The organism is Bifidobacterium sp. MSK.17.10 (genome assembly GCF_019129655.1).
GTDB lineage: Bacteria > Actinomycetota > Actinomycetes > Actinomycetales > Bifidobacteriaceae > Bifidobacterium > Bifidobacterium adolescentis.
The window spans coordinates 1-57,671 of sequence record NZ_JAHOJD010000010.1 but is presented as its reverse complement, the minus strand read 5'-3'; the positions used below and the strand labels follow the sequence as shown (position 1 = coordinate 57,671).

Annotated in this window: 48 protein-coding genes, 1 tRNA gene and 3 pseudogenes (1 of these 52 running past the window's edge); 17 read left to right on the top strand and 35 right to left on the bottom strand. The window is 59.3% G+C overall.

Annotated elements, in window-relative coordinates; all coding sequences use genetic code 11:
* From KSX58_RS08965 to KSX58_RS08920, 10 genes are all read right to left on the bottom strand, one after another.
* Positions 1–513, bottom strand: partial view of a hypothetical protein gene (locus KSX58_RS08965; protein WP_039774982.1) — the 5' portion only. Its footprint begins 63 nt before the window's first position; the window shows 513 of its 576 coding nt (coding positions 1–513); its start codon is at positions 511–513; its stop codon lies off the left edge, out of view.
* 212 nt (positions 514–725) lie between these two features.
* Positions 726–805 (bottom strand) — tRNA-Leu (locus KSX58_RS08960).
* A gap of 47 nt (positions 806–852) precedes the next feature.
* Entirely contained in the window at positions 853–1,848 is a 996-nt protein-coding gene (locus tag KSX58_RS08955) for a Ppx/GppA phosphatase family protein (RefSeq protein WP_046999169.1), read from the bottom strand.
* Between the two features lie 12 nt (positions 1,849–1,860).
* Positions 1,861–2,427 carry a DUF501 domain-containing protein gene (locus KSX58_RS08950; RefSeq protein WP_162836573.1) on the bottom strand — a complete coding sequence of 189 codons (567 nt, stop codon included), beginning with the start codon at positions 2,425–2,427 and terminating at the stop codon, positions 1,861–1,863.
* Positions 2,428–2,434: 7 nt separating this feature from the next.
* Positions 2,435–2,983 (bottom strand): septum formation initiator family protein, encoded by a 549-nt coding sequence (locus KSX58_RS08945; protein ID WP_003808949.1) that lies wholly within the window; start codon positions 2,981–2,983, stop codon positions 2,435–2,437.
* 82 nt (positions 2,984–3,065) lie between these two features.
* Entirely contained in the window at positions 3,066–4,364 is a 1,299-nt protein-coding gene (gene eno, locus KSX58_RS08940; protein WP_003808948.1) for a phosphopyruvate hydratase, read from the bottom strand.
* A gap of 123 nt (positions 4,365–4,487) precedes the next feature.
* Positions 4,488–8,054, bottom strand: coding sequence for a transcription-repair coupling factor (gene mfd, locus KSX58_RS08935; RefSeq protein ID WP_217752078.1), 3,567 nt, complete (start codon positions 8,052–8,054; stop codon positions 4,488–4,490).
* Positions 8,044–8,643: an aminoacyl-tRNA hydrolase gene (gene pth, locus KSX58_RS08930; RefSeq protein ID WP_011743073.1), complete on the bottom strand. Its 600-nt coding sequence runs from the start codon at positions 8,641–8,643 to the stop codon at positions 8,044–8,046. The genes mfd and pth overlap by 11 nt, the downstream gene beginning before the upstream one ends.
* 73 nt (positions 8,644–8,716) lie before the next feature.
* A complete protein-coding gene (locus KSX58_RS08925; protein ID WP_033500140.1) occupies positions 8,717–9,241 on the bottom strand; it encodes a GNAT family N-acetyltransferase in 525 nt (174 codons plus the stop codon).
* A gap of 94 nt (positions 9,242–9,335) precedes the next feature.
* A complete protein-coding gene (locus KSX58_RS08920; RefSeq protein ID WP_217752077.1) occupies positions 9,336–12,587 on the bottom strand; it encodes a UPF0182 family protein in 3,252 nt (1,083 codons plus the stop codon).
* Between the two features lie 366 nt (positions 12,588–12,953).
* Between KSX58_RS08920 and KSX58_RS08915 the strand changes: the two genes are divergently transcribed.
* Positions 12,954–13,955 carry a glycoside hydrolase family 3 N-terminal domain-containing protein gene (locus KSX58_RS08915; protein WP_151915626.1) on the top strand — a complete coding sequence of 334 codons (1,002 nt, stop codon included), beginning with the start codon at positions 12,954–12,956 and terminating at the stop codon, positions 13,953–13,955.
* Between the two features lie 30 nt (positions 13,956–13,985).
* Here the strand turns inward: KSX58_RS08915 and KSX58_RS08910 are convergent, their stop codons facing one another.
* On the bottom strand, positions 13,986–14,321 hold the full coding sequence (locus KSX58_RS08910; RefSeq protein ID WP_033500141.1) for a branched-chain amino acid transporter permease: 336 nt from the start codon (positions 14,319–14,321) through the stop codon (positions 13,986–13,988).
* Positions 14,321–15,043, bottom strand: coding sequence for an AzlC family ABC transporter permease (locus KSX58_RS08905; protein ID WP_254882506.1), 723 nt, complete (start codon positions 15,041–15,043; stop codon positions 14,321–14,323). Before KSX58_RS08905 ends, KSX58_RS08910 begins: the two co-directional genes overlap by 1 nt.
* Between KSX58_RS08905 and KSX58_RS10510 the strand changes: the two genes are divergently transcribed.
* The 5 genes from KSX58_RS10510 to KSX58_RS08885 all read left to right on the top strand — a co-directional run bounded on the left by KSX58_RS10510 (position 14,928) and on the right by KSX58_RS08885 (position 18,688).
* Positions 14,928–15,308, top strand: coding sequence for a hypothetical protein (locus KSX58_RS10510; protein ID WP_227561447.1), 381 nt, complete (start codon positions 14,928–14,930; stop codon positions 15,306–15,308). The genes KSX58_RS08905 and KSX58_RS10510 overlap by 116 nt on opposite strands.
* Before the next feature lie 27 nt (positions 15,309–15,335).
* Positions 15,336–15,851, top strand: a complete 516-nt coding sequence (locus tag KSX58_RS08900) for an NAD(P)H-dependent oxidoreductase (protein WP_003808930.1) — start codon at positions 15,336–15,338, stop codon at positions 15,849–15,851.
* Between the two features lie 137 nt (positions 15,852–15,988).
* Positions 15,989–16,879, top strand: a complete 891-nt coding sequence (locus KSX58_RS08895) for a DUF3737 family protein (protein ID WP_230581773.1) — start codon at positions 15,989–15,991, stop codon at positions 16,877–16,879.
* A gap of 20 nt (positions 16,880–16,899) precedes the next feature.
* A complete protein-coding gene (locus KSX58_RS08890) occupies positions 16,900–18,105 on the top strand; it encodes a MalY/PatB family protein (RefSeq protein ID WP_055680429.1) in 1,206 nt (401 codons plus the stop codon).
* 52 nt (positions 18,106–18,157) lie between these two features.
* Complete coding sequence (locus tag KSX58_RS08885) at positions 18,158–18,688, top strand: flavodoxin (RefSeq protein ID WP_223896004.1); 531 nt, start codon at positions 18,158–18,160, stop codon at positions 18,686–18,688.
* Here the strand turns inward: KSX58_RS08885 and KSX58_RS08880 are convergent.
* Positions 18,657–19,214, bottom strand: coding sequence for a methylated-DNA--[protein]-cysteine S-methyltransferase (locus KSX58_RS08880; protein ID WP_217735679.1), 558 nt, complete (start codon positions 19,212–19,214; stop codon positions 18,657–18,659). The genes KSX58_RS08885 and KSX58_RS08880 overlap by 32 nt on opposite strands.
* Before the next feature lie 242 nt (positions 19,215–19,456).
* Here KSX58_RS08880 and KSX58_RS08875 point away from each other — a divergent pair, with 242 nt between their 5' ends.
* On the top strand, positions 19,457–20,251 hold the full coding sequence (locus tag KSX58_RS08875; RefSeq protein WP_055680428.1) for an SDR family oxidoreductase: 795 nt from the start codon (positions 19,457–19,459) through the stop codon (positions 20,249–20,251).
* Here KSX58_RS08875 and KSX58_RS08870 read toward each other — a convergent pair.
* Positions 20,241–21,656, bottom strand: a complete 1,416-nt coding sequence (locus KSX58_RS08870) for an MATE family efflux transporter (protein WP_229052927.1) — start codon at positions 21,654–21,656, stop codon at positions 20,241–20,243. The genes KSX58_RS08875 and KSX58_RS08870 overlap by 11 nt on opposite strands.
* Before the next feature lie 122 nt (positions 21,657–21,778).
* On the opposite strand from KSX58_RS08870, the gene zwf reads away from it, so the two are divergent.
* The 3 genes from zwf to pgl all read left to right on the top strand — a co-directional run bounded on the left by zwf (position 21,779) and on the right by pgl (position 25,151).
* A complete protein-coding gene (gene zwf, locus KSX58_RS08865) occupies positions 21,779–23,341 on the top strand; it encodes a glucose-6-phosphate dehydrogenase (protein ID WP_070098318.1) in 1,563 nt (520 codons plus the stop codon).
* Positions 23,338–24,294 (top strand): glucose-6-phosphate dehydrogenase assembly protein OpcA, encoded by a 957-nt coding sequence (locus KSX58_RS08860; RefSeq protein WP_039774970.1) that lies wholly within the window; start codon positions 23,338–23,340, stop codon positions 24,292–24,294. Before zwf ends, KSX58_RS08860 begins: the two co-directional genes overlap by 4 nt.
* A gap of 65 nt (positions 24,295–24,359) precedes the next feature.
* On the top strand, positions 24,360–25,151 hold the full coding sequence (gene pgl / locus KSX58_RS08855) for a 6-phosphogluconolactonase (protein ID WP_055054516.1): 792 nt from the start codon (positions 24,360–24,362) through the stop codon (positions 25,149–25,151).
* A 122-nt stretch (positions 25,152–25,273) separates the two neighbouring features.
* On the opposite strand, the gene gndA is transcribed toward pgl, so the two are convergent.
* The 3 genes from gndA to KSX58_RS08840 form a co-directional block, all read right to left on the bottom strand.
* Positions 25,274–26,722, bottom strand: a complete 1,449-nt coding sequence (gndA, locus tag KSX58_RS08850; RefSeq protein ID WP_033500126.1) for an NADP-dependent phosphogluconate dehydrogenase — start codon at positions 26,720–26,722, stop codon at positions 25,274–25,276.
* A 120-nt stretch (positions 26,723–26,842) separates the two neighbouring features.
* Positions 26,843–29,431: a bifunctional lysylphosphatidylglycerol flippase/synthetase MprF gene (locus tag KSX58_RS08845; protein ID WP_085407651.1), complete on the bottom strand. Its 2,589-nt coding sequence runs from the start codon at positions 29,429–29,431 to the stop codon at positions 26,843–26,845.
* A 50-nt stretch (positions 29,432–29,481) separates the two neighbouring features.
* The gene (locus KSX58_RS08840; RefSeq protein WP_229043455.1) at positions 29,482–30,864 is read right to left on the bottom strand and encodes an esterase family protein; all 1,383 of its coding nucleotides are present in this window, start codon (positions 30,862–30,864) and stop codon (positions 29,482–29,484) included.
* Between the two features lie 157 nt (positions 30,865–31,021).
* On the opposite strand from KSX58_RS08840, the gene KSX58_RS08835 reads away from it, so the two are divergent.
* Positions 31,022–31,795: an ATP-binding cassette domain-containing protein gene (locus tag KSX58_RS08835; RefSeq protein WP_151911137.1), complete on the top strand. Its 774-nt coding sequence runs from the start codon at positions 31,022–31,024 to the stop codon at positions 31,793–31,795.
* Positions 31,792–32,580, top strand: coding sequence for an iron export ABC transporter permease subunit FetB (gene fetB / locus KSX58_RS08830; protein WP_021913592.1), 789 nt, complete (start codon positions 31,792–31,794; stop codon positions 32,578–32,580). The genes KSX58_RS08835 and fetB overlap by 4 nt, the downstream gene beginning before the upstream one ends.
* Before the next feature lie 84 nt (positions 32,581–32,664).
* On the opposite strand, the gene KSX58_RS08825 is transcribed toward fetB, so the two are convergent.
* The 8 genes from KSX58_RS08825 to KSX58_RS08790 form a co-directional block, all read right to left on the bottom strand.
* A complete protein-coding gene (locus KSX58_RS08825; protein WP_237976410.1) occupies positions 32,665–34,839 on the bottom strand; it encodes a DEAD/DEAH box helicase in 2,175 nt (724 codons plus the stop codon).
* A gap of 112 nt (positions 34,840–34,951) precedes the next feature.
* Positions 34,952–35,662: an SDR family oxidoreductase gene (locus KSX58_RS08820; RefSeq protein WP_217735677.1), complete on the bottom strand. Its 711-nt coding sequence runs from the start codon at positions 35,660–35,662 to the stop codon at positions 34,952–34,954.
* A gap of 157 nt (positions 35,663–35,819) precedes the next feature.
* Positions 35,820–37,109 carry a uracil-xanthine permease family protein gene (locus tag KSX58_RS08815; protein ID WP_033500143.1) on the bottom strand — a complete coding sequence of 430 codons (1,290 nt, stop codon included), beginning with the start codon at positions 37,107–37,109 and terminating at the stop codon, positions 35,820–35,822.
* A 159-nt stretch (positions 37,110–37,268) separates the two neighbouring features.
* Positions 37,269–38,081 carry a histidine phosphatase family protein gene (locus tag KSX58_RS08810; RefSeq protein WP_003808898.1) on the bottom strand — a complete coding sequence of 271 codons (813 nt, stop codon included), beginning with the start codon at positions 38,079–38,081 and terminating at the stop codon, positions 37,269–37,271.
* Between the two features lie 223 nt (positions 38,082–38,304).
* Positions 38,305–39,051, bottom strand: a complete 747-nt coding sequence (locus KSX58_RS08805) for a helix-turn-helix domain-containing protein (RefSeq protein ID WP_003808894.1) — start codon at positions 39,049–39,051, stop codon at positions 38,305–38,307.
* 11 nt (positions 39,052–39,062) lie between these two features.
* Positions 39,063–42,245: an HsdR family type I site-specific deoxyribonuclease gene (locus KSX58_RS08800; protein WP_217735676.1), complete on the bottom strand. Its 3,183-nt coding sequence runs from the start codon at positions 42,243–42,245 to the stop codon at positions 39,063–39,065.
* Entirely contained in the window at positions 42,232–42,909 is a 678-nt protein-coding gene (locus KSX58_RS08795; RefSeq protein ID WP_217752075.1) for a restriction endonuclease subunit S, read from the bottom strand. Before KSX58_RS08795 ends, KSX58_RS08800 begins: the two co-directional genes overlap by 14 nt.
* Positions 42,910–42,911: 2 nt before the next feature.
* Entirely contained in the window at positions 42,912–45,473 is a 2,562-nt protein-coding gene (locus tag KSX58_RS08790) for a type I restriction-modification system subunit M (protein ID WP_217735673.1), read from the bottom strand.
* Between KSX58_RS08790 and KSX58_RS08785 the strand changes: the two genes are divergently transcribed.
* Both KSX58_RS08785 and KSX58_RS08780 read left to right on the top strand, forming a co-directional pair.
* The gene (locus KSX58_RS08785) at positions 45,366–46,109 is read left to right on the top strand and encodes a restriction endonuclease subunit S (RefSeq protein WP_369597719.1); all 744 of its coding nucleotides are present in this window, start codon (positions 45,366–45,368) and stop codon (positions 46,107–46,109) included. The two genes, KSX58_RS08790 and KSX58_RS08785, sit on opposite strands and share 108 nt — an antisense overlap.
* Positions 46,052–46,978 carry a site-specific integrase gene (locus tag KSX58_RS08780; RefSeq protein WP_035009793.1) on the top strand — a complete coding sequence of 309 codons (927 nt, stop codon included), beginning with the start codon at positions 46,052–46,054 and terminating at the stop codon, positions 46,976–46,978. The genes KSX58_RS08785 and KSX58_RS08780 overlap by 58 nt, the downstream gene beginning before the upstream one ends.
* A 372-nt stretch (positions 46,979–47,350) precedes the next feature.
* Here the strand turns inward: KSX58_RS08780 and KSX58_RS08775 are convergent, their stop codons facing one another.
* The 4 genes from KSX58_RS08775 to KSX58_RS08760 form a co-directional block, all read right to left on the bottom strand.
* Positions 47,351–48,190 carry a sulfite exporter TauE/SafE family protein gene (locus tag KSX58_RS08775; RefSeq protein ID WP_026645755.1) on the bottom strand — a complete coding sequence of 280 codons (840 nt, stop codon included), beginning with the start codon at positions 48,188–48,190 and terminating at the stop codon, positions 47,351–47,353.
* A 120-nt stretch (positions 48,191–48,310) separates the two neighbouring features.
* Positions 48,311–48,901, bottom strand: a complete 591-nt coding sequence (locus KSX58_RS08770) for a hypothetical protein (RefSeq protein WP_035009795.1) — start codon at positions 48,899–48,901, stop codon at positions 48,311–48,313.
* 45 nt (positions 48,902–48,946) lie between these two features.
* A complete protein-coding gene (locus KSX58_RS08765) occupies positions 48,947–49,567 on the bottom strand; it encodes a uridine kinase (RefSeq protein ID WP_217735672.1) in 621 nt (206 codons plus the stop codon).
* 11 nt (positions 49,568–49,578) lie between these two features.
* Entirely contained in the window at positions 49,579–50,493 is a 915-nt protein-coding gene (locus KSX58_RS08760) for a DUF362 domain-containing protein (RefSeq protein WP_035009799.1), read from the bottom strand.
* Between the two features lie 177 nt (positions 50,494–50,670).
* Here KSX58_RS08760 and KSX58_RS08755 point away from each other — a divergent pair, with 177 nt between their 5' ends.
* Positions 50,671–51,735, top strand: a complete 1,065-nt coding sequence (locus tag KSX58_RS08755) for a YeiH family protein (RefSeq protein WP_055309368.1) — start codon at positions 50,671–50,673, stop codon at positions 51,733–51,735.
* On the opposite strand, the gene KSX58_RS08750 is transcribed toward KSX58_RS08755, so the two are convergent.
* The 5 genes from KSX58_RS08750 to KSX58_RS08730 all read right to left on the bottom strand — a co-directional run bounded on the left by KSX58_RS08750 (position 51,732) and on the right by KSX58_RS08730 (position 56,445).
* Positions 51,732–52,679: a DMT family transporter gene (locus tag KSX58_RS08750; protein ID WP_003808854.1), complete on the bottom strand. Its 948-nt coding sequence runs from the start codon at positions 52,677–52,679 to the stop codon at positions 51,732–51,734. The two genes, KSX58_RS08755 and KSX58_RS08750, sit on opposite strands and share 4 nt — an antisense overlap.
* Before the next feature lie 103 nt (positions 52,680–52,782).
* Positions 52,783–53,607 (bottom strand): hypothetical protein, encoded by an 825-nt coding sequence (locus KSX58_RS08745; RefSeq protein ID WP_042991141.1) that lies wholly within the window; start codon positions 53,605–53,607, stop codon positions 52,783–52,785.
* 47 nt (positions 53,608–53,654) lie between these two features.
* Complete coding sequence (locus tag KSX58_RS08740; protein WP_034984234.1) at positions 53,655–53,987, bottom strand: hypothetical protein; 333 nt, start codon at positions 53,985–53,987, stop codon at positions 53,655–53,657.
* A gap of 5 nt (positions 53,988–53,992) precedes the next feature.
* On the bottom strand, positions 53,993–55,975 hold the full coding sequence (gene feoB / locus KSX58_RS08735) for a ferrous iron transport protein B (protein ID WP_229081376.1): 1,983 nt from the start codon (positions 55,973–55,975) through the stop codon (positions 53,993–53,995).
* 149 nt (positions 55,976–56,124) lie between these two features.
* Positions 56,125–56,445, bottom strand: coding sequence for a ferrous iron transport protein A (locus KSX58_RS08730; protein WP_117320340.1), 321 nt, complete (start codon positions 56,443–56,445; stop codon positions 56,125–56,127).
* Between the two features lie 102 nt (positions 56,446–56,547).
* Here KSX58_RS08730 and KSX58_RS08725 point away from each other — a divergent pair.
* Both KSX58_RS08725 and KSX58_RS08720 read left to right on the top strand, forming a co-directional pair.
* Positions 56,548–56,733 (top strand): annotated as a pseudogene (locus KSX58_RS08725) (XRE family transcriptional regulator); the annotation flags it as partial.
* Between the two features lie 32 nt (positions 56,734–56,765).
* A pseudogene (locus KSX58_RS08720) lies at positions 56,766–57,352 on the top strand (serine/threonine protein kinase); the annotation flags it as partial.
* A 70-nt stretch (positions 57,353–57,422) separates the two neighbouring features.
* On the opposite strand, the pseudogene KSX58_RS08715 reads toward KSX58_RS08720, so the two are convergent.
* A pseudogene (locus KSX58_RS08715) lies at positions 57,423–57,620 on the bottom strand (MFS transporter); the annotation flags it as partial.
* Between the last annotated feature and the right edge of the window lie 51 nt (positions 57,621–57,671).

Sequence of the window (57,671 nt, the reverse complement as noted above, 5' to 3'; positions counted from 1 at the left end):
GATTTCCGCGATAAGCAGAATTATCGCAACGGTTTTGCGATTGCCGAGTTTGACGTCGAGCAGTTTTGCGAAAAGGAAAGCGACGAAGCCCAAGGCTGCTCCGTTCAGCGCGATCGCGCCGACCTGGCCGTTGGTAAGAACGCTTTCCCCGACTTTGGCGAGTATCGAATTGATGGTGGCGGTGAACACCAGCAGGCTCCATACGCCGTATCCAATCAATCCTACCGCCGCATAGCCGAACGGGCGGAATCGTTCCTTGAGTTTGAAAGTGAACGATTCGGCGCACCACAACAATGCGAAGCCCACAACGAAGGTGAACGCCACGGCAAGGAATGCGGCTTCCAATGCCCACGGAACGAGTGCCAACGAATGGTCCATCAAGGTAAAGTACAGCGGAGAACATGCGATTTCGCCGATAGCGAGCACGCCGGCAACGATAATCACCTGCGCAAGCATCAGGGGGATTTCAGTGGCGGGCTGTTCGATTACAGGCTTGATGTCTTTCGAAGTCATGCGTCATCCGTTTCAGTCGGTGTCATACGGTTTGTAATGTCCGACAGTGTACCTACGGAATGTTTCGGGAACGATATGCCACATTTTGCCTACACATTGCCCACATTTTTCCATAACCCACCGTGGAAAAGGGTTGAATCGCAGTGAATCGCGATGATGCCAAAACCGTTGGAGAATAAAGGAAAACCGCCATCTCTGGCGGTTTCCAAAAGTGCCTCCAGCGGGACTCGAACCCGCAATCCGAAGAGGTCGATTTTAAGTCGACTGCGTATACCGATTTCGCCATGGAGGCTTTGCGCCGGCCAGAAGAAAAAGCCGACGCCAAGCTATTATGCCACGTCAGCGCGCAGCAAGCAATCTCTTGCCGTAATCCAGCACGATGCCGTCCAACAGACCATGCTCGCTGGCCATGAAGGAGTCGATGCGCTGGCCATGATCCTCATATGCGGCTTCAGACACCTTGGCAAGCACACGGTTCCACACCAATGCGCCGCCGCCGACCACATCGACGCGTCCGGGATGAATGGTCTTGTAGGTCAGACGCTCCTCACGAGGCATGTGCAGGAACCGGTCGTCAACGGCATAGGCATCTTCCAGCGTGCAGCGTGCGCCGTCCACGGCGGTGTGGTCGTATTCCGTCAATCCCATAGCCAATGCGGTCATGGTGGTGACCGTTCCGGACACGCCGATGATGGTGTGGGTCTTGCCGGCGGGAACGATCTTGAACGCCTCGTCGATATGCGCGTCGATATCCGCGACCGCCTCGGCGATCTGCCCCTCGGTCGGCGGGTCGTTTTTCAGATGACGCTCCGTCATACGGACAGACCCGATATTCATGGAGAACGCGGCCTGCACCTGCGTGCTCGGATGGGTGACGCCGTCGCCTCCCAGCACCAGTTCGGTGGAACCTCCGCCCAAATCGACCACCAGATAGGGGGCCTCGACCTCGCGATGGACGATGCTGGTGGCACCAAGGAAGCTTAAATCCGCTTCCTCCGTGCCTGGAATGACTTCGGGACGCACGCCCAAGATCTTCTCGATGTTGTCTTCGAATTCCTCACGGTTCTCGGCATCACGGGTGGCCGATGTGGCCACGAAGCGGATGCCGTCCACGGGATGTTCGGCAAGCACGCCGGCGAATTCTCGGGCGGCCTCATAGGCGCGCGCCAACGCCTCGTCGGCGAAGCGATGGGTTTTGTCCACGTCCTGACCGAGACGAATCACCCGCAGGATGCGCGGAACGATGTCTTCCACACCGTCCTCGCTCACACGCGAGACTTTCAGACGAATCGAATTCGTGCCGCAATCAATACCGGCAACGGTTACCGACTTCATTACTCCCACCTTCTACTCTTCGTTTTCCACTGCGCAACGGCATACGGCCGGATCGAACTCATGTTTGATGGCGGACAGGGCCATATCACCGATGGGGTTGGCGCCCTCACCCATCACCAGCGTCTGGGCCAACAACGCGTGCAGGCATTTGACACGCACCGGCATGCCGCCGGCACTGGTGCCTTCGATGTGTTCCTCGCTGTCTTCCAAGGCCAAAGCGATTTCATGGCGGAACGCGAGGTACAGTTCGTGGGCACGTTCGTATCCGGCACGCAGATCCTCGTTTTCGGCCAGCATATCGTTGTATTCCTTCATCTTGCCTTCGGCTTCGATGTGGGAGATGGCCTTCACCGCTTCGGGCCCGGTCAGATAGCAGGTCGTCGGGAACGGGACACCGCCTGGAAGCAACGGCCGGGTGACCACAGCCAAAGGCCGGCCGCATACGCAACGGGCTCCGACGGCGACCATGCCGCGCGGGTAACGTCCAAGCTGACGCTCCACCACGGCGATATCATGTTCGGTGGCGGGTTGGGCAAGCACTTTGTCCGCCAAACCCTTGGCCTGTTCGATAATCGTCATGTCCATGTCACTCCTGTCCGTCTTCCGACGGCTGCTGACCGTCCTGTTGCGATTGGCCAGTCTGTTGTTGACTGTCCTGTTTGTCTTCTTCGCCGGCATGCTGCGACTGTTTCGTCGAGTCGGCCTTCACGGGATCCGACCGATCCGCCTGCTTGAAGGAATATGCAAGTTCCTTATACCACGGCAGGGCGGTTTTCGGTGATTCGTCGTATGTCGTCCCTTTTTTCGGCTCGCTCTTGCCGGTCACCGCTTCGGGATGCTCGACACGAATCGCCTGTTCGCCGGGGAAGACGAATCCCAAACGATCCCTGGCCTGGGCGGTGACATACGCCTTGTCATCCCATCTTGCGATATCGTTCTCCAGCTCGCGTTTCTGCGCGACCAACGCCGCTTCCTGTTTTTTCAGTCCGTTAAGCTCTGCCAGATTCAACGCATAGGTATGGAATGTCGATGCCAACTGGATGGTTCCCAAAGCCACGATGAACAATGCCACGAAGAACGCGACCGGGCCGGCGCCGCCGCGTTGTGATGGTTTTTTTCGTGCCTTCGAACTCATAGCAACGAAAATACCCGTCGCGTTCGACTTGGAACACGACGGGTATTTCTATGTCAACGCATTCATGATGCGCTGGCTACGCTCACTCAGCGATGTACTTCTTGCAGGCCTTGAAAGCGCTGTAGCCGGCGTACTGAGCGGTGGAGCCGAGCTCCTCCTCAATCTCGAGCAGGCGGTTGTACTTGGCGATACGCTCGCCACGAGCCGGGGCACCGGTCTTGATCTGGCCGGTGTTCTTTGCCACAGCCAGGTCGGAGATGGTGGTGTCCGGGGTCTCGCCGGAACGGTGGGAAACCATGGAGGTGAAGCCGTTCTTGGTGGCCAGCTCGATGGCGTCGAGGGTCTCGGTGACGGTGCCGATCTGGTTGAGCTTGACCAGCAGGGAGTTGGCGGCGCCGAGCTTGATGCCCTTGGCCAGACGTGCCGGGTTGGTGACCAGCAGGTCGTCGCCGACGAACTGCAGGCGATCGCCGAGCTTGGCGGTGATGGCCGCCCAGTCGTCCCAGCCTTCTTCCTGGAACGGATCCTCGATGGAGACGATCGGGTACTCGTTGATGAGGTTCTCGTAGAAGTCGAGCATGTAGCCGGCCTCACGGTCGTCGCCTTCGAAGTGGTACTTGCCGGTCTCCTTGTTGTAGAACTCGGAGGAAGCCACGTCGAGGGAGATGCCAATCTGCTTGCCCGGCTCGTAGCCGGCGGCGGAGATGGCGTCCATGATGTAGTTCAGGGAGTCCTTGTTGGACTTCATCTTCGGAGCGAAGCCGCCCTCGTCGCCGAGGCCGGTGTTCAGGCCCTGCTTCTTCAGGACGTTCTTCAGGGTGTGGTAGACCTCGACGCCAGCCTGCAGAGCCTCGCTGTAGGTGTTGAAGCCGTACGGGGAGATCATGTACTCCTGGATGTCGGTGGCGAAGTCAGCGTGGGCGCCACCGTTCATGATGTTCATGTTCGGGACCGGCAGGATGTGGCCGTTGGTGCCGCCGATGTAGCGGTACAGCGGCTGATCCGCGGACTCGGCGGAAGCGTACAGAGCGGCCAGGGACACGCCGAGGATGGCGTTGGCGCCCAGACGGCCCTTGTTCGGGGTGCCGTCGAGCTCGATCATGGTCTCATCGAGAGCGCGCTGATCGGAAGCGTCCATGCCGATGACCTTCGGAGCGATCTCCTCGTTCACGGCCTTGACGGCGTTGAGCACACCCTTGCCCTGGTAAACGGACTTGTCGCCATCGCGACGCTCCCAAGCCTCGGCTTCACCGGTGGAAGCACCGGACGGAACGAGGCCCAGGCCCTGAGCACCGTCATCGGTGTCAAGAACGACCTCGACGGTCGGGTTGCCGCGGGAATCGAGAATCTGACGCGCGTAAACGCTTTCAATTACTGCCACAACTACTCCTTATAAACGTTAGGTTGTGATGACAATGCCAAGAATAGTGCGATTTATGGACGTATGCCAAACTTTGCCCGCATGTTCCATGTGAACGCTCACACTCTTTTTTGCATCCCATTGTCATTGACGCGGTGTCGGTTTCCAGTCCAGATCGTCAAGCAATTGACTGGTCCATCCGACCACTTCGTCCGAGCTCATCGGCTTGGAACCAAGCGAGCCTGCGAATGGAGCCGGTACCAGATACGTCTTGGTCAACGGCCGGTACTGGATGCCTTTGTAGATTCTGGCCATGCGCATCTGCACGGATTCACGCGGCTCGAACTTCGACACGCGCACGTTGCGTCCTTGCGCGATGATCTCGGAAATGCCGAGCTTACGCGCCTTGAACCGCAACCGCGCCACGTCGAACAGCGCCTCGAAATCGACGGGCGGCTTGCCGTAACGGTCGGTGAGTTCGTCGCGCAGCTCGTCGAGATCGTCTTCGGTGCGTGCGGAGGCGAGTTTCTGGTACGCTTCCAATCGCAGTTTGTCCGAATCGATGTAGTCGACGGGAATGGACGCCTCGATCGGCAGGTCGATGGTGACGGCAACCGATTCCTTGCGTTCCGGCTCCTTGTACTGTTCGACCGCTTCGGACACCCTACGCACGTACAGGTCGAAGCCGACGCCTTCGATATGGCCGCTCTGCTCATCGCCCAGCAAATTGCCGGTGCCGCGCAATTCGAGATCCTTCATGGCTACGTCGAAGCCAGAGCCGAGCGCGGTGTTCTGCGCGATGGTGGCGAGCCTGTCATGCGATTGCTGGGTCATCGGCTTGGTCGGATCGTACAGGAAGTACGCATACGCGCGCTCACGTCCACGACCGACGCGGCCACGCAGCTGATGCAATTGGCTCAAGCCGAAGCGGTCGGCATGGTCGACGATCAGCGTGTTGGCGTTGGAGATATCAAGGCCGGTTTCGATGATGGTGGTGCATACCAGCACGTCGATGTCGCGATGCCAGAAGTCGCGGATCACACCGTCAAGCTGTTTCTCCCCCATCTTGCCGTGGGCTATGCCGACATGCGATTCGGGCACGAGCTCGTGGATTTTCGCCGCGACGGAGGAGATGTCCTGCACACGATTGTGCACGTAGAACACCTGCCCACCACGCAACAGCTCGCGCCGGATGGCGGCGGTGACCTGCGCGTCCTCGTAAGCGCCGACGTAGGTGAGCACCGGCAGGCGATCCTCCGGCGGCGTGGCCAGCGTGGACATTTCGCGGATACCGGTGACAGCCATTTCCAACGTGCGCGGGATAGGCGTTGCCGACAGGCTCAGCACGTCCACATTGGTGCGCAACGCCTTGAGCGTCTCCTTGTGCTCGACGCCGAAACGCTGTTCCTCGTCGATGATGACGAGTCCCAGATCCTTGAACTTGATCTTCGGATTGAGCAGCTTGTGCGTGCCGATGACCACATCCACGGAACCGTCTTCAAGCCCCTTGATGGTCTCGTTAATCTCCTTGGTGGTCTGGAATCGGCTCATGGCAGCCACGTTCACGGGGAAGCCTTCGAAACGTTCGGTGAAAGTCTCGAAATGCTGTTGCACGAGCAGTGTGGTCGGCACGAGCACGGCCACCTGCTTGGAATCCTGCACCGCCTTGAACGCGGCGCGCACCGCGATTTCGGTTTTGCCGAAGCCCACATCGCCGCAGATCAGACGGTCCATCGGAATGGGTTTCTCCATATCCGACTTGACCTCGTCGATGGTGGTGAGCTGGTCGGCCGTCTCCTGATAGGGGAAAGCGTCCTCCAGCTCCTTCTGCCACGGCGTGTCCTTGCTGAAGGCATAGCCTTTCGTACGCTGGCGTGCCGAGTAGAGCTTGACCAGATCCTCGGCGATCTCATGCACATGCTTGCGCGCCTTGGCTTTGGTGGCGGCCCAGTCGGAACCGCCCAGCTTGTTGAGTTTCGGCGTTTCGGCGCCGATGTATTTGCTGACCTGGTCGAGCTGGTCGGTGGGGATGAACAGTTTGTCCGCCGGCGCGCCTCGTTTGCTGGGAGCGTATTCGATGACCAGGTATTCGCGGGTGGTCTGGTTCTCGCCTTTGCCGATGGTACGTTGGCGCATCTCGACGAACCGGCCGATGCCATGCTGTTCGTGCACGACGTAATCGCCCGTTTTGAGTTCCATCAGGTCGATGGCCTTGCGGCGGCGTTTCGGCGTTTTCGCCTGTCCTGCGGCGGATGTGCGGCCGGTCAGGTCGCGTTCGGTGAGCAGGGCGATTTTCGCGGCGTCGTCCACGAAACCGTCGATGGCGCGCGATCGGACGCAATCGAAATTCGCGATGCCGGTTTCGTTGATCGCACGCTTCAGTCGGGTGAGTGTGCCTTGGGCCGCGGCCGTGATCGTCACCGCATAGCCGGCGTCGAGCAGTCCTTCGATGCCGGAGGCCGCTTTGTTTTCGTCACCGCGGTATTCACCGGGTTTGGTGGCATCAAGTTGGATGTGGCCTTCCCGGGTGGCGTCGACGCCGAAGCTGGTGAGTTTCCACACGTCATGTTTGGAGAAGACGAGTGCGGAGATGGTTTCCTCGAAATCGTAGAAATTCGCCTGGTCGAAGGTGATCGGCGCTCCGGCGCCATGTCCGGATGCGGCGACATGCCAGCTTGCGGCAAGGAATTCGTTGGCGGTTTTCGCCAGATCGTCGGCGGCGCGACGAAGTTTTTCCGGGTCGGACAGCATGACCAGCGCATGCTTGGGCAGCATGCCCTGCACCGGTTCCATATCGTCGACCAGCGCGGGCAGCAGCGATTCCATGCCTTCCACAGGAATGGCGTTGGCGATGGATTCGAGCATGTCCTCGGCGTTGGGAATGGAGCCGATCAGCGATTTCGCACGTTGGCGAATCTGGTCGGTCAACTGCAGCTCACGGCATGGCGTGGCCCATACGGTGGAAATATCCTTACCGTAGGTGCGCTGGTCGGATGCGTGGAATTCACGTATGGTGTCGATCTCGTCGCCGAAGAATTCGATACGCACCGGATGCGGCAGAGTGGGCGGAAAAACGTCGATGATGCCACCGCGGACGGCGAATTCGCCACGGTCCATCACCAAGTCGACGCGCGTGTACGCGTTTTCCACCAGTTTGCGGGATGCTTCGTCAAGAGGCAGTTCCTCGCCTTGGGAGAACACGAGTGGTTCGACGTCCCCCAAGCCTGCGACCACCGGTTGGATGAGGGAGCGCACCGGCATGACCAGAATGCGGATGGGGCCGAACAGCGTGCTGCCCTCTTCGGGATGCTTCAGCCTGCGGAACACCGCCATGCGGCTTGCCACAGTGTCCGCGCGTGGTGAAAGCCGTTCATGGGGAAGGGTCTCCCATGCTTCAAGCTGCGCCACATCGTTTGGGTCTCCGTCATACCAGGAACGGATGGACTCCACGGCTTCCTCCGCTTCGCGGCTGGAGGCGACGACGAGCACGACCGGCTGTTTGCCCGCAGCGCCGGCTGCGAGCGCCGGGCGTAGGCCGTCCGGCACACCGACGGTGATGCTGGGGTCGATGTCTGATTCCGGTTCTTCGATTTCCCCGGCGATGAGCGCGCGGAAATCGTCATCGGTTTCCAGCACGTCGAGGATGCCGGCAAGCGAGCCTGCGGTCGGCAGTTGCGGTGGTTGCGCCGGAGACGTCGGTTCAGCGGCCATTGAATCGCTCCTGGGCTTTGGCGAGACCGTCGAAGATGATGGTTTCGGCCGCGTCGGCACCGTCGGCGAGGAATTCGGGGAGCTGCTTGCGTTGGTCCGGTCCGAAGCCGCCCAGCACCCAGTTCACGGTGTTGTCGTGCGCGTGGGCTCCGCGTTGGGCGTGGCCGACGCCCATGCGCACGCGCGCGTATTTCGGGGTGCCGAGCGAACGGTCGATGGATTTGATGCCGTTGTGCCCGCCTGCGGAGCCGCCGGCTTTGACTTTGATTCTGCCGAAGTCGAGGTCCATGTCGTCGTGGATAACCACGATATGGTCCGGTTCGATCTGGTAGTAGGCGCTGATGGAGGCGACCGCGTTGCCGGATTCGTTCATGTAGGTGAGTGGCTTGGCGAGGAAGAATTTGACGTTGCGGCCGGATAGGTTCATCACGCCTTTGCCGAGCATGGCGAGTCCCTTGTGGTCGGAGAAGTTGACGGACCAGCGTTCGGCCAGCACGTCGGCGGTCATGAAGCCCATGTTGTGGCGGGTGCCCTCATATTTGGAGCCGGGGTTGCCCAGTCCTGCGATCAGCCAGAAATCAGATGCCATAATAATCGTCCATTCCTCTGTGTTCTTGCGTGCTCTCGTCTTGTTTAACCGCACAGATTCTACTGTCAGGTGCTTACAGGTCGAGATGCCAGTAACTCATGTCGCGCATGGTTCCGGTGGAGTCGGTGGCGGCTTGGGGCATGAGTCCGAATTGGGTGAATCCGAAATGTTTCATCAGCGCGATGGATCCGCGGTTGTCGGCGAAGATGATGCCGCAGGCTTTGCGCATGTGGCGGTTTCGGCATTCGTCAAGCAGTTTGGCCAGTGTGAAGGTGCCCGCTCCCCTGCCCTGCCATTCGGGGGCGATGTAGTAGGCGAGGTCGGTGACGCCGTCGTAGCCGGCGCGGTCGTAGAACACGGACAGCGCGGAGAAGCCGATGATCCGTTCGCCGCCTTCCGTGGCTGCATCCGTGGCAGGCACGGTGGTGACGAACACCGCATATGGATCGTGGTGCGATTCCACCCATGCCTTGCGTTGCGCGTAGGTACGTGGCGTGGTGTCGGCGGACGAGCCGCCGCGGATGACTGCCGCGTTGTAGATGTCGGTGATCGCTTGGATATCGTCTTGCGTCGCGATGCGGAAAGAATAGTCGGCCATGCGCCCAGCATACCCGGCGGCGAACGACAACAGGGGCCGGTTCCTTTGGAAGGAGCCGGCCCCTGCGTATTTCATGAAGGGAATCGGACGGGAATCACTGTTCGAGTTCGATGGCCTTGTTCAGTGCTTCCTGAAGCTGCTTCTGAGCGTCGCCGTAGGCGGACCAATCGCCCTTCTTCATGGCGGCATCGGAATCCTTCATGGCCTGTGCGGCATCGGCGAGTGCCTTCTTCAGGTCGGCGCTCATCGTGCCGGACGAATCGCCATTATTGCCGCCGGTCTTACCGTCGGTATCGGATGGCGTGTCCTGCTTGCCGTCAGTGTTGGTCTTGCCATCGGCGGAATCGTCGTTCTTAGCATCCTGCTTGTCATCGGTGGTGTCGCCCACGTTTTCGGCGTCGCCTGCGGACGCGCCGGAATCGCCGCCGAACACCTGGTCGAGAGCCTCGTCCAGCGTGTCGGCGAAGCCGACCTGGTCGCCGAATGCGACGAGCACCTTCTTCAGCAGCGGGAAGCTGGTGGAGCCGGACGATTTGACGTACACCGGCTGCACGTAGACCAGGCCTCCGCCGAGAGGCAGGGTGAGCAGGTTGCCGCGCTGCACATTGGTCGAGCCGGATTCGAGCAGGTTGAGTTCCTTCGACACGTCGGCGGACGCGTTGAAGTTGTTCTGCGCCTGGCCGGGGCCCGGCACGTTGGAATCCTTCGGCAGTTCCTGCAATCGTATGGTGCCGTAGCTCGAGCCGATTTTGCCTTTCTCGTGGCCCGCGTCGGAATCGACCGACAGGAAGCCGGTCAGGATTTCCCTGGTGGACGAGCCTGCGGGAATGTACGACGAGGTCAGCGAGAACACCGGTTCGCTGGAGCCGCCGGTCTGCAGCGTCAGATAGTACGGCGGCTGCAGGATGTCTCGCTGTTGCGCCTGCTGCGATTCGGTCGGGTCGACGGGGGTCTGCCAGAAATCCTCTCCGGAGAAGAACTGGTTGGCGCTGGACACGTGGTATTTGGCCAGCAGTTCGCGCTGCACCTTGAACAGGCTTTCCGGATAACGCATGTGGCTCATCAGGTCGCCGGAGATTTCCGACAGCTGGTGGTACTGGCCGGGGAAGATCTTCTCCCAGGCTTTGATGACCGGGTCGGACTGGTCCCATACATACAGGTCCACAGAACCGTCGTATGCGTCCACGGTGGCTTTCACGGAATTGCGGATGTAGTTGGCGTTCTTCGAGTTCAGGCTGCTTACCGTGTCGGAGGATTCCGTGGTGGAGTCCTTGGTGGCCTCGCCCAAGTCGGTCATCTGAGAGTATGGGTAGGCGTCCGAAGTGGTGTAGCCGTCCACGATCCACTTGACCCGTCCGTCCACCACGGCCGGGTATACGCGGCCGTCAAGCGTCAGATACGGCGCGACTTTGGCCACACGTTCCTTCGGGGAACGGTCGTAGAGAATCTGCGAATTGGAGTTCACACGGTTGGAGAACAGGATCTGGTCGGAGCCGAAGCGGATGGCGTACAGCAGTCTGGAGAAGATGTTGCCGATCTTCGGACCGCCATCGCCCTTGAAGGTGTTGGTGGCGCCTTCCGAACCGGTCGGATAGTCGAATTCCCAGGATTTGGTGCCTTCCGGAGCGCCTACGATCGAATATTCGGTGGCGTTCGGAGAGAAGTAGATGCGCGGCTCGTACTTTTCGGAATCGGTGAGCTTGCCTTGGGTGGGGATGCCCGCTTCGAAGAACTTCGGCTGGCCGTCGGCGGTCACCTTGTTGCCGTAGGCGGCCACAACGCCATAGCCGTGCGTGTACACGGTGTGGTCGTTGACCCAGTTGCGGTTGTCGAGACCGTCCAGATCGAGTTCGCGCGCGGCGATCACCGTGTCCTGGCTGACGCCGTCGACGTCGTATTTGTCGACCGCGACGGTGTCGGCGAACGTGTAGTACTGCTTGGACTGCTGCAGCTGTTTGAACGTCGGGGAGATGATCTGCGGGTCGAGCAGGCGGATCTGAGCGGTGGATTCCGCGGAATCAGCCAATGCGCCTTCCTCGCCTTCGGTGGTGGCCTTGTACTGTTCGGCCTTCACCTTGTCCAAGCCGTACGCGGCGCGGGTGGCGTCGATGTTGCGCTGGATATAGGTGGATTCCATTTCCTGCGCGTTCGGATTGACGCGGAAGCGCTGCAGCAGCACCGGCCAGGCCACGGTAAGCACCAGGCTCACCACGATGGCGGAGGCGATGGCCACGGTCGGCACCTTCCACGCCTTGAGCGCTTCGGAAGCACGTGCCGCGATGGGTGCGGAACCTTCCAACGTATGGGATTTCATAATCCACAGGCCCAGTATCACGCCAAGGATGGCGGTGATGGCGGCCATGATGAACGTGACGGGGATGGTGGCGTTCACCGTGGTGTAGGTGGCACCGGTGATTCTGCTGCCTTCCTCGGTCAGGTGCGAGAACACTCCCAGAACCTGATTGGCGGCCCAGGCGAACATGTTGAGCATCAGCCAGATGCCGATCTGGCGGCGGGCGCGTTTGGTGATGCGGAACAGGCCATGGCCGTTCACCGGCATGGTGATGCGGATGCCGCCCATAAGCACGTGGGTGACGATGGAGAAGATGATGCCAGCGAGCAGCAACAGCGAGACAGCGGACATGATGAGTTTCAGTCCGGGCAGCACGAACACGTAGAAGCCGTTGTCGATGCCGAACTGCGGATCCTTGGTGCCGAAGCTTTGCGAGTTGAACATGAGCAGGATTTCGGACCAGTTCGCGTTGAACTGGGAGCCGAACACCAGTCCGACAATCAGGGAGATGACCACGGCGATGCGTCGAGCGCTCTTGGAGCTCACGCTCTTGCCGATTTCGATGGTGTCGCCGTTCACGCGGATGGTGGAGCCATCCGCAGCGTCGGGACGCGCCCATATCGCCAGCGTGGCGGAGATGAAGCCGACTGCGGCGATGAGCACCGCGTACGCCAGCCAGAGGCCGACCCTGGTGCCCAGCTGCGTCCAAATCACGCTTTGGAAGCCGAGCTGGCTGTACCACATGACATCGGTGACGAACTGCGCGAGCGCGAAGAACAGTCCGATGACGATGGCGAGCGCCAGCACCACGCCGATGAAGATCTTGCTGCCGTTCGACGGTTTGCGCGGACGGTTCGGCTTGCTGGTGATGCGGGGGCCCGAAGGTCGTTTCGGGGGAACGTTCGACGATGGTTGCGGACCGTCCCCTCCGTCGGTTTCGACGTTGAGGATGATCGGATCGTCGTTGCTGGGTTTGCGCGGATTCTGCCTGCCGGCACGGTTCGAGCCGCCTTCGGGATCGAACATGGGACCAAACATATCAAAGAAAGACATGCTAATAGCCTAGCGACAGGCGAGGAACGCCGTTAAGCCGCCAGCCGAACGGATCTGGCCGTGGGCTGAATCGGCTGTTCCGTGGCATGTCCGTATGAAGAGAACATATGGGGAATGCCGGCATGCCATAATGGCGGTATGAAGAAGGCTCATGGGTTTTTCACACGATTGGTGGCTGCCTGCTGCGTGGCGATGCTGCCGGTCACGTTGGCCGCATGTTCCGGCGACGCTTCCCCATCGGACGCCGCCACCGCAGCTTTTTCCACTCGCCGGCCGACGGTCACGCATGATTCCCTCGACAAGGCGCAAGTGCCGTCCGTCCGCGACGATTCGCCGCATGCCAAGGCGGTGCGGGCCGTGGAGTCCATGAGTGTCGAGGAACGGGTCGGGCAGCTGGTTATGGCGCCATTGTTCGCTGGTTCCGATCCGTCATCGTTGTATGACCTCATTGCGAACAGGCATGTTGGTTCGGTTTTGATCATCGGCAACTGGACTTCGGGGATCGCCGGGGTCGCGGCCGCCACATCCACGCTGCAATCGTATGCTCCGGGCGACAACCAGCTGTTGATGTCCACCGATCAGGAGGGTGGTCTGGTCCAGCATCTCAAGGGGGCCGGGTTCGATACCATGCCTTCGGCCACCCAGCAGGGCGCAATGGATGTCAGCCAGTTGAGGCAATCGGCATCCGCATGGGGCACGCAGCTCAAGGCTGCCGGCATCAATGTCGATCTGGCACCCGTCGTCGGCACGGTGACCGTGGACCGTTCGTCGAACGCCCCGATTGGCGCGCTGTACCGTGATTTCGGTCTTGATCCGGCCGGCAATGCGGACCATGCGAAGGCGTTCATACAGGGCATGTCCGATTCGGGGGTAGGCAGCGCCATCAAACATTATCCGGGTTTGGGATCGGTGACCGGCAATACCGATTTCACCGCGAACGGCATCCTCGACACCACCACCACGTTGGATGGTCCGGAAATCAGCGCGTTCAACAGCACGTTGGAGGCAAGCCCTTCGATGGTGATGATGTCTTTGGCCACATATCAGGCGATCGATCCGAATAATCCGGCCGTGTTCTCATCAACGCTGGTCACCGGCTATCTGCGCGGGAAAATCGGCTTCCAAGGCGTCGTCACTTCCGATTCCCTGTCCGCAACGGCTTTGAGTGGCGTGCAGCCGAGTGATTTGGGTGTGCGGCTGGTCGAAGCCGGCGGCGATTTGGCATGTATCGGCGCCTCTTCCTACGTGCAGCCGGTGTTGGACGGATTGAACGCCAAAGCGGCCGGCGATGCGACGTTCGCGCGGAAGGTGCAGCAATCCGCCATTCGTGTGATGACGCTCAAATACGAGATGGGGCTCGCCAGGTAATCGCAATGCCAAGCACAGGCGGAAGCCGTCTTACGAGAAAACCAGCTGTACCAGCAGCATATAGACGGCGGTGCCGCCGGCGATCGACAGCAGCATGTTCCTTTTCCATATGTGCAGCAGGGCGATTGCGATAATCGCCAACAATTCGGGAATGCCGTGGCTGCCTGACGTCAGGCGCACTCCTTTGAGCGAGTACACGACAAGCAGGCCTGTCATGGCATACGGCAGGACGGTGCCCAGGTAGGTGATGAAACGCGGCGGTTCCTTCGATTCGGGGAACAGCAGGAACGGCAGGAAACGTGTCAGCATGGTGCCGAGCATCGCCATGATGATGGTGATGACGCCTTGCCACGTGGTCATGATCATCATGCGTTCGTCTCCTTGTCCGCGTTGTTCGTTTCGTTCTCCCCGTCCGTCTTGTCGATCTTCAGGTCGTCCAGGTATGGCCGCAGCAGAATGAACATGACGAGCATGGCGACCAGGGATGGGATCATGAAATTGTCGGCGCCGAACACCCCCAGACAGATCGCGGGCACCGCTATGCCGGTAAGCGCGGCCATGTGGCTTTTGCGTTTCGTGGTCAGCCATTGATCCACGAAAATGACGGCGAACATGGCGGTCATGATGAAGTCGAGACCGGAGGTGTTGAAGGTGATGCGTTCTCCGAGAAGGCCGCCAAGCGTGGCGCCTGCCACCCATGATGACTGGTTGAGCAGGCAGACGAAGAAGTAGAACCATCCGCGATCGACGTCGGCCGCAATGATGGTGCCGTTGTCGATGGCGAAGGTCTCGTCGCACAACGAGAAAATGAGATACGGCTTCTTGGCGCCCATGTTCTTGAACCGGCCGAGCATGGAGATGCCGTAGAACAGATGACGGGTACCGAGCATGACGGCCAGCATGAACGTGACGAACGGGTTGAACGCGGACACCAGCAGATTCACGGTGACGAATTCCATGGAACCGGTGAAGATGAACGCGCTCATGCACATGGGCCACAGGAACGAAAAGCCGCGCGTGCCCATCAGCACGCCGTACGACAACGCCAGAAGGAAAAAGCTGATGCAGACCGGCGACGTCCGCGGCAATGCCGTTCTGAACGCCTTGCCCATGACGGCGTTCCTGTTCTGCGTCCGCACCATTAAATATCAGCCCTTCTTCCGTCCGTTCCCATGCTTCTCTTCTCATGCCTTCTCTTGCCGCGCCCTGATATACCCCGACGCGCCACAACGACGGCCAACATACTATCGCCGACCCCGACAAACCATGCGCAACCGTATCGGCGCGTGGACATCGACGGATTACGTACAAAGCATGCGCGACGAGATTATCATGCTGCATACTGGAACGTAACGAAAAACCTTTGGACAAGGAGCATGAATGAAGACACTGGTACTGGTGTTCCACCCGCATCTGGAAAAATCGCAGGTCAACCGCAAGCTCATGGACGCGGCCAACGAGACCGGCGACGTGACCGTGGTGGACGAGTACGCCGCATATCCCGACTTCAAAATCAACGTCGAACATGAGCAGGAGCTCATCGAAACGCATGACCGCATCGTGCTGCAGTTCCCGTTCTACTGGTACAGCTCCCCCGCGCTGCTCAAGCAGTGGGAGGATGACGTGATCAAGGCCGGCTGGGCCTACGGCGGCGGGCGGGCGCTCGAAGGCAAGGAGTTCATGTTGGCCGTGTCCACCGGCTCTCCGGCGGACTCCTACACGCGTGAAGGCAGCCATGTGCGCACCATGGAGGAGCTGCTTTCCCCGTTCGAGACCACGTTCCGTCATACGCATGCCACATATCTGAAGCCGTTCCTCATCCAAGGCGTCGCCACGTCCACCGATGAGCAGATCGACGCCGCCGTGGCGAAGTATCCGGCAGCGCTGATCGGCTGATTCCTCTGCCTGTTTCGGCGCGCATTTCCCGATTTTCCGCAGGGAGCCGTGTTCGTTCCAGACGAACGTGGCTCCCTGTTTGACTTCAAGTACTTGAAGTTCCTATTCTCTTCCAACAGAGCATGAAGGAGCATACGGTGAATAACACTCCAGATACATTTACATCCGCTGCGGAGCAGGACATGTCCGAAACCCGCCAGGCGTTCCTCACCGGCGAGCGCGCGGAGTTCTTCGCGCATGACCGCCGGTACGTCGATACGATTTTCGACGATGGCGAATCGCCGTTGAAGCATGCCCATGACATCGAACTGAGGTCGAGCTCGTTCAAATGGAAGTATCCGCTGTGGTATTGCTCGGATATCGATGCGAAGGACTGCACGTGGTTTGAGATGGCACGTGCGGGCGTATGGTACACGGACCATATCACGGTGGAGGATTCAACGATCGAGGCGCCGAAGAATTTCCGCCGCTGCCATGACGTGACGTTACGCAACGTGGATTTCGTCAACGCCGAGGAGACGTTGTGGGCCTGTTCCGGCGTGACGTTGGACAATGTGAGCGCGCATGGCGACTATCTGGCGATGAATTGCGCGGATGTGAAAGCCGACAACCTACGTTTGGTGGGCAATTATCCGTTCGATGGCGCAAGGAACGTGGAGATTTCCAATTCCCGTCTGATTTCGAAGGATTGTTTCTGGAACTGCGAGAACGTGACGGTGCGCGATTCGTTCATTTCCGGCGAGTATCTGGCGTGGAACTCGCGTAACGTGACGTTCGAGCATTGCACGATCGAAAGCCTGCAGGGCCTGTGCTACGTGGACCATCTGGTGTTGCGTGACTGCCGGCTCGTCAATACGACGCTCGCGTTCGAATATTCCTCCGTCGATGCCGACGTGCGCGGCACGATCGACAGCGTGTTCAATCCTTCGTCCGGCACGATTCGCGCCGACCATATCAACGAGCTGACGCTCGATCCGGCGAAAATCGATCCGACGGCCACGACGATCGTGACAGCCGACGCCGCATAACAGTAGGTAGGATTGGCGGTATGACTTACGATTTCGATACTCCGATCGACCGTTCCGGCACGTACTCGCTCAAATGGGAGGAGGCTGGCGACGCGCTGCCCATGTGGGTGGCGGATATGGATTTCCAGACCGCGCCCGTAATCCGCGAGGCGTTGCGTCGGCGCGTCGAGCATGGCGTTTTCGGCTATTCGATCGTGCCGCCAGAATGGAATCAGGCGTACGTGGATTGGTGGGGACGCCGTCATGGGCTTGCCATCGACCCGGACTCGCTGGTGTTCTGCACCGGTGTGGTGCCGGCGATCTCCAGCATGGTCAGGAAACTCACCACGCCGAACGAGAACGTCGTGATCATGACGCCGGTCTACAACATCTTCTTCAATTCGATTCTCAACAATGGCTGCCGTGTGCTTGAATCGCCGCTCGCCTATGACGGCGAAGGACATTACGAGATCGATTGGGCTGATTTCGAAACGAAACTCGCCGACCCGCAGACCACGCTGATGATTCTGTGCAACCCGCATAATCCGATCGACCGTATTTGGGATTGTGAGACTTTGGAACGTATCGGCGAACTGTGCTGGAAGCATCATGTGACGGTGGTCAGCGATGAGATCCACTGCGATCTGACCGATCCGGGTTTCGATTACGTGCCGTTCGCCTCGGTGGGCGAGCATTGCGCGATGAATTCGGTGACCTGCATGGCTCCGACCAAAACGTTCAACATCGCAGGACTGAATTCCGCGGCCGTGATGATTCCGAATCCGGTGCTGCGTCATAAGGTGTGGCGAGCTTTGAACACCGATGAGGTGGCGGAGCCGAACGCCTTCGCCATGGACGCCACCCTGGCCGCGTTCAACGAGGGCGAACCGTGGCTGAACGAACTGCGCGCTTATCTGGCCGGCAACAAGGCGACCGCGCGTGCGATGTTCGACAAATACAACGCTTCGGTGCCGGCCGACCGGCGCATCATCATGGTCGAAGGACATGCCACCTACCTGTTGTGGGTCGACTGTTCGGCCATCACGCATGACACGGATGCGTTGTGCGATTATCTCAAACGCGAGCATAAGGTGATGTTCTCCGCGGGTTCCGAATATGGTGGCAACGGTCATGATTTCGTGCGTATCAACGTGGCCTGTCCGCGTGCACGCATGATCGAGGGTCTTGCACGGTTCATCGACGGTCTGCTCGCGTATCGAGCACAATCGTTTCCAAAGATGGACTGATAAACCCTTGGACTGACGCATGACGGATGCGGCAACGGCCTCTTCAAGGACCATGAAAGGACGCAACATGGTGGTGGTGTTTTTCTCCCGCGCCGGCGAAAACTACGAAGTGGGCGAGGTGACGGTCGGCAATACCGCGAAGCTTGCCCAAGAGGTGGCCCGGCGGACCGATTCGCCGATGATTGAAATCGCACGTACCGAGCCTTATCCGGAACGGTACGCCGCGACCTCAGAAATGGTGCAGGAGGAGCAGCGTGTCAACGCGCGTCCGCTGTTCACGCTCAGCGGCGATGTCGATGCGCTCGATTCGTCCGATACCGTGTTCCTTGGCTATCCGATTTGGTGCGGCGATATGCCGATGCCCGTGTACGCTTTTCTGGAAAGCCGCGACTGGTCCGGCAAAACCATTTATCCGTTCTGCACGCACGGCGGCAGCGGGCTTGGACGGACTCCGGAACGTATCACCGCAATCACCAAGGCGACGGTGAAGCCGGGGCTTGCGGTCATGGGGACCGACGCACAGAACAACGCAAGTAAAGCCGCCGAAGCCGTCAGCGGGTGGATCGCCAAATCCGGTCTATAGATTCGCAATCCACATCCGTCCGTTCCGTCTGCTTCAGCACGCCTTCGAGTTGGAGCAGACGGATTTTGGTTTCAATGCCTCCCGCATAACCGGTGAGACTACCGTCAGCGCCGACGACCCGATGGCAGGGCACGATAAGCGCGATCGGATTGCGGTGCACCGCTCCCCCGATGGCGCGTGCGGATACCCTACGCCCGTCCGCACGTTTCAACTCCAATCGACGTGCGAGTCCGCCGTATGAAACCGTTTCGCCGTATGGCACTTTCCGCAGCAATGCCCATGCTTCCTTGCGGAACGGCGTGCCTTCCAGCCGCAACGGCACTTCGATCCGAGGTATGCAACCTGCAAAGTATTCGTCCAGCCATCGTTTCGCGGCGCCAATCGTCGGCGAATCACCCAAAACCGCGGAATCATCGTCCGCATAGCCTGGCTGCCAATCGAACCACAGGCCGAGCAATGCCGTTTCGTCGGTGATCAGCGTGATGCCGCCAAGCGGCGAATCGTAATGCGACTTTGTTTTCACCACTGTCCTCCATCCCTCCACAAAACACCTATCTCGCCTATGGATGGCGGATTTCGTCTTTCGACACATGTTATCTCGCTTATAGATGGCGGACGGCAAAGTGAAAAGCCGCGCTTTTTACCCCCATACGCTATCTCAGGGGGTATAAGTCGAAAAACATCCGCCATCTATAGTGGAGATAGCATCAGGCAGACCCGCAAATCCGCCATTCATAGGCGAGATAGGACCAAAACGAAGGAGTTGGCATGGGATACGCACTCATCACGGGAGCGTCCGGCGGCATCGGACGCGAACTGGCGGCGCTGTTCGCAGCGGACGGACATGACCTGGTGATCACCGCCCGCAGCCAGGAACGGCTTGACATGATAAAAACCAAGCTCGAGCAGCGTTTTGGCGTGCATGTGGTGACGTTCGCCATAGATCTGAGCGAAGCCAACGCACCGAAGAAACTCCATGATTTCACCACATCACAAGGTATTGCGGTCGACCATCTCGTTAATAACGCAGGCTTCGCTGACTGGACGGATTTTCTCGACGCCGACTGGAACCGGCAAAACGAGATGATGCAGCTCAACATGCATGCGCTCGCTGAGTTGACGTATCGGTATGGCCGAGACATGCGCGCCAACGGGCATGGCAGGATTTTGAATATTTCGTCCGTCGCCTCGATGATGGCAGGCCCATACATGGCGATGTATTTCGCGTCGAAGGCATTCGTGCGCTCGCTATCCGAGGCCGTGGCCCACGAATTGCGCGGCACGGGCGTGACGGTGACCTGCGTATGTCCCGGTCCGACCACGACCGGCTTTCAGAAGGCTGCGAATATGAGTGGCCGCAATTTCTTCACCATGACCAAACCGGCCACCGCACGTCAGCTTGCCACGTACGCCTACCGCAGGATGATGCGCGGCTCAACCCTCGCCTACCATGGTCCGCTCACCAAGGCGGGCGCGCTCGCGGAACGGGTTCTTCCCCGCGCTCTGACCCGGCGAATCGCCGCGTTCATGAACGGCGGCAAGCCGCACACGCTTAAGGTTTAACGGCGAATCGCTTGGACGGACGGTAGCAAAGCAGAGCGATGCCGATGAGTACGGCGGTTGCGGCGAGGCTGATCGGGTAGACGATCATGATGGCCTCGAACGTGCGATGCGCGGGGAACACGAACGCGATCCAGGTGATGCGCACGCCGACCACGCCGATTACGGTGAGCAGCGCCGGCACCAGTGAGATGCCGAAGCCGCGCAGATATCCGGACATGACCTCGTACAGCATGCTGAACGTGTAGGCGGAGAACACCATGACGAGTCTGGTGTAGCCGACGGAAATGACCTCCGGTGTCGCATCGAACAACGCCAGCAGACTATGGCCGAAGAACAGCACGACGGCGATGGTGGCCGCGGTGGCGATGAAATCCTCCAGAATGCAGATGCCAAGCACGCGCTTGCAGCGTCCGATCCGTTTGGCTCCATAGTTTTGCCCGGTGAAGGTGGCGCAGGCCTGGCTGAACGAGTTGAGCACGTAGTAGGCGATGATTTCGATGTTGAACGCGGCGCTGGAGGCGGCCATGACAACGGTGCCGAGACTGTTGATGGCGGCTTGGATGATGATGTTGGCCACGGCGAACACCGCGCTTTGCACGCCGGCGGGCAGTCCGATGCGCAGAATCTGACGCAGGGTGAACCAGTCGATGCCGAACTCGCGCAAATCAACATGGATGGCTGCGTCAGTATGAACCAGTCGATACAGCAGAATCATGGAGCTGACGACGTTCGCGATGACTGTGGCCGTCGCGACGCCCGAAACACCCCAATGGAACAATACGACGAAAATCAGTCCCATGGTCACGTTGAGCACGCCGGAAATGGCGAGTACGGCGAGCGGAGCCTGGGTGTCGCCGATGCTGCGGAAGATGGCTGTTTCGAAATTGTATAGCAGGATGACGGGCATGCCGATGAGGTAGATGCGCAGGTATGCGAGCGCCAGGGGGAACACGTCGGCGGTCACGTTGAGCATGCCGAGAAGCGGTCCGGCGAGCAATTCTCCGATGATGGCGACGATCACGCCGCCGATCAGGGCGGTGACGATGGACGTGTGCACGGCGTTGCGCACCGCTTCGCGGCTGCCTCGTCCGATGGCGTTGGCGATGACGACGTTCGCGCCGAGAGCGATGCCGATGAACAGGTTGAGGATGAGTCCGGTGACGGGCGCGTTGGAGCCGACGGCCGCGACCGCGGCGGTGCCGTCGGATTGGGAGAAGTTGCCGACGATCATGATGCCGGATGCGTTGAAGAGTTGTTCCAGAATGCCGGTCGCCGCCACGGGGAGCGCGAATCGCAGGACCTTCGTCCATATGCGCCCGTGCAGCATGTCTATGCCCTGCTTGTTGTGCACCATGTTTTTGCCTCCGCCAGCCGCAGCCGGCTCGTCGTTCGCTTGCGAAGGCATTGTAGTGGCGGCACCAAACGAGGGAACCGCCATGCCGTTTTGTAGGATGCTCTAAAAAAGGGCCATGACGTTTTCGAATTCCCTTTGGCGGCGAGTGGAGTCCGCGCGTTAGTATGAAAGGCATGAGTGAAACCGTTTCAACCGCATCCAACGCGGCCGGCGCGTGGACGAATCCACTGCGCGACCCGCGCGATCTGAGACTTCCCCGTATTGCCGGTCCGTGCAGCATCGTGATTTTCGGTGTGACTGGCGATTTGTCCCGTAAAAAACTGCTTCCCGCAATCTACGATCTGGCCAACCGTGGCCTGTTGCCGCCAAGCTTCGGTTTGACCGGCTTCGCCCGCCGCGATTGGACCGAAGAGCATTTCAAGAATTTCGTACGCGAGAACGTCGAGGCGCACTGCCGTACGCCATTCAAGGAATCGACTTGGAAGCAGCTTACCGACGGCATTCGTTTCGTGCAGGGCACCTTCGACGATCCGAAGGCGTTCGAACGATTGTCGGAGACCGTCGAGGAACTTGACCGCGATCGCGGCACGCGCGGCAACCATGCGTTCTACATGTCCGTGCCGCCACGGGCCTTCCCGCAAGTCTCCCGCCAGCTGGCCGACTGCGGTCTGGCGAAAAGCGACAAAGGCGCTTGGCGTCGCGTGATCATCGAAAAGCCGTTCGGCCACGATCTGGCCAGCGCTAAGGAACTCGACCGTGTGGTTTCCGAGGTGTTCGACCCGTCGAGCGTATTCCGCATCGATCACTACCTCGGCAAGGAAACCGTGCAGAACATATTGGCGCTGCGTTTTGCGAACGCCATGTACGAGCCGATTTGGAACAACAATTACGTTGACCATGTGCAAATCACCATGGCCGAGGATATCGGCGTGGCTGGCCGTGCAGGTTACTACGACGGCATCGGCGCAGCGCGCGACATCATCCAAAACCATCTGCTGCAGCTCATGGCATTGACCGCCATGGAGGAACCGGTCTCCTTCTCCGCCGCCGATTTGACGGCGGAGAAGACGAAGGTACTGTCCGCCGTGCGTCTGCCGAAGGATTTGGCCGCGCATACGGCCCGCGGCCAGTATGCCGCCGGATGGCAAGGATCGCACGAAGTCGTCGGCTACTTGGATGAGAAAGGCATTAATCCAGCATCGACCACCGAAACGTACGCGGCTATCCGGTTGGATGTCGATACACGCCGTTGGGCCGGCGTGCCGTTCTACCTACGCACCGGCAAACGTCTTGGCAAACGCGTCACGGAAATCGCAGTGATTTTCAAACGCGCGCCACATCTGCCATTCGAAACGACCGCCACGAAGGAACTCGGCAAGAACGCCATCGTAATTCGTGTACAGCCTGATGAGGGCGTGACCATGCGATTCGGCGCGAAAGTGCCGGGCGGCACGTCGATGGAAGTACGTGACGTGTCCATGGATTTCGGCTATGGCCGTTCATTCACCGAATCGTCTCCAGAAGCCTACGAGCGTCTGATTCTTGACGTATTGCTGGGCGATCCGCCACTGTTCCCAACCACACGTGAGGTGGAGCTAAGCTGGCAGATCCTCGACCCGATCGAGGAATTCTGGTCCACACTCGGCCAGCCGCAGCCATACCGTTCCGGAACTTGGGGACCGCAGGAGGCCACCGAGATGCTGGCCCGCGATGGACACCGTTGGAGGATGCCGTGATCATTACCATGAAGAACACCGAAACCCGTGAGATTTCGGCGAAAATCGACGAACTGCACGAAGAGCGTGGCGAGGCCGCCTTGGGCCGTGTGCTCACGCTGCTGATCTCCACGAACGAGGCGTCGCTGGAGCACGACCTCGAAGTGGCGAACAGCGCCAGCCGCGAACACCCCTGCCGGGTGATCGCCATCGCACCGAATTCGCGCAAGATGGATGCCGATACCGATGACGGTCAGCCGCACACGTTCCTCGACGCGGAAGTGCGATTCGGTTCCGACGCCGGCGCGGGCGAGATCATCGTGCTGCGTCCGCTCGGCGGTCTGGTGTATCACGCGGATACGTTGGTGATTCCACTGCTGGTGCCGGACGCGCCGGTGGTGGCCTGGTGGCCGAACGAGGCGCCGGCGAACCTGTCCACCGATTTGTTGGGCTCGATGGCGCGCAGCCGTATCACGGATGCGATGCATTCGTCGAATCCACGACGCACGATGGACGATCTGCGCCGTAACTGGTCGTCGAAGAACGTGGACATGTCATGGACGCGTCTGACCGTTTGGCGTGCGATGCTGGCTTCCATGCTCGACCAGCCGCCGCACCTGCCGGTGAGCGGCGTGCGTGTGACCGGCAAGAAGGATTACCTGCCGATGGACCTGCTGGCCGCATGGCTGAGGCTACGGCTCAACGTGCCGGTGGTGGTGGAGGACGATCCGAACGCCACCGCGGTGACCGGCGTGTATCTTAGCCGTTCCGACGGCGTGATGAGCCTGGAACGTCCCTCCACGGATGACGGCATCGCCGTGCTGAACGTGCCGGGACAGTCGCCGCAGACCATCAGCGTGCCGGCGCGCACGTTGGAGGAATGCCTAAGCGAGGAGCTGGGCCGACTCTACCCGGATGAGATCTATGCGGAAGTGGTGACGCAGGGCTGGGATCTGATCAATCCGAAGCGCTGAACCGTCAAACGACAACCAGTCGCCCTGCCGTGAATCGGTGGGGCGGCATCGTATAAGGAGCGAATATGGCAGAACGTAAGACCATTGTGTATCCGAATCCCGAAGTATTGGCGCAGGCCGTGGCCGCGCGCACATTGCTGACCATCATCGACCTGCTGGCCGAGCCGGACCGGCAGCGTGTGGACATTGCCGTGACCGGCGGCACCGATGGCATTTACGTGCTTAAGGTGATGGGTGAAAGCCCGTTGGCCGATGCCGTCGATTGGCGCCGTGTGCACGTGTGGTGGGGCGATGAGCGTTTCGTTGCGGCCGATGATGACGACCGCAACGCCAAGCAGGCGCGCGAGGCTTGGTTCGGCAAGCTTATCGAGGATGGCCTCATGCCGGCTGGAAACATCCACGAAATGCCGGCTGACGGACGTGACGCGGATGAGATCGCGTCCGCTTCCCCAGAACAGACGGATGCCGTGCTGGCGGCCGCTGCCGCGGAATACCAGCGGGAGCTTGTCGAGCAGTTGGGCAGCGAGCCGGCGCTTGACATCGCGATGTTCGGCGTGGGTCCGGACGCGCATTTCGCGTCCCTGTTCCCCGACCATGGCGAAGTCGAAATCGACGATCCGCATGTGCTGGTGGCCGGCGTGCGTGATTCGCCGAAACCGCCGCCGCTGCGTGTGACGTTGACCGTGCCGATGATCGCCCGTTCGAAGCACACATGGGTGTTCACGTCCGAGACGCGCAAGGCCGACGCGGTGAAGGCGGCGTTCGCCCAGCGCGACAATCCGCATGCGCCAAGCTCCTATGCCGACGGCGAAGAGCTGTTGTGGCTTATCGATGAAGGAGCGGCATCCAAGCTGTGATGCGGTTCCTGCACGCCGATAAAGCAACGGTATAACCGGTATAACAATGAAGCCCCGCAACATATCGTGTTGCGGGGCTTCATCTATGTTTCGGATGCCTTATGCTTCAGGCTCAAGGGGAATCAGGCTTCGATTTCCTCGCGGCCCGGCTCGGCCCACAGGGTGTGGAACGCGCCCGGCTGGTCCACGCGCTGGTAGGTGTGGGCGCCGAAGTAGTCGCGCTGGCCCTGGATGAGGGCGGCCGGCAGACGCTTGGAACGCAGGCCGTCGAAGTAGGACAGCGACGAGGCGAACGCCGGGGTCGGCAGACCGTTGATGGCGGCCTGGGCGACCACGTTGCGCCAGGACTTCTCGGCGTTTTCGATGGCGTTCTTGAAGTACGGGGCGAACAGCAGTGACACGTTGGCCTCGCCGGATTCGAACGCTTCGGAAATGCGGTTGAGGAACTTCGCGCGGATGATGCAGCCGCCACGCCAGATGCGTGCCACGGCGGCGAGGTCGATGTCCCAGCCGTATTCCTTGGCGGCGGTGGTGATCTCGTTGAAGCCCTGTGCGTAGGCGACGATCTTGGAAGCGTAGAGGGCCTGACGGATGTCTTCGATGAAGGCCTTCTTCTCGTCGTCGTTCAGGTTGAGCTTGCCGTCGGGGCCGGCGAAGCCCTGCTTCTGGGCTTCCTCACGCAGGTCGGCTTCGGAGGACAGGCCGCGGGCGAACACGGCTTCGGCGATGCCGGTGACCGGCACGGCGAGGGACAGTGCGGTCTGCACGGTCCAGGTGCCGGTGCCCTTCATGCCGGCGTGGTCGACGATGAGGTCGACGAGCGGCTTGCCGGTCTTCTTGTCGACCTGGTGCAGCACTTCGGCGGTGATTTCAATGAGGTAGGAGTCGAGTTCGGTCTTGTTCCACTCCTCGAACACGTCGCCGATCTCGGCCGGGGTCATGCCCAGGCCGCGGCGCATGAGGTCGTAGCTTTCGGCGATGAGCTGCATGTCGGAGTATTCGATGCCGTTGTGCACCATCTTGACGAAGTGGCCGGCACCGTTGAGTCCGATGTGGGTGACGCACGGTTCGCCTTCGGCCTTGGCCGCGATGGATTCGAAGATCGGCTTGAGGGTCTTCCAGGATTCCTCGGAACCACCCGGCATCATGGACGGACCAAGCAGGGCGCCTTCCTCGCCACCGGACACGCCGCAGCCGACGAAGTGCAGGCCGCGGGCGCTGATTTCCTTTTCGCGGCGGATGGTGTCCGGGAAGTAGGCGTTGCCGGCGTCGACGATGATGTCACCCGGCTCCATCAGGTCGGCGAGCGCGTTGATCATGGCGTCGGTCGGCTCACCGGCCTTGACCATGATGATGGCGGTGCGCGGCTTGACGAGGCTGTCCACGAATTCCTCAAGCGTCTTCGCCGGATAGAACTCGCCTTCGCCGCCGTGCTCGTTCATGAGCTTTTCGGTACGGGCGTAGGTGCGGTTGAACACGGCGACCTTGTTGCCGTGGTGAGCGAGATTGCGTGCGAGGCTGCCGCCCATGGCAGCCAGACCGACGACGCCGACGTTTGCTTCAGCTGACATACTGTTCCCTTTCATGGAGAAACGTAGTACTTTTTATGAACCTTCCCCAGTGTAGCCCCGAGCGCACCCAAAGCGACAGCCCATCTCAGGGATGACGGGCCGTCAACCGGTCGCATGGTTTCAGTTCGTTTTCGTAGGCACGATGGTGCGTACGAATCGCATGGCTTCGGCTGGGGTGAGCGACGGCACGTAGGCCTGCGCGACGGCAAGCGAGATCTGCGGCAGTTTCGCCGGATCCGGATAGCAGATGTACACTTTGGCTTCATCCGGATGGAACTTGAGTTTGAAGCGGAACAGGGAGTGGAATCCGTAAGCCGGTTCCATGATGTCGGCCACCATCTGCAGCACGTGGTCGAGCACGGCGCTCTCCCCCTGTTCGTGGCCTTCGCCGCTCATGCCGGCAAGTGGCGCCGCGGACAGGCTCATGAATCGCACTTCGCCTTCGTCGCGCAGCCGTTCGGCCATGCGGGCGATGAGGAATTCCATGATGCCGTTGACGCTGTCGGTACGGTGACGCATGAAGTCGAGCGTCCATCCGACCACTTTGCCGTTCTCATAGGTCGGCAGCCAGCTGGTGACGCCCAGCACCTTACCGTCCGTGTCCACCGCGTACAGCAGTTTGACGCGTGGATCGACCAGCTCGTCCACGCCACCCAGGGTGAAGCCCATTTCAGGCAGGGCCTTCTCGCCGGCCCATTGCGCGGAAATCTCACGGATCTGCGTCTGCACGGAGAACGGCGATTCCTTGAATGTGGCGAGCACGTCGGTGATGCCGTCGCGCTTGGCTTTGTTGATGGCGGTGCGCACGTCCTGCCATTTCTTGCCGCGCGTCTGCCATGCGGCCGGGTCGATCACCATTTCGGTGCCGACGTCGAGCGCGTTCCAGCCGGCGGAGACCAACGCGTCACGTTGTTCGGCGTGCACGCTGTAGAACACCGGCGTCAGGGAACGTTGGGTGCAGAAGCCGGCGAACGCATGCAGATCGTCCTCATACTCGTCTGGGTCGCCGAAAGGTCCGGTGACGGTCAATGCGATGCCGTACGACACGCGGTAGGCGATGGCGGAACGGCCGGTGGCGGAGAACCAGTAATCGTTGCCTTTCCAAGTGGCCATGAACGACATGGATTCGCCGCCGAGTCCGATGATCTCGTCCACGCGGTGACGGTACGCGTCGTTGATCATGGAACGGTCACGCAGGCCACCCCATGTGCAGCACAGCGCGACCAGCCAAAACATCGGTCCGACGCACTGGTAGACGATTTCGGAAAGCAGTCCGACCGGCACGAACGCCGGTTCCACGCCACTTAGCAGGCCAATCGGCAGCAAACGCTGCACGTAGTCTGCGATCAGATCGACCAGCAGCGGCGTTTCGTTGAAGCCGGACGGCATGGACAGGCCGTAGCCGACGTACAGCAATCCCAGTAATACGAATGCGGCGAACGTGATGGCGATACCGCGCAGCACGGTCTCGCTTTTCGTGCGAATGGTGAAACATGCGCGGAACAGGATGATGATGACGATGCACAGCAGCGGCAACGCCATCGTGGCCAGCATCGCGTGGAATGCGCCGTGCCGTTGCAATGCGGATATCGCATCCATGTATGCACCGGCGTCGGAGCCGTCCACGTAGGACAGCGGAATAGCCACATAGAACACCGTCGATAGCGCAATGGTGCATGTGTTGAACACGATGCTGAGCGCGGCTGCGAGATGACGGCCTCGATACAGACCCCAGGCGATGAGCAGCAGCATCAGCGTCGGCATGATGGATACCAGCCAGTTGCCGGGCATGGTGAAACGCATCATGCGGTATTGCGTGAAGCAGTCCGTATGCGAGGCGCCGCTGAGGCAGTCGACCACATGTCCGGTGTCGAAGTCGGTGGAGCCGGTCAACAGTCCGAACATGGACAGCAGGCCGAACGATTGGCGTGACGAGACGGCGACGAGCGAACCGATGGCCTGCACGCCCGCGACGATGCCGATAAGCCGACGCATTTCGTAGATGGCGCCATGCCGGTATTCGTCGCCATGTGTGCGGGAGGCCATCAGATAGCCGAGCACGTGGCCAATCACCGAAGTGGCAAGCAGGCAGTAGTCGCTCACCTCGCCTCGGTAGAGGAACATGATGAGCACGACCGCATAGCCGATCACGCGGATACGGCGGCGCCACAGCATGGTTGTGAACGCGCTGGCGCACATAAGGGTGCCGGCGACGAGAATCAGCGGACCAAGGATGGCGCCATCATGCGAGATCGCATGCCATTGGGGGCTGCGCCCGTCGGATAGGGAGCACAGTCCCATGCCCAAGGCCACGCCACCCAGTGTGGTGATGACGGACACCCATGCGGTTTTGATTTTGCCGATCACCGATTCGGCCAGGCCGAACGCAACCAGCATGAGCGGAACGTCGATGAGCAGACGGCCCAGATTCGGCACGTACAGCATGGATATCGGCGCGGTGTACCAGCGGCCGCGTGCGAGCGCTTCGAAACTTACTTTGGCCAGGCTCGGCGGGAACGGCTGACGTATGAGCGCGCACACGATCTGCGTGCCCACGTTGATGAGGATGACGAACAGCACGAGGCAGACGGTGAGCAGGTGTCGTCTGATCCATCCGGCCAGATCGGCGAGCAGCGCGCGGAAGCCGAACAGTGGTTTCGCGGGTGATGCCTCGGCTGGTTTAGCAAGTGCGGTTTGCGTTTGAGTCATTTCTTTCCTTTTCTGGGATTCTCAGGCTTGCGGGTTTGTGTTCAGGATCGTCATATCGTGATGCGTTTGAGATTCGGATAGTCGGATAGGTTCGGGTTCGCACCATCCAGTCCGGTGTCGTGGCCGAATACGGCGAGCCCGTAACGCAGCACGTCCTGCACGGCGTGCCAGTCGTGTGCGTTGCCGGACGATTCGACGGCGGCGACGCGCATGCCGGCTTTCGCCGCGACCGGCGCGATTGTTTTGACGTTGCGTATTGAGGTGGTGTCCTTCTCCCCCGCGCCTATGATGAGCATCTGATGGGTGGGCGCGTGGTTGCGGATGGCGTTGACCGGCACTTGGTTCTCATAGGCTGTGGTGTCGCCGTCGAAGAACCGGTCGATCATTTCCTGTCGGCTGCCGTTGGTCGGTTTGATTTCGCTGTCGGTGGGAATCATGGTGCCAAACAGGTCGGGATGGTTCACGCCGATCTGCAGCGAACATGTGGCGCCTTGCGAGAATCCGGCGATGGCCCAATCCTTGGCATCCTGTGCGGCGGGCAGGTTGGTTTTCACCCAGTCGACCACGTCCTGCGTCAGGTAGGTCAGCGCATTGCCGTACACCTTCGAATCCACGCATAGCGTGTTGTGCGAATCGGCGCCAAGCTGATCGGCTGCGATGACGATTGGGGCGAGTCCGTCGTGGGTTTTCGCATATCCGTCCATCATGGTTTGGATGCCGCCGGCTTGGAAGACGCGTCCCGGACTGCCCGGCTGCCCGCTCAGCATGAGGACGACCGGCAGGGCCGGCTTGCGTTTCGAGTCGGCCAATGCCGCCGGAGGCAGGTAGACGAGGGCTTTGCGTGCTTCAAACTGCGATTTCGTGGCCGGAATGTCGATTTTGTTGACGGTTCCGTTCGCCGGAATATTGCGGATTGTGCCGTTGGCGGCCTGTTTGCGCCACTGTGCGACGGTGATGAGGTCCTTGCGTTTGGCCAGTCCGGTCAGATCGGCTTGGCTGTAGGAATCCTCGCCGAACAGCGAGCCGATGGTGGCGTATTCGCCGTACAATTGGTCGATGCCGATCGCCGCGGCCAGTATCGCGAATACGGTCAAGATGGCCGCGGCCACGCACATCATGCCCCTGCTCAACACGATATGCGCGATGGCGAAACCAGCGATGGCGAAACCAGCCGCCACCCAAGCCATCACACGGGATCCCAATCCGACGCCGAACACCACGAACACGTCGGACAGCAGCCAAGCTACCACATAGCCGATCATTCCGGACACGGCCGCAACGCCGATCGGCAGCACGGTAGCCAGTATGCGTCCGTCCCGTTTCGAAACGGCCGCGCTAACCAGCAGGGTTACGGACAGCACTGCGACGACGGCGAACGCCGCCGCCGGAAACCAGCCTCCGACCAGGCTTATGTTCATAAGCCACTGACGCATATTTCCCATCCCCAACATATAGGTTTTCCTTCAACTTGACAGTTGTAGTACGCAAAATAACGGGCACGCGTCATCCTTATGGCTGATTTCGCCTCAAAACTCAGGGAAAACCCTGAAACCGCCGTGAACCGTTCGCTATTGGCGTATGGTTTTGGCTATGACATACGTATTCGAAGCATCGAACGTGCGCTGTTCGATTATGGTCGACGGCGAACGCCGCACCATATTCTCCGGATTGTCCTTCGCCATCGAGCCTGGCGAAATCGTGGACTTGGTCGGACCGTCCGGCGCAGGCAAGAGCTCGCTGCTGACCGCTTTCGCACGGCTCAATCCGCGCGCGTCAGGCGATTTACGGTTGGATGGCCGTTCCGCCGACGATTTCACCCCGCAGCAGTGGCGCGCGCAGGTCGCGTACTTGCCGCAGAAGCCGGTGCTGTTGGGCGAGACGGTGGCGCAGGCGATTCGTCTGCCGTTCACGCTTGCCATACGCCAGTCGGCGAGAACGAAGCAGGGGCCGCGCAGGATCTCCCCCACCGATGCGTTGCCGGACGGCAGAATCCGTGAAACCTTGGACAATATGGGCTGTGCCGACATCGATCTGAACCGTCCGCCACACGACTTGTCCGGCGGTCAGGCGGCGCGCGTGAGCCTTGCACGTACGTTGCTGACCCGTCCGAAGGTACTGCTCGCCGACGAAGTGGACGCCGGATTGGATGACGACAACGCCGACAAAGTGGCGCGCATCCTCGCCAAAGCGGCGGCGGACGGCATGGCGATCGTTCGTATCCGGCACCGGCCGCCGGATGGCCGTGCCACACGTGTCATGCGTCTTGCCAATGGCACGCTCACGCAGTCCGGCAACGCCGAAGCGGACGGTACTGCGACGGGTAGTACTTCGACGGGTAACACGGTAGAAGGGAGCGTCGCATGAACGGCAACTACTATGCGATCGACATCTGGGGTCTCATCGCCGCGCTGGTGATGGTGGCCATTGCCGCCGGCATCTCCGAAACCATGCGTATGGGCGTGGGGCGCACGCTTCTGTGGTCGGCTTGCCGTGCGCTGCTGCAATTGTGCGCGATGGGCTTCATCATGGAGTACGTCATCCGTTCGAACAATCCGTGGCTGGTGCTGCTGCTTGTGGCGTTCATGCTCATCGCGGCCGTGCAGATCACTCTTTCGCGTGCGAAAGGTGTGCCGAAGGGCTTGGCTGGACCGGTGTTCCTGAGTCTGGTCGTGACCATGCTCATCATGATCTCGTTGGTCACCGAGCTCATCATCCGTCCGCAACCGTGGTATGCGCCGCAATTGGTGGTGCCGTTGACCGGCATGCTGCTGGGCAACACCGTTTCGGCGTTGGCGGTGGGGTTGAGCCGGTTCTTTGAAAGCATGAAGGAACGTCGTGACGAAGTGGACACGCTGCTGGCGTTGGGTGCCACCACGTGGGAGGCGGCACGTCCAAGTATCGTCTCGTCGATCCGTCTGGGATTGCTGCCCACCACCGCGTCGCTCGCCTCCGCCGGCATTGTGACGGTGCCGGGCATGATGGCCGGTCAGATCATCGCCGGCGGCAACCCCATCGACGCGGCGAAATACCAGTTCATGATTCTCGCCACCATCGCGGCGCTTACGCTGCTGGCGGACAGCATCATCATGCTGATGGTCTATAAACGTTGCTTCACCGCGCTCGACCAGTATCAGCCGGTCAACGGCTGATACTGCGATATCCCGTATAGAAAAAGCCGTTCATTCCTTGCGATTGCTGGAATGAACGGCTTTTTGCTTGACCGTTGACGTACGTCAGCGGGAGCGGAACGGCGCCTTGCGGATCTTCGCATGCTTGCGGTACGGCTTGCCCTGCCTTTCGCCCGCATGCTTGTCGTGGCGTTCTCCGTGACCGCCACGACGAACGGAATCGCCATACTTGGCTTCCATGCGACGGTCATAACGCTTCGCGTCCTCGCCACGCTCGTCATGAATCACGCGGATTTCCTTGCGATGGATGCGTTTGCCGCCCTGACGGCGGTCGTCGCGTTCGTCGCGGTTCCTGCGGTATTGGCGATCGTCCTCGTAACGGCGTTCGGCACGGGCTTCGGCCTTGCGCTGCTTCTTGGTCGGCGCGCCCTGCTTTTTCGCATACTGCTTTTTGCCGGGCTTCCTATCGGATTGGCCACGCTGATCGGAACGCTCGTCGGAGCGCCGCTTGCGATTGTCGGTTCCACGCTGTTCGCCGGCTTCGGCACGCTGCTGCTCATGTAGCCGCGCGTACTTTTCGCGACGCTTGTTGTTGCGCTTCTCCTCGTGCTTCTCGCGCTTCTCCTCTTGGATTTCAGGATGTTCCCAACGATGCTCGCGTGCCTCGTATTCGCGGTTGTCGCGGCCTTCGAACTTGGCGGCGCGACGTTCGGCGCGATTCTGTTTCGGTTCGAAACGCTGCTCGCGTTCGGCGACTTCGGCGCGCTCTTCACGTCCCTTGCGATTCGCGCGGTCCTTGCGTTCGGACTTGAACGGCTTGCCGCCCTTGTCCTTGCCCCGGTCCTTGTTGCGTCCGCCGGAACGGTTGCGTCCGGAGCGCCCGCCGTTTTCCGCGGAACCGTCGCCGACCTTGCCATGCTTCCTGCGACGCGGATTGCCCGCCGGCTGGGACTGCTCAAGCGTCCAACCGAAACGCGGTTCGGCCGGCTCGCCCACCAATTCCAACACTTCCGGGGAATCGTGGGTCACTTCGATCGGCTTGACCTTCAGTCCGGCCTCATGCAGCATGCGGCGGGTGCGGCGGCGCTGGTTCGGCAGCACGATGGTCACCACATCACCGGAATGGCCGGCTCGCGCGGTACGTCCGGAGCGGTGAAGGAACGATTTCGGGTCCTCCGGAGGCTCCACCTGCACCACGAGCTCCACGCCGGACACGTCGATGCCGCGGGCGGCCACATCGGTGGCGACCATGACGTTCACGTCGCCGGATTCGAAGGCTGCGAGATTGCGGTCACGCTGGTTCTGGCTCAGGTTGCCGTGCAGCTCGGCCGCCGGAATGCCGTTCTTCGTCAGGTCCTTGGCGAGCTTCTGGGTCTGGAATTTGGTGCGGGTGAACAGGATGCGGCGTCCCTTGCCGGAAGCGAGGGTGCGGACCAGCTCATGACGGTCGCCCTGCGTGGTTTCGAACACGTGGTGTGTCATTTCGTCGACGGCCGCGGTGGCGGAGTCGACGCTGTGGATCTTCGGATCGGTGAGGAACGTGTTCACCACCTCGTCGACGCCATGGTCGAGGGTGGCGGAGAACAGCATGATCTGCGCGTCGAACGACACTTGGCCGAGCAGGCGCTTGACCGGCGGCAGGAAGCCCATGTCGGCCATTTCGTCGGCTTCGTCGATCACGGCCACTTCGACCTTCTCCAACGTCAGCGCATGCTGTTCGAGCAGGTCCTCAAGACGGCCCGGGCATGCGACGACGATATCGGCGCCGGCCCTTAGATCGCGGATCTGGCGGGCGTAGCGCACACCGCCATACACGGTGGTGGTGGTCATGCCGTACATCTGCGCGAGCGGCATCAGCACGTCGTTGATCTGGTTGGCCAGCTCACGGGTCGGAGCGAGCACCAGGCCGCGCGGGTGCGGCAGGAAATCGTCGGCGCGCCGTTCCTCGGCATGCCCCTTGCGCACCTGTTCCACCTCATGGCGGAACTGGCTCATGTTCTCGTACTCGTCGGCGTCGACCTCACCCAGTCGCGCGACCAGCGGAATCGAGAACGCCAGGGTCTTACCGGAGCCGGTACGGCCTCGGCCGAGAATGTCACGACCGGCCAGGGAATCGGGAAGGGTGTCGGCCTGGATCGGGAAAGCGGTTTTCTTGCCATCGGCCGCGAGCACGCGTACCAACGGGCCGGGAACGCCGAGTTCGGCGAACGTCTGGGGGCGTTCCTCCTCCTCGCCCGCCTCATCGAAATCGGCGGCGAGGGCATCTTCATTTTCAATCACAGCGGTATCGGGCACAATGGCCTTTCATGTCAAACATTGCGCACGTTGCGCAAACCTGTTAACTGTAGCCCATGCCCGATACTTTTGCCTTGGCTGTGACTGGTGGCCGACGCTACCGGTAGTTGCGTTCGATGAGGATGTCGGAAACCGTCAGATTCGCGTCGTTGACGAGGTTGAATAGCACCACTTCGGCCAGTTCCGCGGCGCTCATGAAGGAATGCTGCTTGTCCAACGACACGTAATCGTGGCTGTCATGGTAGAAGTCGGTGTCGATGCCTCCCGGATACACGCCCACAACCTTCACACTGGTTCCCTTGTAGGCCGCCTTGAGGCTTGTCGTATACCCCTTCTCACCCCACTTGGTGGCGCAGTAGACGGATTCGTTGGCGTTGCCGCGTGTGGCGGCGGTGGACATGACATTGGCGATTTTGAGGTCCTGCTCGCCGTCGGCCTTCAATGTTTCGACGCTCCACAGAATCATGCCTTTGAGCCCCTTAAGGCACTTGTCCACGTCGGCGGCCTCGTAGCCGACCGGCTTTTTGAACGACGGCTGTCCCGCGTTGTTGATGAGCAGGTCGATGTGGCCGATCTCCTTGATGGCCGCGACGGAGTCCTTCACGAACGCCTCGTCGCTGATGTCGCCGACGAAGGCGCGGTATTCGTCCGCGCCGAACGTGCGGGACAGTTCCTCCTGACGGGCCGTGTTGAAATCGATGCCGGCCACGAACCAGCCTTTGCCGATCAGCTGACGTGCCAGCTCATATCCCAAGCCAAGCGCGGAACCGGTCACAATCGCGATTTTCTTTCCTGCCGCAGTGCTCATGTTGTCTCCTTTGCCACATTGCGCAATCGCTTATAGATACCATCATAAAACGTATGCGACGCAACACGTCAATCGATTGACGAAAACGGCAATGAAAAACGCCCGCCGACCTTTTTGGCCGACGGGCGTTGAACTAGCCAGCGTGAGATGCGATCCGTTACAGGATGTCCGGATCGTCCTTGGCGATGGTGCCGGTCGCCTTGCCGATGGCCTTCAGGCCGTGGTAGGCGACGAGGATGACGACGGTGCCGATGGCGATGCCGTTGAAGGAGATGCCGTTGAAGGCGAACTCGAACTGGCCGACGGCGATGATCATGGTGATGGCGGCCACCATGACGTTGACCGGCTTGTCGAAGTTGACCTTGTTCTCAACCCAGATGCGGATGCCGACCATGCCGATCATGCCGTACAGCAGGGTGGTCACGCCGCCGAGCACGCCGGCGGGGATGGTGTTGATGATGGCGCCGAACTTCGGGCACAGGCTCAGGATCAGCGCGAACGCGGCGGCGCACCAGTATGCGGCGGTCGAGTAGACCTTGGTGGCGGCCATCACGCCGATGTTCTCGCCGTAGGTGGTGGTGCCGGAGCCGCCGCCGAAACCGGCGATGGTGGTGCCGAGACCGTCGGCGAACAGCGCGGTGCCGATCTGGTCGTCATAGTCGCGGCCGGTCATCTGGGAGACGGACTTGACGTGGCCGACGTTTTCGGCAACGAGTACGAGCACGACCGGGATGAACATCGGCAGGATGGTGAAGTCGACCTGCGGCAGACGGAATTCCGGCAGACCGACCCATGCGGCCTTGCCGATGGCTGAGAAGTCGACCTGGCCACGGAAGCAGGCGTACGCGTAGCCGATGATCACGCCGATGAGGATGTTGAGTCGGCCGAGCAGACCCTTGAACAGCACCGCGACGAGCAGCACCGCGACGAGGGTGACGATGGCGGTGTCGGGAGCGACTTTGAAGTTGTTCCACACGCTCGGAGCCAGGTTGAAGCCGATGATGGCCACGATGGCGCCGTTGACGACCGGCGGCATGATGATGTCGATCCACTTGGCGCCCGCGTAATGGACGAGCACACCGATCAGGGCCAGCAGGATGCCGGTGACCATGATGCCGAAGGATGCGACGGCGAGGCCCTTGTGGGCGCTGGCGACGGCCGCGATCGGGGCGATGAAGCCGAAGGACGAGCCCAGGTAGCTCGGCAGCATGTTCTTGTTGATCAGCAGGAACAGCGCGGTCGACATGGCCGTGAAGAACAGGGTGGTGGATGGGTCGAAACCGGTCAGAATCGGCACCAGGAACGTGGCGCCGAACATGGCGATGACGTGCTGCGCGCCGATTTCCGCGGTGCGCGGCCAGGTCAGCCTCTCGTCAGGTTCGACGACCTCGCCGGGCTTCAGCGTTTTGCCGTCGCCGTGGAGCTTCCACGTGAACAGGCCCGCGATTGGATTGGACATGCGATTGTCTCCTAACTCTCTCACGGCACGAAACACGAACACGTGCCGCACAATCACAGGCCATTGTAGCGACTACGCCGATACGTATGGTTTCAAAGTGAGGTAGGGGGCAATCATCACAGCCAGGATACTTATGGACACGATAGGTCACAGATGACGGTCGACGGCATGTACCACGTCCACCAAATCGCCGTTCGACAACACAGGACGTTTGAATTCGCGCCAATCGTCCACCTTCACCACCCAGCGTCCGTCCGTCTCGTCGAGCACCGGGCGTGCCGTCTGCTCCCAACGGAACCGCTTATGGGTGCGCCCAGTCGACGGGTCGCGCCGCGAATAGTGGAAACACGTGCAGTTGGTGATCTTCCATTCGTCGGCGGCCGCTCGATGCATGAACTCCTCGTCGGACAGGTCCTCCAACGTGAGCATCAACGCCAGCATGAGGTCGCCATGGCTGACCATCACCACGGATTCCGCATCCGACTTGCGGTTCAGGGACGTGAGCAGGTTGTGCACGCGGTTCTCGGCCACGTCGGCGATGGACTCGCCCGCCGGCGGACGCCAGTACAGCGGATCGGTGTTCTTGAACATCCAGTTGCGCGCGTAGTTGGTTTTGAAATCGTCCTTCGTGATGGTGTTGATCTCACCCCAGGAGCGTTCGCGCAGCACGCGAGTCTCCTCCCATTTCGCCTTAGGCAGGGCCATCGTGGCCGCCGTCTCACGCGTACGCACGTACGGCGAAACGAGGTAGCGGTCGAACAGCGGCTGCTGCGCGACGAGCCAACGGCCAATGCAGTCGGCCTGCTTGCGTCCGGTGGCGGTGAGCCTCCACGAACGGTCCGGCACGGTGACGTTGTCCTGCGTATACAGCGAGTTGTCACCCTGTTCGCCGGCGCTGATGATGACGTTCGCCTCCGACTCGCCATGTCGGATCACATACAGATCAAGGGGCATTCCCATATTCGTTTATTCCTTCGCTTTCATCCACATCCTGCGCGCACGTTCCTTGTTCCGCCGTTCATTCGGCCGGTGGCGCGCATCATCATTGAATGCTTCCACCGTAGCTGATTCGCGCGTGTTTCGCACGCGCGGACACGTCGATTTCACGATTGGCACACCCGAATTTCGCGGTGCCGTCACCGGCGGTTCACCGCAACCGGCGTGGTAGACGCCGTGATCGCAATCACTCCGGCCAGATGCCGTTCTGCGCGTACTTGGTGCGGTACTCCCCCGGCGTCATGCCGGAATGTTTTTTGAACACCTTCGAGAAATGGCTTTGCGACCGGTATGCGAGGATCTGGGCGATCTCGTCGAAGCTGTATTCCGAGTATTTGAGCATGTTCTCGGCCGCTTCCATACGCTTGTCGGTGATGTATTGCGATATGGCCGTGCCCGTTTCGCGTTTGAACAGCTCCGACAGATACGTGGGATTCAGATGCACATGCTCGGCGAGGATGGGCACGGTGATTTTCTCATGCAGATGGTAGTGGATGTAGTCCAGGCATTCGTTGACGGCTTTGGAATGTGTTTCCGCCTTCTGCATGTCGGCCATGGCCCATGTGAAGAATGTCATCATGTCGGTGTGCAGGCGGCGCACGTCGTCGGGCGTTTTGCAGTTTTCCAGGTTCTGGATGTACAGGTCGGAGGCGTTGTAGGCGTCCTCCTCGTCCATACCGCCTTCGATGGCGAAACGTGTGGCGAGCGTGATGGTGGTGACGAACCGGTATTTCGCGTTTTTGAGCGGATCGTCCGACAGGTAGCCGTACAGTCCGGAGTCCCACAGACGTGTGCTTTCGGCGATGGCGTTGATGTCGCCGGAACGCATCATGTCGTATTGCTTCATTTCCTCGACGTACCGGTGGTGCCGGACGCGGTCCTCCCTGGAAAGAAAGTCCAGGTATCTCAGCTTCGCTTCGTCAACAACAGCCATGCTTCTCCCCGCTATTTCCGATCGTCCAAATCGAATCCTCCCTCAAGGATAAAGCTCTTCAGCAGCTTCGTGGCGAGAAGATTCGCCGTGAATTGGGAGACCGGACTATCCGGCTTATCGAAAAACGCCTTTGCCAAAGACCTGTTAACCGACGCTTTCAACCGGTCGAATCGTCCGAATTCGTTCAGGGTTGTCTCTGTAAGGTCAAGCCGCATCATCTCGTTGAGCAACGCCCCATCCACGTCAAACGCCTTGGTGATTTGCTCCACTTGGCTGTTTTTGGCGCTGTTCGCGTAATACGTGATGTAGTCGCGCAGCGTCTTGCCTTCCTCCAACTCGATTTCGCCACGTTCCACATCATGCATGAACAGTTCGGCATACCGTTGTTCCTCTTGACTGAGCGAAGCAAACGACTTATGCAATTCCTCCTCGGCTGATGTCAACAGGGCCGGATCGCCTCCGCCAAGCGCCTTGAGCCATTTGGTGAAGTTGGCGTTCATATAATCCGTATCAATCAATCCTGTATCTATCTCAGTGATATGGCCGTCAAGTTCATATGGCGCTTCCGGACCGCTGCCGGAACCTTCGCCGCTGCTGAACATTTCCTTATACCGCTGTACAAGAATCAGATATGTCCGTTCATCGAACTTCGGCCGCACAACCTCCACGGATCCATCGTCATGGGTGACGGAGTATTCCTGCCGCCCCCAAGTGAAACCTTGCACTTTGGCGGATTCCAGGAAATCATTGAGTTCCACGAACAGTTTTGCGAACTTGCGGCACGCCTCCACCGATTCCGGCAGTCGCATGAAATCTTCCACGCCTCCGGCACTGAACACGGAGGCGATTTCTTCGAAACGCGCATCCATCAGGCGCACGTTTTCCGGCAGTTTCTGCACGAACAGATCGAGCGGCTTGTCTCCGGAATACAGTTTTACCGCCGCTTCGATATACCCCTTCATGGTGTGTGGCTTGCGGTAGTAGCGAATAGTTCCGAAAGGCTTGTCGGGGCCGAACAGTCGATTCGTACGACTGAACGCCTGGATGATGTTCTCATAGTCGATGATTTTGTCGAGGTACAGCGTGTTGACCCACTTGGAATCGAAACCTGTCAGCATCTGATCAACCACAATCAGCAGATCCAGCCGCTCCTCACGGTGCTGGTCGACCGTCAGGTACGGACGCTTGTGGGAAAGCCGCGCGGTGATGTCCTTCTTCATCTTCGGCCATGTGGGGATGATGAAATCCTTGTCGAACAGTTCGTTGTAATCGCCGATGATTTCCTTAAGCGCATCCTCCTTGAGGATTGCGCCGTCGGAATTGTCGACGTTGGGGTCGAACAGCGCGGTCACGTGCATCTGCGGAGCACGTTCCTTGAACAGATGGTAATAGCTGATCGCCTCGGGAATGGAACTCGTGGCCAGCATCGCATGGAATTTGTTGCCTCTGCTCAGCAATGGGAATTGGTCGAGAATATCCTCCACGACCTTGTCCTCATGTGGCGTGCCTTGCGCATACTGCGCTGCGGTCAGATAGTCCTCAATGCCTTTGACATGTTCTCCTGCCTGCGTTTCCATGGATCCCATCGGCATTTGCTTCGGGTCCATGTAATGGTAGAACACCTCAGCTTTCGCCGGATCCGCCTGGGCTTCCTCAACCGTTGCCGCTTTCGCCTTCTGCAACGCGACAGCCTGACGAACATCCTTGTCTCGGTAGGTCAACACCATGTACGGGTCGAATCCGAGCACATTGCCATCGCGGATGCCGTCGGCGATGCTGTATCGGTGAAGGCAATCGCCGAACACCATTGATGTGGTCGCGCCCTTCTTACGGTTCTCCTCATGAATCGGAGTGCCCGTGAAACCGAAATACAACGCGTTCGGGAAGGAATGGCGAATATCCTGCAGCATCTCGCCGAACGTGGAACGATGGCATTCGTCGATAATGAATACGATGCGTTTGCCGGCGAGCTTCCTCACTTCCTCTTCGGTGATATGCCCCTCGCCCGCTTTGATGTTGCTCATTTTCTGGATGGAGGTGACGATGAGCGTGTCTTTGGGGTCGATGCTTGCCAGTTTCGATTTGAGCACATCCGTGTTTTCCGTGCCCTGCACATCATCGGCATCATCCGCGAACGACCGGTATTCCAGCAGCGACTGCGTGCCCAATTCGACACGGTCCATGAGGAAGACCACCTTGTCGGCATCTTTCGAGCCAGCGATGAGCTGCGCAGCCTTGAAGCTGGTCATGGTTTTGCCCGAGCCAGTGGTGTGCCACACATAACCGCCCGGACGGCCCGGCGTGCCGCTTGGCACCGGCTCATCCCATTTGCAGGTGCGTACACGGTCGGAAATGGCGTTCACCGCCTGGTATTGGTAGCTGCGTAGCACTTTGAGGCATCCGTCTGCGGAATCGGCGACCGTATAGAACCCGATGAGCTGGTGTGCCATGGGAATGGATAGCAGATCAGATGTGAAACGCTTCCATTCATCCTGCCCGACATGGTTGTTCGCCGCTATGGGCTCATTGTTGAAGTCAGCCCAGTGGAAGAAGTAGTTGCTGTTGAAATCGCCTTCACCGGGATTGGCGAAGTACACGGCATCATCCGGATTCATGGCCACGAAGACCTGCACGAGTCTGAACAGCCCGGTGAACACGCCTTCATGCGCGTATTTGGCGATTTGATTGGTGGCCTGGCTTATGGGAATGCCGCTTTTCTTCAGTTCGATATGGATGACCGGCATGCCGTTGATGAGCAGGCAGACGTCTCCTCTACGATCGTTCAGCATTTTGTTTTTTGCCGGATACATCGGCTGTCTTGCGATTTGGTACCGGCTTTGCCCAGCGGCGATTTCCTGGCGATCGTAGATCTTCAGGCTGATTTCCTTACCGAAATGTGCTGTGTCTGCGGGATTGTCACGTTTGATGGACACGGTTTTGCCGTTGATGAAGGAGTTCAACGCCAATGGCGTGCGCAATGTTTCGATCTGTTCAAGGATCTGCGCCATCTCACCCTTGGTAAGGCGCTGCCCGTTCAGACGATCGATGCCTTTGTTGTTGTCGAATAGGATGTTGGCCCAGTTATCGATGAGATCCTGTTCAGTCGGGTATTCCAACACACCATCGGTCCACCCGTGGCGTTTCAGCACCGCGACCAGATCGTCTTCGAAATCCGATTCCTTATCGTAGAACATGTTTCATCTCCCCGAACGCACCGTCACTTTCTGAGCCCAATCTTACGAGCGCAACCCCTAACATCCAAGAAGCAACACCACAATACTTACGCTGATGAAGGGTGATGAGGGAGTCCAGACGGTCGAAGAACGCGCCGATTTGGCGCTGCTCGTCGATTCTCTTGGGAATGCAGATCTGCGTTTCAAAGAAATCATCTGGAGCAATGTTGAGCAATCCATGGTTTCTGGCTCCCTCAGCCGCGATTAATTGAACAGCTTTGTACCATCTATCAGTCTCGTAGTATGTGACTAAGAAATCAGGGTCTCCAGAAAGCAACTCAAAACAGATATACAGTGTTGAAACGCAGCCCATGTCATACTTTTCCAGCCTTTTTATCGCTCCCCACGGGCTGTCAGTCGAGGTGCTTTTGTTGTAGGCAAATTCTCCCTTATGCAGAAGGAAGTATCCGCTCATGTCTTTGCTTGCAACTTGGTTGTTGAAAAAAGTTCTCTGATCCACCAAACCGTATTGAGCAGAAATGGTAAGGGGAAGATCGGAATCTCTGTTCTCATTCTTTCGGGTAACCCTACGTGCGACATCGCCCAGCTTACGCTGTTCCCAAGGGTCAGTGAAACCAGCGAAACGAATCTGCGGAACTAGTGTTTTTCCATGCTGTTCGGCCATAATTATTCACCCCCGAGCAGTGCTTTGAGCTCTTCCAAGCCCGCCAGATCGCGGGCGTTACCGGTCAAATCGCCAAGCATTCCAGCCAATTCCTTCTCCGCTTCATCGATTTGGCCGCATACATCGGCATATGTGGTGGCGTACTTGTTCTTCAACGCGTTCACTTTGCCAATGAGCTCGTCGATCACGGCATTCGGTAGTTTTTCCAACTGCTTCTGTAATGGTGTAATCCACTTGGCTTCCAGCAACCTTCTGGCTTCGTCATCACTCAACGCCTTAATCGTGTTGCAGGTCTTCTCCTCCAACGCGTTTCGCTTGGTCTTGATACCAGATTTCAGCTTCTTCGTCTCATCGAATAGCTTCTGAGCCTGCACCAAGCCACGCTCGAAGTCGGAAGCCGGATTCTTGCCGATCGCCTTGACCGCCTTCTTCAACTCGGCAGCAACGAAGGCATCACCGTCCTGATTAACCGCATCACTATTCTGCTTGTCATCCTCATCGAAACCTTCCAAAATGGTTTCAATCTCGGAATCAATGTCCTGCACACGGCGTTCGTCCGCCTCGATCGCGGCCAAATCATCGTGCAGCAGCTCACGCTGAACCAAGTCGAAGGGCAGAACGCGGCCAATCCAGCCATCCTGCACTTCCACATCCTTGCCGCCTTTTTTCTTGATGACCATGTTCGGGTCCACGGCTCTTACCGCATCGAAACCCTCGGACCCCAACACTTCCAAATCAATGGAAATGCCGCCCCATGCGTCATCAAGCTTCTGATAGGCGTCATACGGGTCAACCAGTGGGGTTCCGGCAATCATCGCATCCAGTTCCTTGCCAATGGCCGTTTCCTGACCGAGCGCATCCACCTGTTCGGGATGCTCCACCAAGCGGGAGCGCAAATCGACAGGCAATCCGGAAATGGCCTGACCATACGAGGCAATGAACGCCTGTACGTCGGCATTATTGCGCACCACAGTGGCGATATCATCGTGATCGCAGGCATAGCAGGCACCATTATCGCGGAACAGCTCAGCCTTCAGACTCGGCCAGGCGTTCCAATATTCCCCAAGCTGCTCGACCTCGCTCTTCGGAACGCCTCCGAACATCGAAGCGTACATATCCCATGTCTCCGCATTCTCAGACGAATCAACATACCGGGGAATGTTGAGGTTGTAATCATTGGCGCGAATCTCGTCAATGGACACCAAACGGCTGAATTTGGGCACCGTGCGGTTGTTCGACACCACGTCGACAATGCGTTTGATGTCAGAAGCCTGTAGCTTGTTGTTCTTGCCGTCCTTGATGAAATGTTTCGACGAGTCAACAATGAGCACCCTGTCGTCATCGCGTTTCTTGCGCAGCACCATCACGATGGTGGGGATGCCCGTACCGAAGAAAATATTCGCCGGTAGACCAATAATCGCCTGAATATGACGGTTCTCAATCAGATTCTTACGAATCTGACCTTCCTCGCCGCCGCGGAACAGCACCCCATGCGGCAGAACAATGGTCATAATGCCATCGGCACGCAGATGGTACAGGTCATGCAGCAGGAACGCATAGTCCGCCTTGGATTTCGGAGCTATGCCATAACTGAAGCGCGGATCAATCTCCTTATCAGTGGGATCCCAATTCTGTGAGTAGGGCGGATTGGAAACCACCGCATCCACGAACAACGGATTGTAGGTCTCCTCCTTGTTCTCCAACGTGTCGAACCACGGCCAGTCGTCCTCCAGAGTGTCGCCGTTGCGGGCAACGATGTTATCGGGAAGAATGCCACGCATCACCAGATTCATACGCGTGAGGTTATAGGTGTTCTCCTTAAGCTCCTGCGCGTAATACATGATGGAATCCGGATTGCCGTTGCGCCGAGCCACAGCCTGGCCGATATGAATCAGCAAGGAACCGGAGCCGGATGTCGGATCGTAGATCTTGATCTGCTCGCGCCCCTGCAAATGCCAGGCGACAATTTCGCTCATCAGCTGAGAGACTTCGGAAGGCGTGTAGAACTCGCCGGCCTTCTTGCCTGCATTGGCGGCGAAATTGCTGATGAGGTACTCGTAGATGAAACCAAGCACGTCATAATCCTGACGACCATCCATCGGAATGTCTTTAATGAGATAAATCAAATCTCGCGCGGCCTTGGACTGGCTTCTCGCGTCAGTGCCGAGTTTGGAAAGTCCAGTCTGCAACGTGTCGAAAATACCATCGAACACTTTCCTATGCGCAGGATTGATATTGCGGGAGAACGCCGAAAGCGCATCACGCACATTGGAAATCTCGAAATCGTTGCCCTGCTTGACCCATGTGGAAAACAGGTTGTCATAGGCGATGAAGTAGCCGCACTCACCCTGCACGAATTCCACAATGTCCGGATTATCCTCCGTGAGCTGCGGCAGCTGCTCGTCAGTAAAATCACTGGCTTTCAAGCGCATCAGCTCGGTTTCGGAAAGGAACTTATAAAAGATGAAGCCAAGAATGTAATCCTTGTATTCGTTCGCCTCGATCTTGGAACGCATCTTATTGGCGGATTCCCAAATCTTCGAAGCGAGCTGCTGCTTGTTCATCTATCCCTCCTCATTGCGACACCGGCAAAAAGCTCGGTTCCACGAGCGACTGCACATCTTTCACAAGAATACCGCACCCCCGCTTGGGAACAGCGTAAGCTGGGTGAACTGTCTACTGAATTCAAAAGCGGCGAATTCATCTGCGCTGACAATGTGTCGGAGTCTGGTTCTTATCCAGTCTACGGCGGCAATGGTTTAAGAGGCTATACGACAACTTTCAACCATGAAGGTCTTTATACGCTTATTGGACGCCAAGGCGCACTGTGCGGGAATGTCAATATTGCAGATGGAAAGTCATATTTCACCGAGCATGCTGTTGCTGTAAAAGCAAATCATCTTAATGATACGACGTTCCTCTATTACTTGTTTGGCACGCTTGATTTGGGCCAATATTCAGGGCAATCGGCACAACCAGGACTTGCTGTAAGCAACCTTGTCGAAGTTGAAGCAATGGTGCCAGATAAAGCGGAACAAAAGAAAATCAGCCGCGTATTTAAAACTGTGGACTCCCTCATCACCCTTCATCAGCGTAAGTATGATGGCTGCGCCAATCCCCTATTTTTAGAAAGGCGCATCTCATGCAGGAAACCATCACATCAGAATCGCTGTTCTGCGACTACTACGCCCAGTGGGTGAAAACGTACAAGGAAGGCGCCATCAGAGACGTGACCATGGGCAAATATCGACTTACGCAATCCTGGCTCGGCAAGCTCATCCCTGAACTCAGACTCACCGATATGGATCGAACCGCATACCAGCAGCTCATCAACGGATATGCACAGCATCATGAGCGCCAAACCACCATGGATTTTCACCATCAGATCAAAGGCGCCATTCTCGATGCCGTTGACGAAGGACTCATACCCCGTGATCCAACGCGTAAAGTCATCATCAAAGGCAAGCAGCCACGCATTAAGAAAATGAAGTATCTCAACCAATTCGAGCTGCATGCCATGCTCGCGGACCTTGATCTTGGGGCCGAGGCAAGCTGGGATTGGCTTATCCTCCTTATCGCGAAAACCGGACTCCGATTCTCTGAGGCGCTTGGGCTCACACCCGATGACTTTGATTTCGCACACCAGACGCTTTCCGTCAACAAAACTTGGGATTATAAAAACGGCGGCGGTTTCGTACCCACGAAAAACGAATCGTCCGTGCGTAAAGTGCAACTCGACTGGCAACTCATCATGCAAATGTCTGGATTACTCAAGGATCTTCCGCATGATAAACCTATTTTCGTGCACGGCAAGGTCTACAACTCAACAGCCAACGACGTGCTTGCAAAACATTGCAGAAACGTGGACGTGCCAGTTATTTCCGTCCATGGTCTACGCCATACACACGCATCGCTGCTGCTGTTCGCCGGCGTATCGATCGCCAGCGTGTCACGCCGTCTAGGCCATGCCAGCATGACTACAACTCAGGAAACCTATCTGCACGTCATTCGCGAGCTGGAAAACAAGGATGTAGATATCGTCATGCGGGCACTATCGACACTTATCTAATGGGGGGTTCCTACTCTTTTCAGATATTCGAAATAATCGAGCCACTCGAAGCGGCATATACCGTTTTTCACCATCTTCAGTAAAAGCGCCAAACACCGTTGCCAGACTCAATTCCGTAGGTGGTTTTGTGGTTCCGTAGGTGGTTGGTTCTGGTATTGGTGTCTGAGAATGGCTTAATTTAAGCCGTTTCTCAAACGCCTTTCCTCCGGCAACCACCTACGGAAGCGAAAAACCACCTACGGAACACCCGCTTGGGAACAAACCCGCCGCAAGTCACCAGGCCAAGACGAATCTCGGCACACGAGGAACCGGAAATTGTCGTTCCGGAGCGCAGCCGCACGGTCACACGCCACACTCCGGAACCAAAGGCTTTTAGAAATAGGTGCTACAGCCAAGCTTGACGGCGAGGACGATGCCGGTGAGCACGGCGGCGGCGCGCATGATGTTCTCGGGGATATGGCGTGTGACCGGAGGGGCGATGGAACTGCCGATGATGCAGCCCAGGCACATGGCGATGGCGAACGGCCAGTAGACGGAGCCACGGCAGATGAACATGATCGCGGCGGAGATGTTCGCGCCGAAGCCGACCACGGTCTTCAGCGCGTTGATCTGGTGGAACGGGCCGATCTTGCCGAGGTCGAGGATCGCCAGGGCGAGGGTACCGGCGGCGGCACCGAAATATCCCGAATAGATGCCGACGAAGCTCACGCCGATCCACAGCCACCACGGGTCGTTGCGCAGACTGCCATTGGCCGTCCTACTGGCGATCAGCGCCGCGCGCTCGCCTTGCTGCGATTGGGGCAACGCCTGCGCGACAGCGTCGCGTGCGGCCGCTTTCTTCCGCGGGTTCAGCGCGATGATCAACGCGCTGAACAGAATGAGCGGCGGCACAGCGAATTCGAAGACCTTCGCGGGCAATTCCAACAGCAGCAAGCCGCCGATGATGCCTCCGACCAAGCCGATGCAAGCGTAGACAGCCACACGGCGTCCCTGGCCTTTGAGCTCCTTGCGGGCGGAGAGCAGGCCGCCGATGCCGGTGCCGCACACGCCCACCGTGTTCGTGGTGTTGGACAGCACGGGCGGAATGCCGAACGCCAGCAACGCAGGATAGGAGATCAGCGAGGACGCGCCGACCGCGTATCCGACGAATCCCGCGCCGATTCCGGCGACAAGCACCAGCAGCAAAGTGGTGATGGACACTCCTGCGATCATGACCGCTTCCCCTTCGTAAAACTCCTACGTAGTCCTCCTATAAGTAACGGGAGCCAAGCTTAACGGCTCGGCTCCCGCATATCACGCGTTTGCCCAGAACGTGGCCGGGCAAACGTCATATCAGTGGTTGCGCTTGGCGATCAGCGACTCGGTCCAGTAGGCGGCGAGCGGAATCAGGGCCCACTGCAGCGCGAGACCGGGCAGGCCGGCGGCCAGGTCGCTCGTCCATGTGGCGGCGATGGCCTTGCTGGAACCGAACGCGAACACGGCGATCGCGGTGGCTGCGGTCAGCACCACACGTCCGGCGAGCTGTGCGATGACCACCTTCGCCAGGCTCGGCAGCTTGATGCCGCGCAGCAGACCGGCCACCAGGCCGTATGCGCACAGTTCGACCATCATGAGCGGCAGCATCGCCAGCATCGGCATGCCGGACAGCAGGAAGCTCACGAGCGGAGCGGCGGCGCCGGCGATCGCGCCGACGGCGGGGCCCGCGATCAGGCCGACGAAGATGATCGGCAGATGCATCGGCAGGAACGCGACGCCCAGCATGGTGCCCTGTCCGGAGACGGCGCCGATGACGTGGAACAGTTGCGGCAGCACGACCGCTGCGACGATGGCGAGCAGGGTGGCTGCTGTCTTGGTGCCGAGACTCAGTTTCGGCAGGTCGGTGCGGCGCAGGGTGGCCGCGGGCATGGTTGCGGAATCAGACATTTGTTTTCTCCTTAATGTTTCCTTCTCTTCGGATATGCGTATACGTCATACCGGCTCGACGACCGACCCACCGTCCGGCAGCGCGGTGTCGACCAGCAAATCGGCGACGGCTTGGATATTGGTCGCTTCGAAATAGCGGTTTTCCAGCGGAATCCACTCGTCGACGAATCGTTGCAACATGCGTGGATTGCGTCGTTCGAGCCGACGCAACTGTTCGGCAGGATCGACCGCAAGACAGATCATGCAATCGTAATACCCCCGCAAGGCGGGGTGCATGCTGTAGCTGCCTTCCACAATGGTCAGCTGGGCCGGTTCGACGGCGTACGCGACGGCGAAATCGCCTGTATGGCAATCCCATGGCTGGTATTGCGCGGCTTGTCCGGCGGCGAGCGGTGCCAACACTTCCGTTTCGAACCGTTCACGGTCCACGTTGCCGCCGGGTTCGGCGAAACGTTCCGGCGTGCGCTGTTCGGGACGGAGGAAGAAATCGTCCATGTGCAGCACGTTGCCGCCGAAACGCCTGTTGAGCATCGCGGCAAACGTGGTTTTGCCAGACGTGCATGGCCCGTCGATTGCGACGAACACACAATCGCGTTCGGCAAGCAACGTTTCGATACGTGCGATTGCGATGCTGGCTTCCGTAGGCTTCGCGGGTTTCGTGACCATTGCGTTCGCCGTCAGTCGAGTACGGTCAGACGGTACGCGCGCGAACCGATGCCAAGTTCCTCGGCGTATTCGAGGATGTGTTCGCCGTGGAGCGAGGCGATGCGTTCGGTGACGGACGCTCCGTCGGGGGCGGTGTGGATGAGGTCGACGCATGCCTGGTCGAGTGCCACCGGGTCGAGCGAGGACAGCACGCCGATGTCATGCATGTCCGGTTCCGTCGGGGAGGCCAGGCAGTCGCAATCCACCGACAGGCGGTTCATGACGTTCAGATACATCATCTTGCCATGCATGTGGCTGATCACGGCCTCATCGGCTTCGGCCATCGATTCGAGGAATGCATCCTGAGGAGTTTCCACCCACTTGTCCTTGGTGACGCCGGCGGAATGGATCCAGCGTTTGCCGTTCGACGAGGCTATGCCGATGGACACGTTCTTGAGCGCGCCGCCGAAGCCTCCCATCGGATGGCCTTTGAAATGCGACAGCACGAAAATGGAATCGTAGTCGTCGATATGCTTGCCGACGATGTCGTAGGCGATGTGGCGGTGCTTGGCCACCGGGATCTCGATTTCGCCGCCCATGTCCATGATCTGGATTGGCGCAAGATCGGCGTATCCGTGCTTTTTGAACGTGGCAAGGCTTTTTTCGGGGGTTTCACGATTGCCGTCGTATGCGGTAGCGCATTCCACGAGCGTGCCGCCGATCTCCTGCACGAGGTCCTTGACGAGCGAAGGATTGAGATTATTGGATTTTTCCGATTCGCCGGAATGGACTTTGATGGCCGTTTTGCCTTCCGGCTTGCGTCCGAGCGCATGGTAGGCGGCGACGAGGCTTTCCGGTGTGATGATCGGCGTGAAGAACACTTCCGGTGCGGACTGCGCGTCGGTGCGGTGTTCCAGTCCTTCCAGTCGCGAGGCTTCGAATTGCATCTTGACCCTCCTTGATTCTGCCTGTGTTTTTGGCTTGCATCTCCAGCGTACCAACTTAAACCCGACTTGAAGCAAACAGACCTCAAACCCGTTCGAGATATGTTGCAAAATATGGATTCCCGCGCGTGTCTCCCCATCCGGCCGGCTTGTCCGCATGAACCGGAACACTTGACGCTCGTGATTGATTTTTGCAAGAAATGGTGGACTCGCATAGCCACCAAGGAAATGGCGTTCATTGGCATCGTCACGTTGGCGGCCTCTCTGGTGGCTTCGTGGCTCAAGCAGTTTCCGGGATTCAGCCTGTTCGGCGCGTTGATCATCGCTCTGCTCATCGGCATGGTCGCGCAGTTCCCGATCCGCAAATGGTATTCGAGCCGTTCCGCCGAACATAAGGCCGGTGTGAAGGATGCGGCCGGGCTCATTTCGAACAAGCTGCTTCGCCTGGGCATCATCCTGCTTGGTTTCAAGCTCAATCTGACGGTGCTGTTCACACAGGGTATCAAGTGTCTGCCGATCGCGGCAGTGGTGGTGACGCTCACCATCGTGGTGTGCTACAACATCGCACGCAAGCTTGGCGTCGATCCGCAGCTCGCCATTCTCGTGGCGGGCGGTACCGGCATCTGTGGCGCGGCAGCCGTCATGGGATTGTCCGGCTCCATCAAGGTGCCGCCGGAAAAAGAGGATGAGAAGGCCAACAATGAGGTGATGGCCGTGGCCATCATCGCCATCATGGGCACCATCTTCGCATTGCTGGAAATCGCCCTTGGGCCGTTGACGGGCCTGAGCAAGACGCAGCTGGGCATCACCGCCGGAGCCTCCTTGCACGAAATCGCCCATGCCGTGGCGGCCGGCGACGCGTTCGGCGCGGTGGACATCGCCACCATCATGAAGCTTTCCCGCGTGCTGATGCTGGTGTTCGCGGCCATCGTCATCGCCATCTGGTGGGACAGAAACCATTCCGAAATACCGACGGACGGTAAACGCAAAGTGTCGTTCCCATGGTTCATGCTCGGTTTCATCGGCGCTTCCATCATCGGCACGTTCGTGCCGTTCATCGGTGCCATCGCACCGAATCTGGTCGATTTCGCATACATCGTGCTCGGCATGGCCATGGCGGCGCTCGGCATCAACGTGAATTTCAGCGCCATCGCGAAGAAGGGACAGAAGGCGTTCCTGGCGAGCTTCCTCACGTCCGTGCTGCTCATGTGCTTCGCGGCGGGAATCGCGGCGCTGTTCTTCTAATCGCCTTCCGTTGTGCCACGCTGTCGTTTTGCGGAGGGCAGTTGGATTTCGGACAGCAGAATCGCACCGAAAATCAGCGCGAAACCGCATAACGACGGCACGGTCAGCGTTTCGCCGGTGAAAATCACGGATACCAGCATGGCGAAGATGCATTCCGTGCTTAAGATCACGGACGCCTCGGAAGTGGGCAGATTCTGTATGGCGATGGTTTGAAACACTTGGGCGATCACCGTGGAGCCGATCACCAGGTAGGCGATGCACAGCACGATGTCCCACCGCGCCCAAGCCATGGACGGTCCGCCTTCGGTAAGCACCGCGCCAGCACCGAACAGCAGGGCGCACCACACGAATTCGGCAAGCATCAGCGCGATCGCGTCGAAATCCTTGCCGATGAAACCAACCAAAACCAGATTCAACGCGAAGAAAAACGCGCCGATGATAGTCATGGCGTCACCGAAGCTCATATGCATGAGTTCCGCGCCACCGCCGCCGCTCAGCGACACCAGACCAATGCCGAACGCGCAGACGAACGCGGCCACCAGATGCTGCCAGCTGGGGCGTTTGCGCGTGAACGCCCACACCACGAACGGCACCATCACGCAATAGGTGTCGGTGAAGAAGCTGTTGCGTCCGGGAGACGTGGTTTCAAGTCCTTTGAGCTGGAAGATGAATCCCAGCCAGTAAGTCAACGCGAGTATCAGACCGGGAACGATATAGCGGCGCAGGCGAATCCTGCGAAGACGTGGGAAAAACACGATGGCCATAAGCAGTACCGCCGAAGCCATGCGGAAGAACATCATCCACTGTGTCGGCATGTTCTCCTGCACATGCTTGAGCATGGTGTAGCCGGACCCCCATACCGCCGCGTTGACCAGCATCATCACGCGGGCGACCGGCTTCGATACGCTAATGCCTTCCGATGATTCCTGCCCCGCGTCTGCCATCCGCCCCCCCCTTACACGCTTCCACACATCCGACGTCGTATTCACGTCATGCTTTCCGAAGGAAACTTTAGACGTGGCTGCGGAAGCAACACGCGGGAGCATGCTACTGCGCTTTGGCCGCCTGGCTGTTCACCCAGTTGTCAGCCATGTCAATGGCTTCGTCAAGCGTGACCTTGGCCGCCTTGTAATACTTGGAATCCTTGATGTTGCTGCTTTCGACGAGCTTCTGTCCGGAGTCCGCGGCCTTGGACAGCGCGGACAGCAGTTTGCGCCCGGTCAGGGTCAGGGAATCGTCCTTGCTGAGTTTGTCGACCAGTTTGTCTGCCTCGTCGATCGACTGTTGCAGTTCCTTTTTGGATTCATCCAACGATTTCGTGTCGGAGGTGCCGTTCGAAGAAGTGCTGTTCGAAGAGGCTCCGTTCGATTGCCCGGATGGGTTATTGGACGATTGTCCAGCTGCCGCGCCATCCGAATCGGCCTTCGGATCCTGCAACGCGGTTTCGGCGTTTTTCTCTTGGATGCTTTTCAGACTGGCGTTCAGGGAATCGGTGGCGCTGTCCAACGTTTTGGCTACGAGATTGAGCTGCGTGATGGTGGCTTCCGCCTTGCAGCCTTCCGTATCGACTGTGTTCTCGGCGCTGGTGGCCGCGTCCGCGAACGCGTCGATGATGTCGTTCACGCCGAGCGCGCCTCGAATCAGCTTCTGCAGTTCGCTGCCGTTTTCGGAAGTGTCGAGCACGGCTTTGCGGGCCGAGCTGAATTCCGCGAGCGATTGCCGGCATGTGGCCAATGCTTCCTGATGCTTGTTGCGGTAAACGCACACGCCGGCACCGCATGCCACGATGAGGGCCACGACCACGGCAAGGACGATCGGCCATGCCTTGCGGGGGCTGGAAGGCTGTTCAGTGGTCTGGTACTGATAATCCATACGTGTCACCCCTTGCGAACCGATAGCTGTCATCGTTCTTCGTCTTGTTAACCTTGCCTATTGTACGGGCTTGAAGATGGGAATATCCTGAATGGGCATCCTGCGCACACCAATGACGCAGGATCGGGCTGGCATATCGTCTCTCCGCAGGCGTGCCGCATGTCCATCACGGCCAGCAGCCCCCGTTTGTCCGCTCGTTCGACAGCCATGTCCACGAAATCGACCGGCAGATGCCGTTTGTCGGCGATTTGCCGCACCGTCAATCCTGCGGCGATGTCGCCGGCGATGCGTGCGACGATATCGTTCCGGCCGTCGCCGTATGTATCAGCCGTACGTGGCGTGCGCCGCCATCCGTGCGCGGAAGCGCCGGACCGTTCCATACCGCTCACCATATCAACCGCAATGTTTGGAAGGCGATGATGGCGATGACGTATGCCACGGCCAAGCTCAGCAGGACGGATCGCGCCGCGACTTTCGTGCCAAACTGCCGTCGCATTTCGGCGACCGTTGCAAGACATGGCGTGTAGGCGAGCGTGAACAGCAGGAAGGCGATGGCCGCCGCCTTGCCGTGGCCGTGCGATGACTGGTCGAACGAGGCGCGCAGCTTCTGTCCCAGCGTTCCCTCCCCGGCTTGTTGGGAAGCCGCATCATCCGGTTCGTCCGCATGGTAGGACTGCGACATCGAACCGACCACGACCTCTTTGGCCACGAATCCCGTGATCAGCGCGGCCGAGGCATGCCAGTCGTCGAAACCGGCCGGCGCGAACACGGGAGCGACCGCGTCGGCGAGCACGCCATACGCGGAATCATGCACGTCGTCGACATGAGCGAAACCGCCTGCGTTGGCGGTTACCGGAATGCCCTGCAGCAGCCACAGCGCCGTGATCATTGAAATGATGATCACGCTGGCTCCACGGATGAAGCCCCATAGACGCAGCAGCACCGAACGTGCCAGCTGCAACGCGCGCGGGCATTGGTATGCGGGAAGCGCCAGCATCAACGGTTCGGGTTCGAGGCCGCGGAACATGGTGTGGCGCAGCAGCACGCCGACCAGCAGGATGACCATGACCGAAGCCACGTACATGAGGAAGACCACGAGACCGGCGTATTTCGGGAAGAACGCGTGGGCGAGCACCAAAAACACCGATAGTCGCGCGGAACATGCCGCGAACGGCACCAGCATGCCGGTAAGCACCCGTTGCCGGGAATCGGATAGGGTTCGTGTGGCGGCCAAAGCCGGCAGATTGCAGCCGAAGCCGACGATGATCGGCAGGAACGCGCGACCGTCCAATCCCAAGGCGCGCATGGCACGGTCCATCACGAACGCGGCGCGGGCCATGTAGCCGGAATCCTCCAAGATTGACAGCAGCAGGAACATGATGCCCATCACCGGAATGAACGTCAGCACGGTGACCACGCCGTCAAGCAGACCGTCCACCAGCAGCGAACGCAGCCAGCCGCCGCTCACGGATGGTCCGAACAGGCCGAGCAGCAGGTCGAGTCCATCTGTGCACCATCCGCGGAAGGTCACGTCAATCCAATCCTGCATGGGGCTGGCGAGCGTGGTGGTGGCCTGGAACACGACGAACAGCACCGCAAGGAAGACGAGGACGCCAATCACGGGGTGCAGCAGCACGCGGTCGATGCGGTCGGACAAGGTGACGTGGTCGACCGCATGCATGTCGAGGCCGCGCAATATGCCGGCGGTCCAGTCGAGTCGTGCGTCGGCCCGCGATTCGGCCCAGACGCTCAGGCCGTCGGCGGTTTTCATGTCGGCGTCGGCTGTCGCGGTTGGCAGTGCGGTCAGCCCGTGCGGAACGGGCGTTCCCTCGAAACTTGCGGCGATCGCGCCGGCCAAAGCCTTGCCGCCGTTTCCGGTACGTCCGTCAATCGCGACGACTGGCATGCCGTCCAGCAAATGGGACAGTCGTTCCGCATCGACGCCGCAGCCGTTGCGGACGGCGAGGTCGTTCATGGTGAGTGCCACGACGGTGGGCAGCCCGAGCTCCACCACCATCGACAGCAGGTACAGCGATCGGGACAGCGCGGTGGCGTCCAGCACCACGACGGCAAGGTCGGGAACGGGCATGCCTGACATGCCGGTCAGCGCGTTGACGGCGACCTGCTCATCGGGACTCATCGGCGCCAGAGAATATGTGCCGGGGGTGTCCACGAACTGCCAGTTTTGCGCGTTTCCCGCTGTTTTCGGTTTTTCGTAATGGTATTGCCCGCAGGTGATGGACACCGTGGTGCCGGGCGCGTTCATCGTGCGGGTTCTCGCGCCGAGCAGCGCGTTGAACATGGAAGATTTGCCAACGTTCGGATTGCCTACAAACACGACGCGTTTTACATTTTCGACGTTTCCCATATTGCCGGAGTCGCCGCCCATGCCGTCATTCGCGGGTCTGTTGACACGACAAGCGCGATGCCGGCAACAGCCATTCTGCGAACGGCAGCAGTCGCCGCCCCTCAGGTTCCGTAGATTCAACATTCGCGCATATTCCCGTTCTCTTCGCGTTACGCAACGTCGTCTTGCGCATGTTCATCCCGCGCGAACCGTACCCGGACGGCACGCGCGGTGCCGCCGTCCACCGCGACACGTTCGTTTCCGAATGCGACGACCCTTCCGCCGAAAGCGCTCCGCTGCATGACCCGTAAACCCGCGCCCGGAGCCAATCCTATCTCACATAGGCGGAACCGGTGCCGGTCATCCAGGTCGATGCCGTCCACGACAACGCGCATGGCGCGCGGACAGTCGCGCAGCGTCATGATGGCGCCGCGCTCCCCCGCCCGACGCCGCACCGTGTCATCGAAGCGGCGAGCATGCGTATTATCCATGTTTTCACACATAGCAGGAAACGAAGCAAAGCACAAGAGTGTTTTTCACGGAACTGAACCGCACCCCAATTGTTGGACGTCGGTAAGTGGGATGCAGTCTGAGACCGCGATCTGGCACACATCATCCAGACTTTGGTCGACGATCCCATTGAGCAACGCATTCGCGAACGGCTCGTCCAAGAGCAGGACGGCGAGGCCGTTGCCGACAATGCCCCGGTCAATACAGGCTGTGGCAACGCTGCCGACAATGCCACTGCCGAAAAACGCAAGCCCAGTGCCGCCACATTGGCGGCAATAACAGTACCGGCACAAGCGGCACCGACGCGGTTGCCGACAATCCGCTGGAGCTGGTGGAATCCGGTTGGTCTGTAAGCCAACAGGGGTACGTTAGCTACGCATTCGCCCTGCGCAACACCAGCACAACCCTGCAGGTACAGTATCCAGAAGTCGCCATCACCGGCGAACCAAAGACGGCTCCATCGTGTTCTCGCAGACGCAAACGCTGAATATGGCGTTCCCGAATCAGACTATATATAACGCCGGGCAAGCGGGTCAAGGTACCGCACCGGCCACCGTGGACTTCGTTGCGCTCAGTCCGAATGAGTACAACGTCACGGAAGCACAAGGCACTGCCACTTTCCCCATCAGCGGAATCTCCAAAGTGCGCAACAACGACGGCGGCACGACCTTCAATGGCGAAGTCCGCGCCGTGACCGATGGTTTCAAGCCTTCAGATGGACAGCAGATCAAGGTTTCCCTAGTGTTGCGGGATAAGCAAGGTACCATCATCTATGGAGAAATGGCATTTGTGGATTGGCCGGACAATGGCCAATCCATGCCTTTCTCGATACTGGTGTACGATTTGCCGGACTACACGTCCTACGAGTCGTACGCACAAATTTGGTAGTTCGGCTTAATCGCCATCAGGCCGCGTTACGCGCCGCATCGACACTAGTGTTGCGCCGTGCCTGGCCGAATACACGGCCAGCCATCTTCTCATCGGTCTCGGTCTGGATGATGGTGCGCATCGGGCCCATGCAGATGGCCGAAGCCAAACCGTTCACCACATCAATCAGCAAATACGCCAGCAGCTTGTGGACCACGCCAAGACCAACGACGGAGACGCCCACCAGAGTGATGCCGAAGGCGACCACGCGCATGTTGTTGCGGACGATGATGACGCCGAATCACCGATCATCCTTTGGGAACAACGCGTCGAAGGCATG

Bases quoted from the DNA above. Each gene is read 5' to 3' on its own strand.
- KSX58_RS08955 (WP_046999169.1), bottom strand. From the start codon at position 1,848: ATGAAGTCGGTAACCGTTGCCGGTATTGATTGCGGCACGAATTCGATT.
- KSX58_RS08950 (WP_162836573.1), bottom strand. From the start codon at position 2,427: ATGACGATTATCGAACAGGCCAAGGGTTTGGCGGACAAAGTGCTTGCC.
- KSX58_RS08945 (WP_003808949.1), bottom strand. From the start codon at position 2,983: ATGAGTTCGAAGGCACGAAAAAAACCATCACAACGCGGCGGCGCCGGC.
- mfd (WP_217752078.1), bottom strand. From the start codon at position 8,054: ATGGCCGCTGAACCGACGTCTCCGGCGCAACCACCGCAACTGCCGACC.
- pth (WP_011743073.1), bottom strand. From the start codon at position 8,643: ATGGCATCTGATTTCTGGCTGATCGCAGGACTGGGCAACCCCGGCTCC.
- KSX58_RS08925 (WP_033500140.1), bottom strand. From the start codon at position 9,241: ATGGCCGACTATTCTTTCCGCATCGCGACGCAAGACGATATCCAAGCG.
- KSX58_RS08920 (WP_217752077.1), bottom strand. From the start codon at position 12,587: ATGTCTTTCTTTGATATGTTTGGTCCCATGTTCGATCCCGAAGGCGGC.
- KSX58_RS08915 (WP_151915626.1), top strand. From the start codon at position 12,954: ATGAGTGTCGAGGAACGGGTCGGGCAGCTGGTTATGGCGCCATTGTTC.
- KSX58_RS08910 (WP_033500141.1), bottom strand. From the start codon at position 14,321: ATGATCATGACCACGTGGCAAGGCGTCATCACCATCATCATGGCGATG.
- KSX58_RS10510 (WP_227561447.1), top strand. From the start codon at position 14,928: ATGAACGCGCTCATGCACATGGGCCACAGGAACGAAAAGCCGCGCGTG.
- KSX58_RS08900 (WP_003808930.1), top strand. From the start codon at position 15,336: ATGAAGACACTGGTACTGGTGTTCCACCCGCATCTGGAAAAATCGCAG.
- KSX58_RS08890 (WP_055680429.1), top strand. From the start codon at position 16,900: ATGACTTACGATTTCGATACTCCGATCGACCGTTCCGGCACGTACTCG.
- KSX58_RS08885 (WP_223896004.1), top strand. From the start codon at position 18,158: ATGAAAGGACGCAACATGGTGGTGGTGTTTTTCTCCCGCGCCGGCGAA.
- KSX58_RS08875 (WP_055680428.1), top strand. From the start codon at position 19,457: ATGGGATACGCACTCATCACGGGAGCGTCCGGCGGCATCGGACGCGAA.
- KSX58_RS08870 (WP_229052927.1), bottom strand. From the start codon at position 21,656: ATGCCTTCGCAAGCGAACGACGAGCCGGCTGCGGCTGGCGGAGGCAAA.
- zwf (WP_070098318.1), top strand. From the start codon at position 21,779: ATGAGTGAAACCGTTTCAACCGCATCCAACGCGGCCGGCGCGTGGACG.
- pgl (WP_055054516.1), top strand. From the start codon at position 24,360: ATGGCAGAACGTAAGACCATTGTGTATCCGAATCCCGAAGTATTGGCG.
- gndA (WP_033500126.1), bottom strand. From the start codon at position 26,722: ATGTCAGCTGAAGCAAACGTCGGCGTCGTCGGTCTGGCTGCCATGGGC.
- KSX58_RS08845 (WP_085407651.1), bottom strand. From the start codon at position 29,431: ATGACTCAAACGCAAACCGCACTTGCTAAACCAGCCGAGGCATCACCC.
- KSX58_RS08840 (WP_229043455.1), bottom strand. From the start codon at position 30,864: ATGCGTCAGTGGCTTATGAACATAAGCCTGGTCGGAGGCTGGTTTCCG.
- KSX58_RS08835 (WP_151911137.1), top strand. From the start codon at position 31,022: ATGACATACGTATTCGAAGCATCGAACGTGCGCTGTTCGATTATGGTC.
- fetB (WP_021913592.1), top strand. From the start codon at position 31,792: ATGAACGGCAACTACTATGCGATCGACATCTGGGGTCTCATCGCCGCG.
- KSX58_RS08820 (WP_217735677.1), bottom strand. From the start codon at position 35,662: ATGAGCACTGCGGCAGGAAAGAAAATCGCGATTGTGACCGGTTCCGCG.
- KSX58_RS08810 (WP_003808898.1), bottom strand. From the start codon at position 38,081: ATGGGAATGCCCCTTGATCTGTATGTGATCCGACATGGCGAGTCGGAG.
- KSX58_RS08805 (WP_003808894.1), bottom strand. From the start codon at position 39,051: ATGGCTGTTGTTGACGAAGCGAAGCTGAGATACCTGGACTTTCTTTCC.
- KSX58_RS08800 (WP_217735676.1), bottom strand. From the start codon at position 42,245: ATGTTCTACGATAAGGAATCGGATTTCGAAGACGATCTGGTCGCGGTG.
- KSX58_RS08795 (WP_217752075.1), bottom strand. From the start codon at position 42,909: ATGGCCGAACAGCATGGAAAAACACTAGTTCCGCAGATTCGTTTCGCT.
- KSX58_RS08790 (WP_217735673.1), bottom strand. From the start codon at position 45,473: ATGAACAAGCAGCAGCTCGCTTCGAAGATTTGGGAATCCGCCAATAAG.
- KSX58_RS08780 (WP_035009793.1), top strand. From the start codon at position 46,052: ATGCAGGAAACCATCACATCAGAATCGCTGTTCTGCGACTACTACGCC.
- KSX58_RS08775 (WP_026645755.1), bottom strand. From the start codon at position 48,190: ATGATCGCAGGAGTGTCCATCACCACTTTGCTGCTGGTGCTTGTCGCC.
- KSX58_RS08770 (WP_035009795.1), bottom strand. From the start codon at position 48,901: ATGTCTGATTCCGCAACCATGCCCGCGGCCACCCTGCGCCGCACCGAC.
- KSX58_RS08765 (WP_217735672.1), bottom strand. From the start codon at position 49,567: ATGGTCACGAAACCCGCGAAGCCTACGGAAGCCAGCATCGCAATCGCA.
- KSX58_RS08760 (WP_035009799.1), bottom strand. From the start codon at position 50,493: ATGCAATTCGAAGCCTCGCGACTGGAAGGACTGGAACACCGCACCGAC.
- KSX58_RS08750 (WP_003808854.1), bottom strand. From the start codon at position 52,679: ATGGCAGACGCGGGGCAGGAATCATCGGAAGGCATTAGCGTATCGAAG.
- KSX58_RS08745 (WP_042991141.1), bottom strand. From the start codon at position 53,607: ATGGATTATCAGTACCAGACCACTGAACAGCCTTCCAGCCCCCGCAAG.
- KSX58_RS08740 (WP_034984234.1), bottom strand. From the start codon at position 53,987: ATGGAACGGTCCGGCGCTTCCGCGCACGGATGGCGGCGCACGCCACGT.
- feoB (WP_229081376.1), bottom strand. From the start codon at position 55,975: ATGGGAAACGTCGAAAATGTAAAACGCGTCGTGTTTGTAGGCAATCCG.
- KSX58_RS08730 (WP_117320340.1), bottom strand. From the start codon at position 56,445: ATGGATAATACGCATGCTCGCCGCTTCGATGACACGGTGCGGCGTCGG.